General features: G+C 61.5%; 58 protein-coding genes, 1 tRNA gene and 1 pseudogene (1 of these 60 cut by a window edge). 33 read left to right on the forward strand and 27 right to left on the reverse strand.

Annotation, left to right across the window (positions count from 1 at the left end; translation table 11 throughout):
• Together hfq and hflX are read left to right on the forward strand one after the other, a co-directional pair.
• A partial coding sequence (hfq, locus tag AC1D1Z_RS08850) for an RNA chaperone Hfq (protein WP_477850198.1) occupies positions 1-241 on the forward strand: 241 nt, incomplete at its 5' end.
• 77 nt (positions 242-318) lie between these two features.
• The gene (gene hflX / locus AC1D1Z_RS08855) at positions 319-1,644 is read left to right on the forward strand and encodes a GTPase HflX (protein WP_477850200.1); all 1,326 of its coding nucleotides are present in this window, start codon (positions 319-321) and stop codon (positions 1,642-1,644) included.
• Between the two features lie 31 nt (positions 1,645-1,675).
• On the opposite strand, the gene mazG is transcribed toward hflX, so the two are convergent.
• Complete coding sequence (gene mazG, locus AC1D1Z_RS08860) at positions 1,676-2,521, reverse strand: nucleoside triphosphate pyrophosphohydrolase (RefSeq protein ID WP_334544090.1); 846 nt, start codon at positions 2,519-2,521, stop codon at positions 1,676-1,678.
• A gap of 20 nt (positions 2,522-2,541) precedes the next feature.
• Entirely contained in the window at positions 2,542-3,129 is a 588-nt protein-coding gene (locus AC1D1Z_RS08865) for a deaminase (RefSeq protein WP_477850202.1), read from the reverse strand.
• 268 nt (positions 3,130-3,397) lie between these two features.
• Here AC1D1Z_RS08865 and cysG point away from each other — a divergent pair, with 268 nt between their 5' ends.
• The 5 genes from cysG to AC1D1Z_RS08890 are packed head-to-tail and all read left to right on the forward strand — an operon-like array spanning position 3,398 to position 8,603.
• A complete protein-coding gene (gene cysG, locus AC1D1Z_RS08870) occupies positions 3,398-4,834 on the forward strand; it encodes a siroheme synthase CysG (protein WP_477850204.1) in 1,437 nt (478 codons plus the stop codon).
• 2 nt (positions 4,835-4,836) lie between these two features.
• Positions 4,837-5,151, forward strand: coding sequence for a DUF2849 domain-containing protein (locus AC1D1Z_RS08875; protein ID WP_011651871.1), 315 nt, complete (start codon positions 4,837-4,839; stop codon positions 5,149-5,151).
• 8 nt (positions 5,152-5,159) lie between these two features.
• Entirely contained in the window at positions 5,160-6,830 is a 1,671-nt protein-coding gene (locus AC1D1Z_RS08880) for a nitrite/sulfite reductase (protein ID WP_446963239.1), read from the forward strand.
• 10 nt (positions 6,831-6,840) lie between these two features.
• Complete coding sequence (locus tag AC1D1Z_RS08885; RefSeq protein WP_018241928.1) at positions 6,841-7,353, forward strand: DUF934 domain-containing protein; 513 nt, start codon at positions 6,841-6,843, stop codon at positions 7,351-7,353.
• 38 nt (positions 7,354-7,391) lie between these two features.
• The gene (locus AC1D1Z_RS08890; protein ID WP_446963240.1) at positions 7,392-8,603 is read left to right on the forward strand and encodes a UbiH/UbiF family hydroxylase; all 1,212 of its coding nucleotides are present in this window, start codon (positions 7,392-7,394) and stop codon (positions 8,601-8,603) included.
• Here the strand turns inward: AC1D1Z_RS08890 and AC1D1Z_RS08895 are convergent.
• The 3 genes from AC1D1Z_RS08895 to AC1D1Z_RS08905 form a co-directional block, all read right to left on the reverse strand.
• A complete protein-coding gene (locus AC1D1Z_RS08895) occupies positions 8,571-9,533 on the reverse strand; it encodes an AEC family transporter (RefSeq protein ID WP_439002456.1) in 963 nt (320 codons plus the stop codon). The genes AC1D1Z_RS08890 and AC1D1Z_RS08895 overlap by 33 nt on opposite strands.
• Positions 9,534-9,747: 214 nt before the next feature.
• Positions 9,748-10,683, reverse strand: coding sequence for an MBL fold metallo-hydrolase (locus AC1D1Z_RS08900; protein WP_477850209.1), 936 nt, complete (start codon positions 10,681-10,683; stop codon positions 9,748-9,750).
• Between the two features lie 242 nt (positions 10,684-10,925).
• Positions 10,926-11,675, reverse strand: a complete 750-nt coding sequence (locus AC1D1Z_RS08905; RefSeq protein ID WP_018241932.1) for a cytochrome c biogenesis CcdA family protein — start codon at positions 11,673-11,675, stop codon at positions 10,926-10,928.
• 254 nt (positions 11,676-11,929) lie between these two features.
• On the opposite strand from AC1D1Z_RS08905, the gene AC1D1Z_RS08910 reads away from it, so the two are divergent.
• Positions 11,930-12,005 (forward strand) — tRNA-Lys (locus AC1D1Z_RS08910).
• A 30-nt stretch (positions 12,006-12,035) separates the two neighbouring features.
• Here the strand turns inward: AC1D1Z_RS08910 and AC1D1Z_RS08915 are convergent.
• Both AC1D1Z_RS08915 and AC1D1Z_RS08920 read right to left on the reverse strand, forming a co-directional pair.
• Complete coding sequence (locus tag AC1D1Z_RS08915; RefSeq protein ID WP_018241933.1) at positions 12,036-12,236, reverse strand: hypothetical protein; 201 nt, start codon at positions 12,234-12,236, stop codon at positions 12,036-12,038.
• Positions 12,237-12,361: 125 nt separating this feature from the next.
• The gene (locus tag AC1D1Z_RS08920; RefSeq protein ID WP_018241934.1) at positions 12,362-12,556 is read right to left on the reverse strand and encodes a hypothetical protein; all 195 of its coding nucleotides are present in this window, start codon (positions 12,554-12,556) and stop codon (positions 12,362-12,364) included.
• 255 nt (positions 12,557-12,811) lie between these two features.
• Between AC1D1Z_RS08920 and AC1D1Z_RS08925 the strand changes: the two genes are divergently transcribed.
• Entirely contained in the window at positions 12,812-13,015 is a 204-nt protein-coding gene (locus tag AC1D1Z_RS08925; protein WP_018241935.1) for a CsbD family protein, read from the forward strand.
• 71 nt (positions 13,016-13,086) lie between these two features.
• Here the strand turns inward: AC1D1Z_RS08925 and AC1D1Z_RS08930 are convergent, their stop codons facing one another.
• Entirely contained in the window at positions 13,087-13,314 is a 228-nt protein-coding gene (locus AC1D1Z_RS08930; protein WP_115157575.1) for a hypothetical protein, read from the reverse strand.
• Between the two features lie 653 nt (positions 13,315-13,967).
• Between AC1D1Z_RS08930 and AC1D1Z_RS08935 the strand changes: the two genes are divergently transcribed.
• Positions 13,968-15,461 carry an FAD-dependent monooxygenase gene (locus tag AC1D1Z_RS08935; RefSeq protein WP_477850213.1) on the forward strand — a complete coding sequence of 498 codons (1,494 nt, stop codon included), beginning with the start codon at positions 13,968-13,970 and terminating at the stop codon, positions 15,459-15,461.
• An 18-nt stretch (positions 15,462-15,479) separates the two neighbouring features.
• On the opposite strand, the gene AC1D1Z_RS08940 is transcribed toward AC1D1Z_RS08935, so the two are convergent.
• Positions 15,480-16,217 (reverse strand): hypothetical protein, encoded by a 738-nt coding sequence (locus AC1D1Z_RS08940; RefSeq protein WP_477850215.1) that lies wholly within the window; start codon positions 16,215-16,217, stop codon positions 15,480-15,482.
• Positions 16,218-16,540: 323 nt separating this feature from the next.
• Between AC1D1Z_RS08940 and AC1D1Z_RS08945 the strand changes: the two genes are divergently transcribed.
• Together AC1D1Z_RS08945 and AC1D1Z_RS08950 are read left to right on the forward strand one after the other, a co-directional pair.
• Entirely contained in the window at positions 16,541-16,720 is a 180-nt protein-coding gene (locus tag AC1D1Z_RS08945; protein WP_427148070.1) for a hypothetical protein, read from the forward strand.
• A gap of 565 nt (positions 16,721-17,285) precedes the next feature.
• Positions 17,286-17,576, forward strand: coding sequence for a DUF982 domain-containing protein (locus AC1D1Z_RS08950; RefSeq protein WP_427148071.1), 291 nt, complete (start codon positions 17,286-17,288; stop codon positions 17,574-17,576).
• Between the two features lie 281 nt (positions 17,577-17,857).
• Here the strand turns inward: AC1D1Z_RS08950 and AC1D1Z_RS08955 are convergent, their stop codons facing one another.
• A complete protein-coding gene (locus AC1D1Z_RS08955) occupies positions 17,858-18,520 on the reverse strand; it encodes a glutathione S-transferase family protein (protein ID WP_477850263.1) in 663 nt (220 codons plus the stop codon).
• Positions 18,521-18,822: 302 nt separating this feature from the next.
• Complete coding sequence (locus AC1D1Z_RS08960) at positions 18,823-19,650, reverse strand: nickel-binding protein (RefSeq protein WP_018241942.1); 828 nt, start codon at positions 19,648-19,650, stop codon at positions 18,823-18,825.
• A gap of 438 nt (positions 19,651-20,088) precedes the next feature.
• Between AC1D1Z_RS08960 and AC1D1Z_RS08965 the strand changes: the two genes are divergently transcribed.
• The 3 genes from AC1D1Z_RS08965 to AC1D1Z_RS08975 all read left to right on the forward strand — a co-directional run bounded on the left by AC1D1Z_RS08965 (position 20,089) and on the right by AC1D1Z_RS08975 (position 20,907).
• Complete coding sequence (locus AC1D1Z_RS08965) at positions 20,089-20,346, forward strand: DUF982 domain-containing protein (RefSeq protein WP_477850265.1); 258 nt, start codon at positions 20,089-20,091, stop codon at positions 20,344-20,346.
• Between the two features lie 124 nt (positions 20,347-20,470).
• Positions 20,471-20,641 carry a hypothetical protein gene (locus tag AC1D1Z_RS08970; RefSeq protein WP_162039352.1) on the forward strand — a complete coding sequence of 57 codons (171 nt, stop codon included), beginning with the start codon at positions 20,471-20,473 and terminating at the stop codon, positions 20,639-20,641.
• The gene (locus AC1D1Z_RS08975) at positions 20,641-20,907 is read left to right on the forward strand and encodes a hypothetical protein (RefSeq protein ID WP_018445427.1); all 267 of its coding nucleotides are present in this window, start codon (positions 20,641-20,643) and stop codon (positions 20,905-20,907) included. Before AC1D1Z_RS08970 ends, AC1D1Z_RS08975 begins: the two co-directional genes overlap by 1 nt.
• 286 nt (positions 20,908-21,193) lie before the next feature.
• Here AC1D1Z_RS08975 and AC1D1Z_RS08980 read toward each other — a convergent pair whose 3' ends face one another.
• A complete protein-coding gene (locus AC1D1Z_RS08980) occupies positions 21,194-22,690 on the reverse strand; it encodes an FAD-dependent oxidoreductase (protein WP_477850218.1) in 1,497 nt (498 codons plus the stop codon).
• 44 nt (positions 22,691-22,734) lie between these two features.
• Between AC1D1Z_RS08980 and AC1D1Z_RS08985 the strand changes: the two genes are divergently transcribed.
• Both AC1D1Z_RS08985 and AC1D1Z_RS08990 read left to right on the forward strand, forming a co-directional pair.
• Positions 22,735-23,259 carry a MarR family winged helix-turn-helix transcriptional regulator gene (locus tag AC1D1Z_RS08985; protein WP_477850220.1) on the forward strand — a complete coding sequence of 175 codons (525 nt, stop codon included), beginning with the start codon at positions 22,735-22,737 and terminating at the stop codon, positions 23,257-23,259.
• Positions 23,260-23,725: 466 nt separating this feature from the next.
• Complete coding sequence (locus AC1D1Z_RS08990; RefSeq protein WP_018241946.1) at positions 23,726-24,202, forward strand: DUF2938 domain-containing protein; 477 nt, start codon at positions 23,726-23,728, stop codon at positions 24,200-24,202.
• Positions 24,203-24,632: 430 nt separating this feature from the next.
• Here the strand turns inward: AC1D1Z_RS08990 and AC1D1Z_RS08995 are convergent, their stop codons facing one another.
• Genes AC1D1Z_RS08995 through AC1D1Z_RS09005 form a run of 3 tightly spaced genes read right to left on the reverse strand, consistent with a single transcriptional unit; the run spans position 24,633 to position 27,638 of the window.
• Entirely contained in the window at positions 24,633-25,274 is a 642-nt protein-coding gene (locus AC1D1Z_RS08995) for a ThuA domain-containing protein (RefSeq protein ID WP_003539493.1), read from the reverse strand.
• 18 nt (positions 25,275-25,292) lie between these two features.
• Entirely contained in the window at positions 25,293-26,393 is a 1,101-nt protein-coding gene (locus AC1D1Z_RS09000; RefSeq protein WP_128402432.1) for a Gfo/Idh/MocA family protein, read from the reverse strand.
• Positions 26,394-26,438: 45 nt separating this feature from the next.
• Positions 26,439-27,638: an ROK family protein gene (locus AC1D1Z_RS09005; RefSeq protein ID WP_477850223.1), complete on the reverse strand. Its 1,200-nt coding sequence runs from the start codon at positions 27,636-27,638 to the stop codon at positions 26,439-26,441.
• Between the two features lie 201 nt (positions 27,639-27,839).
• On the opposite strand from AC1D1Z_RS09005, the gene AC1D1Z_RS09010 reads away from it, so the two are divergent.
• The 4 genes from AC1D1Z_RS09010 (at position 27,840) to AC1D1Z_RS09025 (ending at position 32,106) form a co-directional block, all read left to right on the forward strand.
• A complete protein-coding gene (locus tag AC1D1Z_RS09010; RefSeq protein ID WP_128402430.1) occupies positions 27,840-29,144 on the forward strand; it encodes an ABC transporter substrate-binding protein in 1,305 nt (434 codons plus the stop codon).
• Positions 29,145-29,228: 84 nt separating this feature from the next.
• Positions 29,229-30,167 carry a carbohydrate ABC transporter permease gene (locus AC1D1Z_RS09015; RefSeq protein ID WP_003559249.1) on the forward strand — a complete coding sequence of 313 codons (939 nt, stop codon included), beginning with the start codon at positions 29,229-29,231 and terminating at the stop codon, positions 30,165-30,167.
• On the forward strand, positions 30,160-31,008 hold the full coding sequence (locus tag AC1D1Z_RS09020) for a carbohydrate ABC transporter permease (protein ID WP_477850226.1): 849 nt from the start codon (positions 30,160-30,162) through the stop codon (positions 31,006-31,008). Before AC1D1Z_RS09015 ends, AC1D1Z_RS09020 begins: the two co-directional genes overlap by 8 nt.
• Before the next feature lie 24 nt (positions 31,009-31,032).
• Positions 31,033-32,106, forward strand: a complete 1,074-nt coding sequence (locus AC1D1Z_RS09025; protein WP_128402429.1) for an ABC transporter ATP-binding protein — start codon at positions 31,033-31,035, stop codon at positions 32,104-32,106.
• Positions 32,107-32,447: 341 nt separating this feature from the next.
• On the opposite strand, the gene kdgD is transcribed toward AC1D1Z_RS09025, so the two are convergent.
• From kdgD to AC1D1Z_RS09040, 3 genes are all read right to left on the reverse strand, one after another.
• Positions 32,448-33,374: a 5-dehydro-4-deoxyglucarate dehydratase gene (kdgD, locus tag AC1D1Z_RS09030; protein WP_018445416.1), complete on the reverse strand. Its 927-nt coding sequence runs from the start codon at positions 33,372-33,374 to the stop codon at positions 32,448-32,450.
• 32 nt (positions 33,375-33,406) lie between these two features.
• The gene (locus AC1D1Z_RS09035) at positions 33,407-34,381 is read right to left on the reverse strand and encodes a mannonate dehydratase (protein WP_018445415.1); all 975 of its coding nucleotides are present in this window, start codon (positions 34,379-34,381) and stop codon (positions 33,407-33,409) included.
• Positions 34,382-34,446: 65 nt separating this feature from the next.
• Positions 34,447-35,157, reverse strand: coding sequence for a FadR/GntR family transcriptional regulator (locus AC1D1Z_RS09040; protein ID WP_018241956.1), 711 nt, complete (start codon positions 35,155-35,157; stop codon positions 34,447-34,449).
• A 133-nt stretch (positions 35,158-35,290) separates the two neighbouring features.
• On the opposite strand from AC1D1Z_RS09040, the gene AC1D1Z_RS09045 reads away from it, so the two are divergent.
• The 5 genes from AC1D1Z_RS09045 to AC1D1Z_RS09065 are packed head-to-tail and all read left to right on the forward strand — an operon-like array spanning position 35,291 to position 40,407.
• Positions 35,291-36,886: an ABC transporter substrate-binding protein gene (locus tag AC1D1Z_RS09045; protein ID WP_018445414.1), complete on the forward strand. Its 1,596-nt coding sequence runs from the start codon at positions 35,291-35,293 to the stop codon at positions 36,884-36,886.
• 21 nt (positions 36,887-36,907) lie between these two features.
• Positions 36,908-37,936: an ABC transporter permease gene (locus tag AC1D1Z_RS09050; protein ID WP_018241958.1), complete on the forward strand. Its 1,029-nt coding sequence runs from the start codon at positions 36,908-36,910 to the stop codon at positions 37,934-37,936.
• Positions 37,933-38,835, forward strand: a complete 903-nt coding sequence (locus AC1D1Z_RS09055; RefSeq protein WP_047621774.1) for an ABC transporter permease — start codon at positions 37,933-37,935, stop codon at positions 38,833-38,835. Before AC1D1Z_RS09050 ends, AC1D1Z_RS09055 begins: the two co-directional genes overlap by 4 nt.
• A complete protein-coding gene (locus AC1D1Z_RS09060) occupies positions 38,822-39,667 on the forward strand; it encodes an ABC transporter ATP-binding protein (RefSeq protein WP_018445413.1) in 846 nt (281 codons plus the stop codon). Before AC1D1Z_RS09055 ends, AC1D1Z_RS09060 begins: the two co-directional genes overlap by 14 nt.
• A complete protein-coding gene (locus AC1D1Z_RS09065; RefSeq protein WP_131606756.1) occupies positions 39,664-40,407 on the forward strand; it encodes an ABC transporter ATP-binding protein in 744 nt (247 codons plus the stop codon). The genes AC1D1Z_RS09060 and AC1D1Z_RS09065 overlap by 4 nt, the downstream gene beginning before the upstream one ends.
• 21 nt (positions 40,408-40,428) lie before the next feature.
• Here the strand turns inward: AC1D1Z_RS09065 and AC1D1Z_RS09070 are convergent, their stop codons facing one another.
• Complete coding sequence (locus AC1D1Z_RS09070; protein WP_477850232.1) at positions 40,429-41,484, reverse strand: LacI family DNA-binding transcriptional regulator; 1,056 nt, start codon at positions 41,482-41,484, stop codon at positions 40,429-40,431.
• A 246-nt stretch (positions 41,485-41,730) separates the two neighbouring features.
• Here AC1D1Z_RS09070 and AC1D1Z_RS09075 point away from each other — a divergent pair, with 246 nt between their 5' ends.
• From AC1D1Z_RS09075 to AC1D1Z_RS09105, 7 genes and pseudogenes are all read left to right on the forward strand, one after another.
• Complete coding sequence (locus AC1D1Z_RS09075) at positions 41,731-44,253, forward strand: hypothetical protein (RefSeq protein WP_477850234.1); 2,523 nt, start codon at positions 41,731-41,733, stop codon at positions 44,251-44,253.
• Positions 44,254-44,318: 65 nt separating this feature from the next.
• A complete protein-coding gene (locus AC1D1Z_RS09080) occupies positions 44,319-45,578 on the forward strand; it encodes an ABC transporter substrate-binding protein (RefSeq protein WP_477850236.1) in 1,260 nt (419 codons plus the stop codon).
• 11 nt (positions 45,579-45,589) lie between these two features.
• Positions 45,590-46,627: a carbohydrate ABC transporter permease gene (locus AC1D1Z_RS09085; protein WP_131606748.1), complete on the forward strand. Its 1,038-nt coding sequence runs from the start codon at positions 45,590-45,592 to the stop codon at positions 46,625-46,627.
• Positions 46,624-47,673: a carbohydrate ABC transporter permease gene (locus AC1D1Z_RS09090; protein ID WP_003539547.1), complete on the forward strand. Its 1,050-nt coding sequence runs from the start codon at positions 46,624-46,626 to the stop codon at positions 47,671-47,673. Before AC1D1Z_RS09085 ends, AC1D1Z_RS09090 begins: the two co-directional genes overlap by 4 nt.
• A 28-nt stretch (positions 47,674-47,701) precedes the next feature.
• Positions 47,702-48,781: an ABC transporter ATP-binding protein gene (locus AC1D1Z_RS09095; protein ID WP_131606745.1), complete on the forward strand. Its 1,080-nt coding sequence runs from the start codon at positions 47,702-47,704 to the stop codon at positions 48,779-48,781.
• A 15-nt stretch (positions 48,782-48,796) separates the two neighbouring features.
• Positions 48,797-49,167, forward strand: a pseudogene (locus AC1D1Z_RS09100) (EF-hand domain-containing protein); the annotation flags it as partial.
• 92 nt (positions 49,168-49,259) lie between these two features.
• The gene (locus AC1D1Z_RS09105; protein WP_113544202.1) at positions 49,260-49,628 is read left to right on the forward strand and encodes a hypothetical protein; all 369 of its coding nucleotides are present in this window, start codon (positions 49,260-49,262) and stop codon (positions 49,626-49,628) included.
• Positions 49,629-49,662: 34 nt separating this feature from the next.
• On the opposite strand, the gene AC1D1Z_RS09110 is transcribed toward AC1D1Z_RS09105, so the two are convergent.
• The 8 genes from AC1D1Z_RS09110 to AC1D1Z_RS09145 form a co-directional block, all read right to left on the reverse strand.
• Complete coding sequence (locus AC1D1Z_RS09110; RefSeq protein WP_113544201.1) at positions 49,663-50,121, reverse strand: DUF411 domain-containing protein; 459 nt, start codon at positions 50,119-50,121, stop codon at positions 49,663-49,665.
• A gap of 55 nt (positions 50,122-50,176) precedes the next feature.
• Positions 50,177-50,464 (reverse strand): copper-binding protein, encoded by a 288-nt coding sequence (locus AC1D1Z_RS09115; protein ID WP_113544200.1) that lies wholly within the window; start codon positions 50,462-50,464, stop codon positions 50,177-50,179.
• Between the two features lie 22 nt (positions 50,465-50,486).
• The gene (locus AC1D1Z_RS09120; RefSeq protein ID WP_028731947.1) at positions 50,487-50,966 is read right to left on the reverse strand and encodes a cupredoxin domain-containing protein; all 480 of its coding nucleotides are present in this window, start codon (positions 50,964-50,966) and stop codon (positions 50,487-50,489) included.
• 32 nt (positions 50,967-50,998) lie between these two features.
• Positions 50,999-52,345: a multicopper oxidase family protein gene (locus AC1D1Z_RS09125; RefSeq protein WP_477850242.1), complete on the reverse strand. Its 1,347-nt coding sequence runs from the start codon at positions 52,343-52,345 to the stop codon at positions 50,999-51,001.
• A gap of 13 nt (positions 52,346-52,358) precedes the next feature.
• Complete coding sequence (locus tag AC1D1Z_RS09130) at positions 52,359-53,825, reverse strand: TolC family protein (protein ID WP_477850244.1); 1,467 nt, start codon at positions 53,823-53,825, stop codon at positions 52,359-52,361.
• A complete protein-coding gene (locus AC1D1Z_RS09135) occupies positions 53,822-54,049 on the reverse strand; it encodes a hypothetical protein (protein ID WP_113544199.1) in 228 nt (75 codons plus the stop codon). The genes AC1D1Z_RS09130 and AC1D1Z_RS09135 overlap by 4 nt, the downstream gene beginning before the upstream one ends.
• A 93-nt stretch (positions 54,050-54,142) precedes the next feature.
• Positions 54,143-54,556 (reverse strand): hypothetical protein, encoded by a 414-nt coding sequence (locus tag AC1D1Z_RS09140; RefSeq protein WP_171820884.1) that lies wholly within the window; start codon positions 54,554-54,556, stop codon positions 54,143-54,145.
• Between the two features lie 153 nt (positions 54,557-54,709).
• Positions 54,710-54,874, reverse strand: the 3' portion of a protein-coding gene (locus AC1D1Z_RS09145; RefSeq protein ID WP_115157547.1) for a cytochrome b. The gene runs 339 nt beyond the window's last position; 165 of the gene's 504 nt are visible here — the last part of the coding sequence; the start codon falls outside the window, past its right edge — the gene reads right to left on this strand; its stop codon occupies positions 54,710-54,712.

Genomic DNA, 54,874 nt, shown 5'->3' on the forward strand with positions numbered 1-54,874 from the left:
GGCGGAACGTTCTCAGAATCTTCAGGACTTATTTCTCAATACTGTTCGCAAGCAAAAGATTTCCCTGACAATCTTTCTGATCAACGGCGTGAAACTCACGGGCGTTGTTACGTCTTTTGACAATTTCTGTGTTCTTCTTCGCCGTGACGGCCATTCGCAGCTCGTGTATAAGCATGCGATCTCTACGATCATGCCGGGCCAGCCCATGCAGATGTTCGAGAGCGAAGAAGCAGCGTCCTAACAGGATCAGCCGTCATTTCGACACGCGATACCAAGAACGATTCGATCATCCCTGAGGCCGCCAAGCACAGGGACGACATGCGCGCGACTGTCGTTGTGCCGGTTCTGAAATCGCGCAGTCGCGGCGGCCAGAGCGAATCGGCCTCGACCCGCACGCCGGAAAGCCGGCTCGAAGAGGCGACGGGCCTTGCCCAGGCGATCGACCTCGATGTCGTCAATGGCCAGATCGTCCCGGTCAATGATCCGAGGCCGGCCACATTGCTCGGCACCGGCAAGATCGAGGAGATCAAGGCGCTGCTCGACGAGCGCGATTCCGGTCTCGTCATCGTCGATCATCCGTTGACGCCGGTGCAGCAGCGCAACCTGGAAAAGGAATGGAACGCCAAGGTCATCGACCGGACGGGCCTCATCCTCGAAATCTTCGGCCGCCGCGCCTCCACCAAGGAAGGCACGCTGCAGGTCGATCTCGCCCATCTGAATTATCAGAAGGGCCGTCTGGTGCGAAGCTGGACCCACCTTGAACGCCAGCGCGGCGGCGGCGGCTTCATGGGCGGCCCCGGCGAAACCCAGATCGAAGCCGACCGACGGATGCTGCAGGACCGCATCATCAAGCTCGAACGCGAGCTGGAGCAGGTCGTGCGCACCCGCCAACTCCACCGCGCCAAACGCCGCAAGGTGCCGCACCCGATCGTGGCGCTCGTCGGTTATACCAATGCCGGCAAGTCGACGCTGTTCAACCGCATCACCGGCGCCGGCGTGCTGGCCGAAGACATGCTCTTTGYCACGCTCGACCCGACGCTTCGGCGCATGAAACTGCCCCACGGCCGCACCGTCATCCTGTCCGACACCGTCGGCTTCATCTCCGACCTGCCGACCCATCTGGTCGCCGCCTTCCGGGCGACGCTGGAAGAGGTGCTCGAAGCCGATCTCATCCTGCATGTCCGTGACATGTCCGATGCCGACAACCAGGCGCAGAGCTCCGACGTGATGCGCATCCTGAACGACCTCGGCATCGACGAGGCCGAAGCCGAAAAGCGGCTGATCGAAGTCTGGAACAAGATCGACCGGCTGGAGCCCGAGGTGCACGATGCCATGGTGCAGAAATCGGCCGGCGCCAGCAACGTGGTGGCGGTTTCAGCCGTCAGCGGCGAGGGCGTCGACACGCTGATGGAAGAGATCAGCCGCAGACTGTCAGGCGTGATGACCGTGGCGACGATCCGCCTTCCGGTCGACAAGCTGGCGCTGCTGCCGTGGCTTTACGATCATGCGATCGTCGACGGCCGTGAGGATAATGAGGACGGCACGATCACGCTTGATCTGCGCCTCTCCGAAACCGAGGCGACCGAACTCGAGCGCCGCATCGGCAATGGACCGAAGTCTTCAAAGGAAGATTGGGAGCGGTAAGGCGTTCAAGGGGGATGTGGCAACGTTCCGCTCACTCCGCCCCCGACGTCACAGCCCGCTCGATCGCCTTCGCTGCCTGCCAGATTTCCTCCATCCGCTCCAGCGTCGCGTCTTTCAGCGTCTCGCCTTCTGCTTCAAGAACCTGTTCTATATGGCTGAACCGACGACGGAATTTCGTATTCGTTCCGCGCACTGCCTGTTCCGGATCGGCCTTGACGTGACGGCCGATATTGACGACCGCGAAGATCAGGTCGCCGAGCTCATCGCTGACCTTTGCCTGATCGCCTTCGCGAAGGGCTGCCCGCAATTCGCCGATCTCCTCCTCGATCTTGTCGAGGATCGGCTCCGGTGCTGACCAATCGAAGCCGACCTTGGCGGCGCGTTCCTGTAGCTTCAGGGCTTCCGTCAGGGCCGGGAAGCTGCGCTGCACCGAGCCGAGGAAGCCGCTGTTGACGTCCTCGGTGATGCCGCGCCTGGACCGCCGTTCGGCGCGCTCGCGTTTCTCCGCCTGCTTGATCTCGTCCCATTGTATCTTCACCGCGTCCGGCGTATCCGCCGCCGAGCGGGCAAAGACGTGCGGATGGCGGCGGATCATCTTGGCGGTGATGGCGTTGACCACGTCGCCGAATGAAAATTCGCCGGCCTCCTCGGCCATGCGGGCGTGAAAGACCACCTGCAGCAGCAAGTCGCCCAGTTCGTCGCAGAGATCGTCCATATCGCCACGCTCGATCGCATCGGAGACCTCATAGGCCTCCTCGATCGTATAGGGCTTGATCGTCTCGAAACTCTGCACGATGTCCCAGGGGCAGCCGGTTTCGGGATGGCGCAGCGCCGCCATGATCTCGATCAGCCGCGAAATGTCTTTGGAAGGTTGCATGTTGCCTCGGTTCAGCGGGCTTAGTTCAATGGAATGTCGTTGGCGCTCTTCGACGACTGGTAGCTGATCGACAGCGCGTCGTAGCGCGCCTTGATGCGGGCGGTCTGCGCTTTCAGCGCGTTTTTCTGGAGCGCGTCTTCGGTCTCGACGAGATCGGCGATGGCAAAGCTGTTCCAGAAGCCGTTTTGCCTGCGATAGCCGCCGGGTTCAAGTCCGAAGACCTCCTTGAGGATCTTCAGGTCGTGCGGAATGGCGAAGGCGTCGCGCGAATCCTCATGGCTGAAAAAATAGTAGAAATTGTCGAAGCCGGCCCAGGTGATCGCCGACATGCACATCGTGCAGGGTTCGTGCGTCGACAGGAAGATCAGATCCTTGGTCGGCGGCTTGTCGCCAAGCTCGTAGAAACGCTTCAGCGTATGCACCTCGCCGTGCCAGAGCGGGTTCTCCAGCTCGTTATTGGTCTCGGCGACGACAAGCGAAAGATCGGATTTCCGCAGGATCGCCGCACCGAACACCTTATTGCCAAGCGAAACGCCACGCTCCGTCAGCGGCAGGATATCGTCTTCCATCACCGAAAGCAGGCGGGAGGCAATGGTCTTATCAGGCATGAGGGCCCTCCAGTTTTCCTCAGTCTATCGCCTTGGCGGCGCGAGTGAAATGCGTGAAGCACCGGTGGACGTTTTTTGTCACAGGCTTTATACTGCACTGCAGCAAGCGGGCTGGGAATATGCGGCTTTTTGGCAGCACGGGTGACTTTTCTCAAATCACGGACGGCACGAGCAAAAGAATACCTGCTTGCTTGGGCTTTCGAATTTCTGTTCCTTCAATCCCTTGTCGATCAAGGGCATATTCCGGCAACTTCGAAGTGGATTGATGATGCCTACCAAGACTGAACAGCTTTCGGTATTTCCCGCCTTCTTTCGCGTGGAAGGCCAGAAGACGGCTGTCTTCGGCAATGGTGATGAAGCTTTCGCCAAGGTGCGGCTGCTGCTCAACACAAAGGCACGGATTGTCGCCTATGCCGACCGGCCGGAAGCCGATTACCACGCCTTCCTGATCGCCAACCGCATCGAGACCRTGCGCGCTGCCTTCTCCGCCGAACAGGTCGAGGGTTCGGCGCTCGTCTTCGCCGCAACCGGCAATGAAGCCGACGACCGCAGCATCGTCGACGCTGCGCGCGCCGCCAGAATTCCGGCCAATGCCGTCGATCAGCCCGATTACTGCGATTTCTTCACGCCGGCGCTGGTCAACCGTGCGCCCGTCGCCGTTGCGATCGGCACCGAAGGGGCAGGGCCGGTTCTGGCGCAGATGATCCGCGCGCAGATCGACCAGCTTCTTTCGCCCTCGCTCGGCCGCCTTGCCGGGCTGGCGACGAGCTACCGCAAGGCCGTCGACCAACTGATTCCGAGAGGCGTCTCCCGCCGGGTCTTCTGGCGCCGTTTCTTTTCCGGTGCCGTCGCCGATGCGGTCGCCAATGGCAACCTGCCGCAAGCCCGCCATGCCGCCGACCGGCTGCTGCACGCGATGGACAAGGTCGCCGGCCACGTCTGGCTGGTCGGCGCCGGTCCGGGTGCCGAGGATCTGCTGACGTTGCGCGCCCAGCGCGTGATGATGGAAGCTGACGTCATCGTCTATGACGCGCTCGTGCCGCAGGCGATCGTCGATATGGGCCGCCGTGATGCCGAGCGGCTTTCCGTCGGCAAGCGCAAGGGCTGCCACTCGAAGTCCCAGGAAGAAATCAACGACCTGCTGGTCGATCTCGGCCGTCAGGGCAAGCGCGTCGTCCGCCTGAAATCCGGTGATCCCCTGGTCTACGGCCGGGCAGGGGAAGAGATGGCGGCATTGCGCGCTGCCGGCATCACCTATGAGGTCGTGCCTGGCATCACCTCGGCTTTCGCAGCCGCTGCCGATTTCGAGCTGCCGCTGACGCTGCGCGGCGTTGCCTCCTCGCTGGTCTTCACCACCGGCCATGATCTTACAGGCGACGTGCTGCCCGATTGGGCAAGCCTTGCCGTTTCCGGCGCGACCATCGCCGTCTATATGGGCCGCACGGTTGCCGCCTCCGTCGCCGAGCGGCTGATGCAAGCGGGCATTCCGTCTGAGACCACCGTCGCCGTCATCGAAAATGCCAGCCGTGCCGATCGCCGCCTGCTGCATGGCACGCTCGCCGATCTGCCCGATCTGCAGCGCCGCGACGAATTGACCGGGCCTGTCATGGTCATCATCGGCGATGCGGTCGCCGGCGCCAATTTCGAACTGTCCGAGCCCCTGGTGCGCGCAAACGCCCGGCTCGAGGAACTTGCAAGGAGCTGAATATGGGTGACAAGGTTCTGACCGCCAACCGGCTGACGGACGGCATTGCCGTCTGGCTGGATGCGAACGGCAAGTGGTCCACCTCGCTGCAGGAGGCGCTCGTTGCCCGTCATGCCGAGGCCGTTGCGGCGCTGGAGGCGATCGGCAAAAAATCCTATGCCGACAACGAGGTCGTTGACGTCGCCGTCGTCGACGTTCAGGAAACCAACGGCATTCTCTGGCCGCTTCGCTTGCGCGAACGCATCCGCGCACAAGGCCCGACCATGGAATATGCCCCGGGCTACGCTCCTGCCGATCCCGAATTCATTGCAGTCTGAGGAAGACGATGTACCGTTACGACGAATTTGACCATGCCTTTGTTACCGAGCGCGTCGAGCAGTTTCGCGATCAGGTCGAGCGCCGCCTTTCCGGCGAGCTCGCCGAGGACGCGTTCAAGCCGTTGCGCCTGATGAACGGCGTCTACCTGCAGCTCCACGCCTACATGCTGCGCATCGCCATTCCCTATGGCACGCTGAGTTCTCGCCAGCTGCGCATGCTCGCCCATATCGCCCGCACCTATGACCGCGGCTACGGCCACTTCACCACACGCCAGAACCTGCAGTTCAACTGGCCGAAACTGTCCGATATTCCCGATGCGCTCGCCGACCTTGCCAGCGTCGAGATGCATGCTCTGCAGACCTCGGGCAATTGCATCAGAAACGTCACCGCCGATCACTTCGCCGGTGCCGCCGCCGATGAGATCGCCGATCCGCGTCCTTACGCCGAAATCCTGCGCCAGTGGTCGTCGGTCCACCCGGAATTCTCCTTCCTGCCGCGCAAGTTCAAGATCGCCGTCACCGGCGCCGAGCGTGACCGCGCCGCAATCCAGGTCCATGATATCGGCCTGCACGTGAAGAAGAACGACAAGGGCGAGATCGGCTTTGCCGTCTATGTCGGCGGCGGCCAGGGCCGTACGCCGATGATCGCCAAGCTGATCCGCGACTTCCTGCCTGAGGAAGACCTGCTCTCTTACACCACGGCAATCGTGCGCGTGTACAATCTGCACGGCCGCCGCGACAACAAATACAAGGCCCGCATCAAGATCCTCGTGCACGAAACCGGCACCGAGGAGCTGACGCGCCAGGTGGAAGCTGAATTCGCCGCGCTGAAGGATAGCGAGCTCAAGCTGCCGGAAAAGGACGTCCAGTCGATCGCTGCCTATTTCGCACCGCCTGATCTGCCCGAACGCGCCGAAGGCTGGGAAAACCTTGCCCGCTGGAAGAAGGCCGATTCCGGTTTCTCCCGCTGGGTCCAGCAGAACGTGCAGCCGCACAAGAACCCCGATTACGGCATGGTGACGATCTCGTTGAAGCCGATCGGCGGCATTCCGGGCGATGCCTCCGATGCGCAGATGGACGCGATCGCCGATCTGGCCGAGGAATATGCCTTCGACGAAATCCGCGTCAGCCATGAGCAGAACCTGATCCTGCCGCATGTGGCGCTTGCCGATCTCGAAGCCGTCTATCGCGGCCTTGTCGCCATCAATCTCGCCGAAGCCAATGCCGGCCTGATCACCGATATCATTGCCTGTCCGGGGCTCGACTACTGCGCGCTTGCCAATGCGCGCTCCATCCCGCTGGCGCAGGAAATCTCTCGCCGCTTCGGCGATGCCGAACGCCAGGCAGAAATCGGTGAGCTGAAGATCAAGATCTCCGGCTGCATCAATGCGTGCGGCCATCACCATGTCGGCCATATCGGCCTGCTCGGTGTGGAGAAGAAGGGCGCCGAACTCTACCAGATCACCCTCGGCGGCTCCGGCGACGAACATACCTCGATCGGCGAGATCATCGGCCGCGGCTTCGAGCCGGACCGGGTGACGGACGCGATCGAGACGATCGTCGACACCTATCTCGGCCTGCGCCTCGATCATTCCGAGAACTTCCTCGCCGCCTATCGCCGTGTCGGACCGCAGCCGTTCAAGACTGCGCTCTACGGCTCGGCCGCCGAAGCGGCATAAGGAGGGGATGATGACGAAGATCTGGAGAGAAACCGGTTTTGTCGAAAACGATCCCTGGGTGATCGAGACCGACGAGGTGAAGGCGACCGAGGAGCAGAAGCCGCTGCTCGGTCTCGACGAACTGATCGCCAAGGCCGACGAAAGCAACGATGTCGGCCTCGGCGTGCTGATCAAGCCGGCCGACGACGTGCGCCGGTTGGAGCCCTATCTCTATCGCCTCGAAATCGTTGCCGTCGCCTTTCCGGCTTTCAACGACGGCCGCGCCTTCAGCCATGCCTCGCTGCTGCGCCAGCGCCTCGGCTACACCAATGAGCTGCGTGCCGTCGGCGACGTGCTGATCGATCAGGTGCCGCTGATGCTGCGCGTCGGCATTGACAGCTTTTCCGTCACCAACGCCACGGCGCTGAAGCGGCTGGGCGAAAACCGTCTTCCCGCCATTCCCCATCATTATCAGCCGGCGGTGCGTGACGCCGAAGCCGGCAAGGGCTATAGTTGGCGCCGTCAGGCGAAGCCGGCCGCATAAGCGACCGGTCCGCCGTTTTACGATGGCGGAATGATAGCATGAAGACATTCGAAGTGGCGGTGATCGGTGGCGGTCTCGCCGGCATGATCGCCGCAATCGCGCTGGCGCGCGGCGGTCGCAGCGTGGCGCTGGTGGCACCCGTTGCCCCGAAAGAGGACCGGCGCACCACGGCGCTGATGGATCAGTCGATCCGTTTCCTCGATCGCCTGGCGCTCTGGGAAAAGCTCCGCCCCGCAGCCGCTCCTCTCACCAGCATGCGCATCGTCGACGGTACCGATCGGCTGCTGCGCGCGCCGACGACCACCTTCCGCGCGGCCGAGGTCGGTCTCGATGCCTTCGGCTACAATTTCCCGAACAAGGCGCTGACCGGCATTTTGGAAGAAGCTGCGGCCGGCGAGGGCAATATCACCCGTTTCACCGATATGGCCGAATCGATCGACATATCAGCCGTTTCAGTCTCGATCACGCTGACCGGCGGCGAGACGCTATCGGCCGATTTTGCCGTCGGCGCCGATGGCCGCGGCTCGAAGCTGCGCGAGACATCCGGCATTACTGTTCGCAACTGGTCCTATCCGCAATCTGCCATGGTGCTGAATTTCGCCCATTCGCTGCCGCACCAGAATATCTCGACCGAATTCCACACCAAACACGGCCCCTTCACCCAGGTGCCGCTGCCGGGAAGCCGCTCCAGCCTCGTCTGGGTGCAGGATCCCGCGGAAGCCGCGAGCCGCATGGAATTGCCGCTTGCCGAACTCGGCGCGCTCGTCGAGGCGCGCATGCAGTCCATGCTCGGCAAGGTTGATGTCGAGGAGGGCGTCCAGGTCTGGCCGCTCTCCGGCATGATGGCGCATCGTTTCGGCAAGGGACGCATCGCGCTGATTGGCGAGGCCGCCCATGTCTTCCCGCCGATCGGGGCACAGGGGCTGAACCTCAGCCTGCGCGATATCATGGCGCTTGCCGAGATCCTCTGCGACCGGGCGGAATTGCCGGTGCCGGCCGATGCCGGTGAAAGCTTCGACCGCAGGCGCCGCGCCGACATCATGACGCGCACGGCAAGCGTCGATCTTCTCAACCGCTCGCTGCTTTCGGATTTCCTGCCCGTCCAGATGCTCCGCGCCGCCGGCCTGCATATCCTCTCGGCCATACCGCCGCTGCGCAACATCGTCATGCGTGAGGGCATCGAGCCAGGCCGCGGCTTCCGCGATATTCCGGAGGCGCTACGGGAAAAGCTGAAGCGGAAGAAGGCCTGATCGGATCACGATCAGCCAGAGCGAAACAGTTACCACAGATAGCACCGTCGTGATCAGGATCGTCGCCGAGGCGCGCTCCTGCCAGACGCCGTATTGCTGGCCGATGACGAAGACGTTGGTCGCCGTCGGCAGGCAGGCGAGCAGCACGGCGGCCTGGATCCAGACCGGCTCGAAACCGCCAACCGCTGTCAGCGCAACGAAAACGGCGATCGGATGCAGGATCAGCTTCGCCGGCACGATATAGGAGATCTCGGCCGGGATTCGTTTCAGCGGCCGGAGCGCCAGCGTCACGCCCATGGCAAAGAGCGCGCAGGGCGCCGCCGCCTGGGCGAGATAATCGACCAGGCGCTGAAACGCCGGCGGCTGGTCGATGTGCAAAGCGGCCACCACAAAGCCTGCCGCCGTCGACAGGATGAAGGGATGCAGCGCGACCTTCCGGACGATATCAGCGACAAGCTGACCTGTTGAACGCTTGTCGTCGCCGGCCGCCGCCATCAGCGCCGGCGCGACGATGAAATGCAGTGCGTTCTCGAAGCAGATGATCAGCGCCACCGGCACGGCTGCGCCTTCGCCGAGCGCCAACAGTGCCAGGCCCGGCCCCATATAGCCGATATTGCCATAGGCGCCGGCAAAGGACTGGATGGTGCAATCGGCAAGCGAATTGCCGCGCACGAGACGGCCGATGACGAAAAGCAGGATGAAGACGGCATAGGTCGCCGCGATGTCGGTGACAATGAAATCGACGCGCGTCAGCTCCTCGATCGGCGTGCGCGAGACGAGCTTGAAGAACAGAGCGGGAAGGGCGGCATAGATGATGAAGGTGTTCAGCCAGCCGAGCGCTTCGGCCGGCTGCTTGGTCGCCTTGGCGGCGATGTAACCGATCAGGATCAGGCCGAAGAACGGTAAAAGCAGGCTGACGATATCGGCCAAGAGGGCTTCCAGTACGCGGGGGTGATCGGCGGGTCAGGATCTGGCTTAAGCAATTCCAGCAAAAGTGTGTAGCGGTTTTGCGTTCGGAATTGCGCAGAAACAAGAGCAATTCCAGCGAAACTGTGTAGCGGATTTGCGTCCGGAATTGCGTAAAAACAAATCGATAGAGCGTGGACTCATTGAGTACACGCTCTACCGCCAACCGAACACGCGATCAGTAATCCCAGAAGGCCGCTACCCAGCGAAAGGCGTCGCCGTGGACCGCCACCCGGCCGACGGAGGGGAACGGCAGGTGAGTGGCCACCAGTTGCTCGCCGGTCTCCGCCAGTTCCCGCAGAAGACGGACCCGAACGCGCGCCGCCTCCTCGGGGTCGTGTTCGAAACCGTTGTACCAGTCGGGATGTTCAAACCCGACCGCGAACACGGCGTCGCCGGCAAACATCAGCCTGTCCCCGCCGGACGCCAGGCGGATCACGCTGTGCCCGGGGGTGTGGCCGCCGGTGCGATGGACGACCACGCCCGGCGCCACCTCGTACTCGTCATCGAACAGCCGGAAATAGCTGCGATACTCCTTCGCGAACCGCTTGGCGGTGGCCCGAAGCGCGTCCGGGAACCCCGGCGGCATGGAGACCCGGGAGAAATCGGGCGACTCCCAAAATTTGACCTCGGCGGCGGCCACATGGATCCGCAGGTCCGGACGCAGCTGGTCCTTCACCCCGTCGACGAGCAGCCCGCCAATATGGTCCATGTGCATGTGGGTCAGCACCACGTCGGTCACCGAAGCAAGATCGATGCCGGCGGCTTCCAATCGCTTGATCAGCTGCCCGGCCCGCGGCAGGTGCAAGTCCGGGTCGATCCCCAGCCCGGCATCGAGGAGTATGGTCTGGTCGCCGCTGCGCACCACGACAACGTTCAGCGCCCAGTCGAAAGCATCCGCTGGCAGGAACATGTCTTTCAGCCAGGTCGCTCGGACGGACGCATCGATGTTGTGGCCCAGCATCGCGGTAGGGAGCGGTAGCACTCCATCGCTGACCACCAGCACCTCAATCTCGCCGACCCGCACCGCGTAGCGCGACGGAACCAGTTCGTCGAGCCGAGGTCTGCCGGTGTGTGCGGTGTTTTCCCGGCTCGTCTTTGTCTCAAGGTTCATGTTCGTCTCCTTCTGACCGCCGCCTTAAACACGGCATCGACGACGCTACATCGAGGCGTATTTGCGATCGATTGGGTCGAGGGATAAGGGCGGGTGGGGCCGAGGGACAGGGCAAGCCATACCAGGGCATAGGTGCAGGCCTGGCTTTTTACTGCCGGCGGCGTGCTGATGAGCGCGGAGTGGATCAGATCAGCGAACGTGGCAAACCTGCTGCATAGCCTGGAAAATCGGCAACCCGTGGCCTAGCCGATCTGCATCAGGATCGGAAAGGTCTGCTGGAACCAGATCGCTACATTGCTGACCCAACCGAACAGGAAGGCGAGGCCGGTGAGGACGAGGAAGAGACCCATCACCTTTTCCACCGTGCCGAGATGGCGGCGGAAGCGCGAGAGGAAGCGCATGAAGGCGCCGGAAAAGCCGGCGGCGATCCAGAACGGGATGGCAAGGCCGAGCGAATAGATGGCGAGCAGCCCGGCGCCGGAGCCGACCGTCTCGCGCGAGGCGGCAACGCCGAGAATGGCGCCAAGCACCGGGCCGATGCACGGCGTCCAGCCGAAGGCGAAGGCAAGGCCCATGATATAGGCGCCCGTCAGCGTCGCCGGCTTGCCGCTGCCCTGGAAGCGCGCCTCGCGGGCAAGCACCCCGATTCGAAAGAGGCCGAGAAAGTTCAGCCCCATGACGATGATGATCAGCCCGCCGATCTTCGACAACAGGTCGAGATGCTGGCGAAGCGCCATGCCGATGCTGGAAGCACCGGCGCCGAGCGCCACAAAGACGGTGGCAAAGCCAAGCGTGAAGAAGAGGGCAGAGAAGAACACGCCGCGTCTGACGTCGGGCGCCACCACAACCGCACCGCCGCCGCGGAACTGCTCGACTGAAATGCCGGCCATATAGCAGAGATAAGGCGGGACGAGGGGAAGCACGCAGGGCGACAGAAAGGAAAGCGCCCCGGCAATCAACGCGCTCCACAGGGAAATATCGGCAATCGACACGCATTCTCTCCGGCTGCAATCTGCGTGATGTTCCTAGCTTTGCAGCTCCGGGATTGCCAATCACCTTTTTGCGCGCGCAAGACAAGATGCCTTTGCACGCAAGACATTTGTCTTTGCGCTCGCAAGGCAAGATACCTTTGCCCGCAAGAAATGTGCCGACCGCCGGAAAAAGGCAAATTTTTCGGTTGACCGCAATGGGTCGCCTGCCTATGTTCCGCCCACTTCCAGCCGGGGTGGTCACACCCGCGGAGAGGGAGAGCGTAGCTCAGCTGGTAGAGCAACTGACTTTTAATCAGTAGGTCTCGGGTTCGAACCCCGACGCTCTCACCATTTCTAGTCTTCAAGACACCTGCCGCGATCTTAGATCAACAATCGCAGTAATGCGCCCTCATCCTTCACTCCATGCTGGTACGAATGGATCACCCGCTGAGCCAGATCTTCGCGCTCGGTGTCTGTTGTGATTTGTCGCACCGAGATGACGTGGTCAAATACTCTCTGGCAGAGGGCGACTTCTTCGTCGCCCAATACGGTTTGTGCGTCGGCTATCTGGGATCGGATCATGATCGCCCTCGCTTCCTCGGATCGATAGGAGGATGGAACATCTGCTTTTTAAGCGCATGAAGGGAGACACAAGGTCGTGAGGTCTCACCCCCATGGTCGGGACAGGTCTTTGTCCCGCCTGGCAGCTAATTCTCGTTCGGCCCGCTCCACACATAGGCAGAAGCCGGCTTTCTCTGGGCATTCCAGATCACTTCGTACCCTATCTTTTCAAGCGAGAGTAAAGTGCCAAGCCTTTCGTCATCTGACAAGCTTCGCAGAGAAACGTTAAGTGCGTCCAGGCCCCCTAAATTGTAGAGGTTCACGAATACATCGAGTGCCATTGTTCTTCTCCCTGTGGATCAGTATAACACAAGAACAGGGGAATATTTGCTTCATACATAAATAAATATTTTATACATCTATTCGTTCTTCACGAATTATTTATGCTTTTCTTCATTAGGGTGTGGATATTTGATATGGGCAGCGCTTCGCGTCTTTGCCGCAGGAATTGAGCTTCGCAGAAATCCGCTGAGACACAGGAACCAACGTCCACTGCGGTCCGTTTTCTTCTCATCAACACAGAGGAGAAATCGACCATGGATTGGAATCGGATCGAAGGAAACTGGAAGCAGGCGAAGGGCAAGATCAAGGAGCAGTGGGGCAAACTCACCGACGATGATCTTGACCAGATCGCCGGCAAGCGCGACCAGCTGGAAGGCAAGATCCAGGAGCGTTATGGCATCGAAAAGGACCGTATCAGACGCGACATCGATGACTGGACCGGTCGCCAGACTTGGTAGTGCCTGAGCAAAAACCCGGTGGAAGCCGGGTTTTTGCCGAAGGAGCTAAGGTGGCCAAGACCTGTCGGATGTCACAAATATCCACCAAAAGCCAATAGAAGTGCGCCGATCGCGATAAGGGCCAGCGCCGGCCAGTTTTGGGATATCCCGAGGAACCTGAGGCCTTGGCGCCGTGGTTCCAGCGTGGTGCCGCCTTGCGGCATTTGATGCGGATCACTCGGTCTTCGACCAAGCGCCGAGGTAAAGAGAAAAAGAAGTCCGCCGATGATGAGAGCGGCTCCGGTCAGGATTGCCCACATGGTGACCTCCATAGCAAGCGGGGTGTGGGGTAAACCAGATCGGGACCGGATCGTTCCGTGAATGGCTGCTCCCTTGAACAACCTCCGCGTCGGAACCAAAAGCGCTCGCATTGAATTGACCGCTGAGTAATCCTGGAGATCCTGATGGACGAGACACCGAAGACGGCAATCCGCGGCATGATGTTGTACGTCCTCGCTCTTCTCGTCTTGGGCGTACTAGCGGGGGCCGCCTACACAATCTATGGCCATCCCGCCGATCCGTCTGAGCGACCAGCGGCTGAGACAATTCTGCAAAAAGCTCCAACTCCGCAGTGAGATAGGTCGCCAAGCAATTGATTGATCCCTTCGAGAGAATCGACCCCGGACGGCGCCTGCCACCATCCGGCGCCCACCCGGTCAGGTCGTATTGAAAAGCCTGAACTCCACAGCAAGAGATCCGCAAGTGGCAGCGAACAGGGCTTTGGAGAGCAAGCCTGAAATCCTGTCGCAAGTCCTTCCAACCAGTATGGAGCTTATATTTATAGGGAGAACAACCTGCGACAGAGAAAATCGGCATCTGCGCAGGGCTGATTGGATCGGAGAGATGCAAAGGGCCAGGTCTGTCTGGACCCTGAGAGATCGCATTGGAACAGCCGGAACATGGGAGTTTGCGGATGAGGGAACATGCAGTCGTGGTTGCCGGGGCAGGGCCGACGGGACTGATGCTGGCCGGCGAACTGGCCCTGGCAGGCGTCGACGTCGCCATCGTCGAACGCCGCCCTGACCAGAAGCTTGCCGGTACGCGTGCCGGCGGTCTGAGTGCGCGGACGCTCGAGGTTCTCGATCAGCGGGGCATCGTCGACCGGTTCCTCGCGGAAGGGCAGATAGCCCAGGTCACGGGTTTCGCGGTCACGCGTCTGGATATCAGCGATTTTCCGACCCGGCACAATTATGGGCTGGCGCTGCGGCAGAAGCATATCGAGCGCATTCTGGCCGGCTGGGTCGGGGAACTGGCGGTGCCGATCTATCGCAGCCTTGAGGTAACGGGTTTCGCGCAGGACGATACCGGCGTCACCATTGAACTCTCGGATGGTTCCCAGCTCAGGGCAGGCTATCTCGTCGGTTGCGATGGAGGCCGCAGTCTGGTTCGCAAGGCTGCCGGCATTGCGTTTGAAGGATGGGATCCGACGACCAGCAACATTCTCGCCGAGGTGGAGATGGAAGAGGAGCCGCCATTGGGCATCCATCGCACCGCCCTTGGCATCTATGCCTTCGGCAGAGAGGAGTACGAAATCCACGACGGCAAGATCGTCTTTGCCAAGGAAGGTCCGATCGGCGTGATGGTGCCGGAGAAGAATGCCGGCGCGACAACCGAGCCGACGCTCGGCGATCTCAAAGAAGCGCTCATCGCCGCATTTGGAACGGATTACGGACTTCATCGCGTCAACTGGATTTCCAGGTTTACCGACATGTCCAGGCAGGCAACGGCCTACCGCAAGGGCCGGGTTTTCCTCGCTGGCGATGCCGCCCATGTACATTCTCCGGTCGGCGGGCAGGGCCTCAACACGGGCGTGCAGGACGCCGTCAATCTCGGTTGGAAGTTGGCCCAGGTGGTGAAAGGGACGTCGCCTGAAGCCTTGCTCGACACCTATCACGCCGAGCGGCATCCGGTTGCGGCCCGCGTATTGCGCACGACGATGGCGCAGGTCGCATTGCAGCGCACCGACGATCGCAACGAAGCCTTGCGTGACATCGTAACGGAGCTGCTTGGCATGGAGGAGCCGCGCAAACGCATCGCCGCCGAGATGTCCGGACTTGGTATCCATTACGATCTCGGCGTCGGGCATCCGCTGCTCGGCCGCCGCATGCCTGACCTCGACCTGGTCACATCAGATGGTCCTGTGCGCGTCTTTACGCTGCTGCAAGATGCGCGGCCGGTGCTCTTGAACCTCGGCACGCCCGGCAGCATCGGCCTCCCGCGGTGGTCGGACCGCATCAGGTTGGTCGACGCCGGATATGCCGGTGCATGGGAGCTGCCTGCGCTGGGTGCGGTCTCCGCGCCAGCCGCACTGTTGATCCGGCCCGATGGATATGTGGCCTGGGTGGGCGACGGGACGCAGGATGGTCTACAGGAGGCTGTGAATAGCTGGTTCGGACCATCCGGCTAAAAGCCGAAAAGTTCTGACCTAAGCGGCGAGCGAGATCGAACCGCGGTCCGATATCATCTCCGGATCCGGCATCGGTTTGCCGCGGCGTTCCCAGGTGCGGCGGCTGATGCCGAAAGCCTCCCAGGGGCGCGCTTGGCTGAAAGAATTGGCGAGATAGTCGGCTCTGGAAAGCGCGCCGGCGGCACGGCGTTGCTCCTCTTTTCGGCTTCGGTCCCGCTGCCGCCGCTTTTCCTCTTGCAGTTTTGCTCTTTTCCGCTTCGGCACGTCGAAGGCACCGATGGTGCGAATATCGAGGGCGCTCCGTTCCGCGTAGCTTAAGTGCAGAGCGTGGCCGAGCGCATCGGCGGACAAGGGAGAAAAGCGCAGCTTTGTCCGCTCGTAGATGACTTCCTCTATCTCGGCTTTCCCAGCCCATGGCAGCCATCGCGCCGCCCAGCCGAGAACCACATCGACGAACTCTTCCTTGAATTCGACAAGGGCGAGGCTGGCGATCACCTCGACATAGATCAATGCGTCATCGGCCTTGGGCACGATGTTTCCATGGCGATGCCGGATCAATTTCTCGATCTCGCGCATCCGGCCGCGGAAGTGGTTCCAACGGCTGGCCCGCATGCGGCGCTGGACGGCCTTGTAACCCAGCAGACAGTCGCCGACCTTGATGGCCGAAACATCCCGCGCCAGGCCATCCGGCCGATCCGCTTTTACAGCCGGCTTCTCCGATTGCGTCGTTTCATCTGCGCCAACAAGGCAAGCCATCGATCTTCCCTTACGATCTGCCTTGAGAGGCCGAAACGACTGATTGTAAAGGAAGACCGAGGGGGTGATCATCCACTTTTCGCGCTGATCACACGTCAATCGGCGGATTTTCGAAGAAACGGCGGTAGTCTCGATTAGACCCTGACGCTTTCACGAAGTGGGCTAGAGACAATACAGCGACACTCGGCGGGACGTCGCTCGACGTGCAGATATCGCCGCAGCCCGGCTAAGCGGAAAAGAAGGACAAGGCGCTCTTAATCCTTATAGATCCACCGGCGCGGAGGATTCATCGTCCATCCGATCGCCGGAAAGGGAAGACGTGGTTGGACCACGACATTTCCATCAGCATGCGTCTGCAATCAGCGGAAGCCGAAGAAACTCAAAATCGCGAGCACGATAACGACAGCGCCGACAAGCCAGATCAAATTGTTCATGGGGAACCGTTCTCCTGTTTAGCATCGGGCCAACTGTGGCCCGATCACATAACGGTGAAGGAGGGTTAGGAGTTCCCGACCGGCCTCATTGCTGTCGCGTGCCACCTCCGGCGCAAAACCAATTCCGGCTCTATGCCTTCAATAACTGCACGAGCGGGCATTGCTGGGTCTGAACCCATCCGCGCATGCCGGGTTTGTTGAGCTATCCCGCTGATATTGAAAATCCTGGTGATCCTGCCTTGCCGGCGATGTGCAGGAAGACGTGATCGCGGACACACCGATCAGCACGCCCGCTACCAATGTAAAAAATCGGCTCATCTGAACGTCTCCTCGCAAGGTTGTCATGGTCGCAATATACCATGCCAACACGAGAATATACGAAACTTCCGGTGCATTTGATCACGCTCGCTTGACCCACAACATTCGTGCGATTGATCAATCAATCTATATTCGTGATGCGTCGACCCTCAGCCGATGATCAAATACGCTTAAGTCTAATCTGATAGGGTTATTCTGTCGTTATGGAAGTAGTTGCACGGCGTTAATAGCCAAATGGACACGATTTTGACTTGAATAAGTCACGGTTTTTCAGTAAAATTACAGCATAAAAAAGTAATATAAATGGGAGGATACTATGTCGTCAACTCGGTTTGATCCGATTCTGCTTCATCGCCAACATTTCATCGATGAGGTCACGTGCCTCGATGAAATCTTCGATGTTCTGGACGGGTGGCCGGAGGACAAACGGGGTTTGGCATATGACACGCTGTTGAAGGCGTGCAGAGATACGGCCAACGGGCGTTTCCCGCTGAGCGCTGCACGCGAGAATTTCCGGCGTTTCCTGAAAATGTCGGGCGTGTTGGCGAAGGTCGAGAGCGGCCCCAAATTCGAGCGGCTGATGAACGAACATATGGGCAATGCTTAGAGCATGTCGCGCAAAAGTGAGCAGCGGTTTTGCGATAACGACAAGCGTAAAAACAAATAGCTAAAGCGCGAGGAGCGAATCTGAAAGATCGCGACGTGCTTTAGGTCGTCGACGCATAAGCGCGCAGCCATAGGCGGATTGAGGTGAGTTGGACCATAGCGTGGGGGTGGCCTCGCGGCCGTTTGATCACGGCGAAGTTAAGCGGGGGTGAGCGGGATGCCGCCGAGCATTGGTCAAATGCTCGGCGGCATCCTGTTTTTGAACCCGCTTTCGGCTCGGCTTTATGAGCTCATGATTGAGCTGGACGATGGGGCGTTGATCGCAAATTGCGCGGCGAAAGCCCTGGCATAAGCGGGCCGAGATTCCCCGCGCGCGACATAGGCAGCCAGGTTTTGATATTCGTCCAAAATGCCTGACATTCTTAGTCGCAGCAGCACTGAAACCATCAACAGATCACCCGCGCTGAACGCATCGTCGAGCCAGTCGGCGCCGTCTAAGTAAGCCGAGAGCCTGTCCAGCCGAGCGCGGACACGGTCCTTGACCAACGGCAAGCGCTCCTCGCTCCAAGGCTTGTCAGCTTCGAATATTCTTGCCGTCGTCAATTCGAGGATCGGCGGCTCGACGGTGTTAAGTGCGGCAAACATCCAGGTGATCGCGCGCGCTCTGGCATCGCGATCCCTGGGCAGCAGGCCCGCATACTGCTCAGCAAGATGAAAGACGATCGAGCCGGTCTCGAACAGCGAGAGAGAACCTTCCTCATAGGTGGGGATCTGGCCGAAGGGATGGATGGCCAGATGGTCAGGCGTCTTCATCTCCGCGAAGGAAAGAAGGCGAACCTCATAAGGCTGCCCCACTTCTTCGAGCGCCCAGCGAACGCGCGTATCGCGCGCCAGTCCCTTGCCGCCATCGGGCGATCGTTCAAATGCTGTGATCGTGATTGTCATCGCATCGTTTCCTTGCTTGGGCGAATTTCTTTGGCTTCCTATCGTGACGACGCATGAGCCTGCCGGAAGCCGACATCGGTCTTGAACTATTTTGATTGCCGGGTGCAAATCGCCAATGCCGCTTCCGATCAAAGGTCGTGAGCGCGGTGGCCAATTCCGCAAGGCCGCAGGTCGTTGTCGCAAAACCGCGGCACAGTTTGCGCGCCATGCTTTGATGATCGCCTATTTCTTGGCCACAAAAACGCCGCAGCAAGCCCTGCCTGGAGCCAACTCGCCATGCGGGTGTCGGATCTCAGCCGATCTTAATTTACGCCGGCATCCGCCCACTCGCATCGGAACACCAGCATGGGCTTCGAAAACCCCTTGAACCGTCGGCGCGTTGCGTGAGCGAAGAGATCGGCGGCGCCGTATTCCCGAAAAATATTCTCCGAGACGAGGATCTGGTCGCTGGAGGCTGCCGCGCATAGTCGTGCGGCAAGTTGCACCGTCGAGCCGAACAGGTCGTTGCTGTCCTCGACCGGCTCGCCGCAATCCAGTCCGATGCGGATATGGATTGGCTCGGTGTTTCCGCCGTTGTAACGCTCGAATTCCCGCTGGATCGCCATGGCGCATTCGACGGCTGCCGTTGTCGCGGCGAAGGCCGCCATGATGCCGTCGCCGGTGTGTTTAACCTCCCGGCCTGAATTCTGGCTGAGGCATCGGCGCACGATAGAGTCATGGGCGCGGACCATTTCGGTCGCAATCCGGTCGCCGAGGCGCGATGTCATCGCTGTCGATCCGACGATATCGGTAAAGAGGATTGCCCGGTGGCCGGGATCCACCTGAGCGGAGGATTGGCCGGGCGCCGGCTCAGGGTCATGGATTCGGCCAAGAAAAGCCTCGACCGCCGACAGGGCGACCTCGACGATCTCGCCGGCGACGAAGCCGTGCGCCTCGCGATGCACACATTGCGCAGTTTCCGCATCCGGCGCATCCACGAGGCAGAAGGCGGTCCCGCGCCGCTGATCGAACCAATAGGTCAGGAATTTGACGCCGTACTTGTCCTGAATGTCGAGATCCATGCGATGTGCCTGAGCAACGTCAGCCGCTGACGTTCCTTCAAGAAAGTGCCGGTCCATGAAGATAGGCATCGCGCGCTCCTCCGAGATCCGCCGCGTGCAGGATAGATCGCATTGTACGACCRGGATGAAACTCCGTCCACCTTTGGCACAATCCATGAATGGTTATGAAGGTTCTTGCGTCCAGCAATGCATATGAGTTGCTGTAATCCTTATAGAGTATAAAAGGAAAGACTGAGTTTTAATCAGCAGGCGTGGGATGGGAAGCCCGATATTTACCATAATCAGTCGCTTAATGACTGATCGCAGGACTCCACTTCAAGCTCCATGTTCTCGAAAGCACCGGCTGCAGGGGATCTGGAGGCGACGAAGAGGAGCGTCTACACTGCGAGCCTCGCCGAAAATCAAGTCTCGTAAGGCCGTGCTTCGGCTGGTGACGCGGCCCGCCGACGGCACGCAAATTGCATCGTACCCATGAGCGCCACCGAAATTGGGAAAAGCTGTAGCAAAGTGAGACAGACGGCACATTTTCGACCGGTTGGCTTGGCCTCAATGGGGCTCGGCCATTATGCCGTTATTAACTCTGTGTGGGACGCCGCGCGCACGCTCTTGCGCGACTGGCCGGTAGATGACGGCGAAGAGTATTTCGAGGCCRTCAAGTCGTGCCTGGATGCGATTATCGGCGATCTCCCACCGGAACACGTGCGGGCGGCCTTCATCAGGGCTGCGCAGGAGGCCGGCATCGCGGTCATAGAAGCGGCGGACTGACTATCGGCCGCGCTTCGACGCCAGACTCCGACTGGCAATGCTATCCTCAGCCAGATCATCCCGGCGCTTGACTTTTCCTGCCAAAGTTCTAACTTAGAACAAAACAGGAACATTGGAGATGATCATGACGCATACGGAACAGGTGATCGCCAACGCCCTTGCGCTTGTCGAGGCGTCCCGCGCAGCCCGCGAGCGAGATCAACAGCGACGTGCCGCCTGGCAGAGAAAGGTCGAACTCAGCCGGCCGCTGCCGCCATTGCCGCGTCCGGTTCAATTGCCGTTGGCGCTGAACTGATGCGGCCGGCAAGGATCTTGGAACCCGGTCAGGCACGCCCCGAACAAGCTGGGGCCGATCAAGCCTGGCCCGATCAAACCTGGCCCGATCAGGCCTGGGAAGTCGAAGCGGTGCTTGCCTGGCATGACGACAATGCCAAGGCGGCGATACGCTCGCTGCTCGATGACTGCAAACATCTCCGCCAGCAACTGGCGCTGGCGGAAAGCGTGATGAGCCGCGGGATGGCCCGCGGCTGGGCGCCGCGATACGAGCGGGACGCCCTCTGAAAGATCGATGCCGCCTGGTCTATGGTACGGCATCCTCCGATGCTCCTCATCGCGAGGTGCGTAGCCCATCGGGCGGAGCCTCGAAGGATCTGCCGCAGCGCTGCTTCCTGCCATCTCACATCTGGTGCCGAACACCCGCCTCGTCCTTCGAGGCTCCGGCTTTTGGCCTGCTCTCTTGGGCCTTGTGCGGCGGCTAACAACGAAAGCGCGCTACTCGTGGTGGCGATTGGCTACGGCGCCCGTCTTTCAGACGCGCCAACAGCGCCGTGGCGTTTTGAGTTGCCGCTTATGCAGCAAGGCCGACATTTGCGAGATAGGCTTCCAGCGCCCCGGCGTGAGCTGAGGCAATGATGGCGCCGACATAGCCATCCGGACGCACGAGCACCCAGTCGCCCGATGCCAGACCGTAGGCATCATGGAAATGCCCGCCTTCGTCGATGACGTCTCCGCGCCGGCCAATCCTGTGGATGTGCAGGCCTGGGCGCGGTGGCATGGCGGCTTGCTCGACTTCATAGCCCAGCAGCGTCCAGTGCGCGCCCTTGAACAGTTCGAACAGCCGCGTCGGCTGGCCGCCGACACCTCTGAGCGGCGCATCGGGGGCACGGTCGCCGGCAAGCAGGCCGCCGCGTCGTTCCGGCTTTTCCAGCGCAAAAGAGGAGGAGGGGTAGCCGATATCGAGTTGATGAACCTCGCGACCACGCCGCATTTCGCCTCGCTTCAGGGCGTCGAGAAGATTGGTCGCCAGACCAAGCATGGCGGCGGCGACCGGGCGGCGCTCCTCCTCATAGCTGTCGAGCAGCGCGTCGGGGGCGCCTGCCGCAGCCGCCGCCAGTTTCCATCCGAGATTATAGGCGTCCTGAACGCTGGTATTCAGACCCTGTCCGCCGGTCGGCGGATGCGTATGGGCGGCATCGCCGACCAGGAACACGCGGCCGAGCCGGTAGCGATCGGCAAGCCGGGCGTTCATGTGGAAGGCCGACGCCCAGGAGACCGATTGGACCTCGATGTCGTCGCGGCTGGTGCGCTCCTTGACCAGGGCGGTCAAGCCTGCCGCGGAGAGGTCGACCTCGCCTTCGAGCGGGATGGGTCCCTGGATCTGGAACAGGTCCGTCCCCGCCAGCGGGCAAATCGCGATCTGTCGCTGCATGTCGCCATCGCCGAAGCGATGCCATACGTCGCGATCCAATCCCGTCTGAATGACATCGGCGACGATGGCGCGCACCCCGAGCGTCTTGCCGGGAAAGCCGATATCCAATGTATGGCGCACGAAGCTGCGGCCGCCATCGGCGCCGACGAGCCAGCGCACGCGGATGGTCTCTTCACCGGATATGCCCTTAAGCTGCGCAGTCACGCCCGCCTCGTCCTGTTCGAAGCCGATGAGTTCGCTGGCGAATTCGGGCCGGTGCCCTAGCTCGAGCAGGCGCTCGCGCATCACCCCTTCGGTCAGGAACTGCGGCACCATCAGGGGAAGATGGTAGGGCTCGGCCGGTGTCGGCTCCCCACCCACCACGGCGTCGGATTCGCTGAAGTTGCCGTCGTCGCGATATTGCCGCTGCCGGGGATAGATGCCGCCGAGCGCGACGATCCGGTCGAGAATGCCGAGATCTTCGAACACCTCCTGGCTTCGCGGCTGAATACCCTTGCCGCGGGAGCCGCGGAATGGGTCGTTCAATTTTTCGATCAGGCGGAAGGATACGCCCCGCCGCGCCAGCTCGATCGCCAGCGTCAGGCCGGCCGCACCGGCGCCTGATATCAGCACGTCGACTGTGGAATTTTCTGTCATTGGTTTCTCCATATGTGTATTATGCACATAATAGGAGAATCGGCATGACGTCAACAAAGAGTGTGCAAAATACACATATCAGCGAAAAACTGCGCGAACTGCATGGAGCTTTGATCGAGATCGTCAGCGTCATGAACCGCCCGCAGCGCGACGAGCAGATGGTCCGCGAGGCGGGCATTTCGCTCGATCGCGCCCTGTTTCCGCTGCTCGTCACGATAGAGCGGCTCGGCCCCATCGGGGTGGTCGAGCTCGCCGACCGCGCCGGCCGCGACTACACCACCGTCAGCCGTCAGGTCGCCAAGCTCGAAAGCCTCGATCTGGTGGAGCGCCGCGGAAATGCCGCCGATCGCCGCGTGCGCGAGGCGGTCATCAGCCCGAAGGGCAAGGCAATGACCGATCGCATCGACGTCGCCCGCGAGCGGATGGGCCGCGCCATCTTCGAGAACTGGAAGGAACATGACTTCAATGAACTCGTGCGGCTGATGCGGAAGTTTGCGGAGGATATCAGCGGCGATATCGGCAATGGCGCGGGAGAAACTGAGGGCGAGGGCGGACCGCAGGCGGATTAGAGCCTTTCCTGGTCAGATTGCAGCATTCTGTTGGCTCAAACGGAGCCGGATGGTCGACCGACCGGCGCGCGTCGTAGCCCGGCTCTACGGCCAAGCCGGCCGGTCGATCAGCCGGCCCGTTTCAGCCAACCCTCCAGCAGATTTGCCTGGCAAATCTGCAAGACTTTAGAATCGCCGGACGCACCTATTGCTTCGCATGGTGAAGCAGTGCGGCCGGTGGGCCGGGCATCTTTCCGCCAGGATCAGAGGCGATCGGCTTGGACGTACCAAGAGGTATGCCCGTCGCCAATCGCCTCTGATCCTGACGAAAACCTGCTCCGGCAGAATGCTGCAATCTGACCAGGAAAGGCTCTAACCTCTGAATCACTCGGGAATGTGGCGGGTGAATTCACCGCAGCCATTGCGCCGGCGCGTCTGCGATGATTTTGTAGCGTCCTGCAATCGCAACGCTTTCCGGTGATTCCCAATGTTCGATATTCTGTGGCGCGGCCTGGTGATCGGCGCCGGCGCAACCATCCTCATGGACCTCTGGGCGATCCTGCTCACCCAGTTCGGTCAGGCGGCCCCCAACTGGGCACCTGTGGGACGCTGGTTCTGGCATCTCCGCCGCGGCAAGGTCTTTCACGACAGCATCGCCGACGCTGAGCCCTATGCCCATGAACTGGCGCTCGGCTGGATCAGCCACTACGCCGTCGGCCTTCTCTATGGGGTGATCTTTGCCATCATCATGGGCTCTGCCTGGCTGGCGGCCCCGACATTTCTTCCCGCCTGGATCTTCGGCATCGTCACCGTCGGGGCAGGGTGGTTCCTGCTGCAACCGGGCCTCGGCATCGGCTGGGCCGCCTCCAAACACCCGACCCCGAACAAGGTCCGGTGCTTCAACCTTCTCGCCCACACTGTTTTTGCCCTGGGGCTTTATGGCACGGCGCTGATCATTGGCTGATCCTGGGGTCGGTTTCGGTCGGCGAGGGGACATGCCGCAACGTCTCGATTCCCTCTCCTCCCCAGCGGGGAGAAGGTGCCCGTAGGGCGGATGAGGGGGCCGGCGAAGCCGGTCTTTCCGACATCGCCTATGCAAGCTTCGACCGTGTCGGTATCGTCTCGACCGGGGTCAGGACGCGCTGGATCTCGGCATTGCCGGCGGCGTGGCGGGATAAGTGAATTATGTGAGATGCTTGCCGTGTGGCCCCTCATCCGCCTGCCGGCACCTTCTCCCCGAGGGGAGAAGGGATTATGCCGCGACCTCTCCGTCCCTGGCCACATCTCGCAAGGCACGTCCTTCGCCGCGTTTACAGGGTCTGGAGGGTCGAGACGAGTGGCTCGACCCCGGTAAGGTTAGATGAGAGGCAGCCATCTCCACGAACCGGACAGCCTTACCGCGCCGCCCAGTTGGCGCCGCGGCGGAAGATGGTCTTCATTTGGGGAACGTCGAACTCCTTGGCCTGATGGCCGAGCGAGGAATAGAAGACGCGGCCCTTGCCGTATTTCCGCTTCCAGACGACAGGCATGACGACGCCGTCGATCCAGTAGGCGTGCTCGCCGGTGAACTTCGTCGTCGCCAGAACCTCGTTCGAGGGGTCAACATGCATGTAATATTGCTCTGACGTATAGGGGAAATCGGCAATGCCCTCCATGAGGGGATCGTCGGGCCGGGTAATGTTGACGGTATAGTCGATGATGTTGCCGGGGTGAGCCACCCACTGGCCGCCGATGATGAACTGGTAATCGACGGAGTCGCGGAAGGCATCGCCCGCGCCGCCGTGATAGCCGGCGATGCCGACGCCGCTTTCGATCGCCGTGGCGAGGTTCTTGACTTCCTCCTTTTCGATCTTCGACATCGTCATGATCGGCACAACGAGGCTAAGATCATGGACGGAAGGGTCGGCAAGCGCCTCGGTGCCGTGCTCGAGATAGACCTTGAAGCCGTCTTCCTCGAGCATGGTCTTGATGATTTCGGCGCACTCCTGCGGCTCATGCCCGCTCCAGCCGCCCCAGACGATCAGTGCTTCACGCATAGTCTTTCCTCCTGAAACTTATTTCGCCAGCCGTCCGTCGACGATGGAATCGGACAAGGGGGCAGGGCGCTCCGTTGCCGTGGTGATCGTGACCGTTCGGCCGGTCGCGGCAGCGGTGTGGAACGCTTCCATGACCTCGAGCACATGCAGCGCCAGATCGCCATTGGCGCGGTGCGGCCGGTTGGAGCGGATCGCATGCGCCATGTCGGCGACGCCGAGCGAGCGATAATTGCCGTCGGCATAGGGTGCTGTGACCGGCTGGTCCTCGAACGGACCGCCCTTCTTCAGATATTCCACGGGGCCGGCGAACTTGTTCGGATCGGGAACGATCAGCGTGCCCTCGGTTCCGTAGATTTCCAGCGGCACATGCCTGTGGCCGGCGACATCGAAGCTCATGGCGATCTGGACGACGGCGCCATTGGCAAAGGCCATCATGCCGGTGACATGGGTCGGCACGTGCACGGGAATACGCTCGCCATTGCGCGGTTCGCTGGTGATCAGCCGTTCCGATCGCGGCGTCGTCGCAAAACCCGCAACTTGTGAAACAGGTCCGAGAAGATTGACGAGATCGGTGATGTAATAGGGACCCATATCGAGCATCGGCCCGCCACCGACTTCGTAAAAGAAGGTCGGGTTCGGATGCCAGCGCTCATGGCCCGGGCACATGAAGGTTGCCGAGCCGCCGACCGGTTGGCCGATGACGCCCTTGTCGATCAGGGTGCGGGCCGTCTGGTGGCCGCCGCCGAGGAAGGTGTCGGGGGCAGCGCCGATGCGAAGATTCCTCGTTTTGGCGGCTTCCGCCAATTTTTTCCCTTCCTCGAAATTAATCCCGAGCGGCTTTTCTGAATAGGTATGCTTGCCGGCCTCAAGCGCCTGCAACGCCACGGCAACATGGGCCTTCGGGATCGTCAGATTGACGATGATCTCGACCTTGGGATCGGCGAAAAGCTCCTCGACGGTCTTGACGGGAACATTAAACTCCGCCGCCTTTGCTTCCGCCAGCTCCCGGTTGAGATCGGCGACGCCGCGGATGTCGAGAATGGGAAAGGATGCCATCGCCGTGAGATAGGCGCCCGAAATATTGCCGCATCCGATGATGCCGATACCGACCTTGTCCATGAATTCCTCCATTGATCGTGCCATTGATGTTGATTGTGGCGCCCGTCAGAGCGCCGGCCCCGTCGTGCTCCAGGGCGATTCGTAGAGTTCGTAAAGCGCCACCGCAGCGGCACCCTGCGCCCAGAAATCATCGGTCGAATCGTCGAAGACGAGTTCGCTCACGCCGCGCAGCGACGGTGGAATGGCGAGCGAATAAGCATCGCGCAGGCTGTTGAGAAAGGGTTCGCCGAGCGCTAGGCTCGACCCCACAAGAATGACCCGCGGCGGCGCAAACAGCGTGACGATGTTGGCAATGGTCAATCCGACCGCTTCGCCGGCGCGGATGGCGGCACTGATCAGCCGGTCGTCATCGGCCTTGATCAGTGCCTGGGCATGGTTCATGCCGCGGCCGAGACGGATCGCTTCGGCAAAACGCCCGTCGGCCTGCTGTTCGCCGAGGATCGCGCTTTCGCCGGCCTGGCTGAACAGCCGGACGACGCCATTCGGTCCCATGCCGAGCACGAGGTCGCCGAGATTGTGGCTGAGGCCGCCGGCGCCGCGAAACAGGCTGTTGCCGTGCAGGACCCCGAGACCCAGCGTCTGTTCGAGCGAAATCAGCACCATATCCTCGAGATCGCGGGCCTTTCCGAACCAATGATGGCCAAGCGTGATGGCGTGGGCGTCGCTTTCGACAATGGTCGGCGTCGCCAGCCGCGTCGACATTTCCGCGGCGAAATCGACATTGGTGTCGCGAAAGATCGGGCTGCTTCTTATGTAGCCGGTGCGGTGCTCGATGACGCCTGGAAAGCCGAGGCAGACGCTGTCGACATCCTCCAGCGAAAGCCCGGCATCGAGGACGCAGCGCCTGACCCCATCCTCGACCAGATCGGCGATGACGCCGATCGGCTGCCGGTCGATGCGAATCGGCAAGGCGAGCTTCGACAGCACGTCGCCGCGGAAATTGGTGACGACGAAGACCATCCTGTTGGCGGCGATCTTGGCGCCCACCACGCGGGCGGCATCGGGATTGAGCTCCAGCATCACCCGCGGCCGTCCGCGCACGGCCTCATTGCGGATATCGCCTTCGTGACGCGGCAGGATGAGGCCGTCGTCGAGCAGCGAGGCGGTGATGGCCGAAACGGTCGTTGTGGAAAGTTCGGTTCGCTCGCTGATCTCTATCCGCGAGATCGGACCATGGCGCCGGACGGTATCGAGCACGTTCAAGCGATTGATCGCGCGCATTAATTCGGGATCTGCGGTCTTCATGGGAACTAGCCAGGCGAGCGTTTCGTTGGGGCGGAACCCAAATACTTTTAACGGGTTACGAAATAAATAGCGGGCAATTCGGCGGTCCTGTCAAGCGCATTTGATAAAAATAGAGGCATTGGGTTGACATTGGGTCAAAGCTCCGTTGAATTAATCCGCATAGGGGAAAAATTGTGAGGATAGCCCCTGGGAGGAAAAATCATGACTTTTAGGTTCAAGAGCGCCGCTCTTCGCGGCAGGCGTATCGCATCCATGGCCGCGGCTGCCGGCATGTTGCTGGCCGGAGCAGGTGCTGCCTCGGCGACGACGGTGGTCAAGTGGCTGCATCTCGAGCTCGACCCGAAATATGTCGCGGCCTGGGAAGACATCGTCAAGAAATACGAAGCCCAGCACCCTGACGTCGATATCCAGATGCAGTTTCTCGAAAATGAGGCCTTCAAGGCCAAGCTTCCGACATTGCTGCAGTCCGACGACGTGCCGGATTTCTTTTTCAGCTGGGGCGGCGGCGTCTTGAAGCAGCAGTCCGAGACCGGCGCGCTCCAGGATGTGACGCCGGCCCTCGATGCCGATGGCGGCAAACTGCGCGGCGCCTATAGCCCGGCTTCGGTCAGCGGCCTGACATTCGACGGCAAGACCTGGGCTATTCCCTATAAGGTCGGTCTGGTCAGCTTTTTCTACAACAAGGAGCTGTTTGCCAAGGCCGGCGTCAAGGCCGAGGACATCAAGAACTGGGCTGATTTTCTCGATACGGTGAAGAAGATCAAGGCTGCCGGCATCGTGCCGATCGCCGGCGGCGGCGGTGAAAAATGGCCGATCCACTTCTACTGGAGCTATCTCGTCATGCGCGAAGGCGGACAGAAGGTCTTCGAAGCGGCAAAGACCGGCCAAGGCGAAGGTTTCCTCGATCCCGCAATCATCAAGGCCGGCGACGACCTCGCCGAACTCGGAAAGCTCGAACCGTTCCAGCCTGGCTATCTCGGCTCGACCTGGCCGCAGGCGCTCGGCGTTTTCGGTGACGGCAAGGCTGCGATCATCCTCGGCTTTGAAAATACCGAGGCCAATCAGCGCAAGAATGCCGGCGACGGCAAAGGTCTCGCACCCGAAAATATCGGCCGTTTCGCCTTCCCGGCGGTCGATGGCGGCGCCGGCAAGCCGACCGATACGCTTGGCGGTCTGAATGGCTGGGCTGTCACCAAGAAGGCATCCAAGGAAGCGATCGATTTCCTCGCCTTCCTGACGAATGCGGACAATGAGCGGGCGATGGCCAAATCAGGCATGCTATTGCCCGTTGCCGTCGGCGCCGGTGATGGCGTCACCAACCCACTGCTTGCCGAATCGGCAAAACAGCTGGCCGCCTCGACCTGGCATCAGAACTATTTCGACCAGGATCTCGGTGCGGCGGTCGGCCGTGTCGTCAACGACGTGTCGGTGGAAATCGTCTCCGGTCAGATGAATTCCAAGGACGGCGCCCAGATGATCCAGGACGCTTTCGAGCTGGAACAATAACCAGCGCCTGCAGACCCATCCTGGCGCTCCAGTGAAGAGCGGGAGCGCCAGCCTTGCTGCCGACGAGATGCGAAAGCAGGACCCATGGCCAATATTTCAGTCCCATCGATAACCACTGCCGCCAGGCCGGCAAAAAGAGCCGCAAACAGCAAGAGCTCGGTCGCTCATGACCGRCTGGCGGTGCTGTTGATCTTCCTGCCGCCGGCGCTGCTGCTTTTCACGCTCTTCGTCATCATGCCGATGGGCGAGGCGGCCTGGTACAGCCTCTACAAGTGGAACGGCTACGGCACGCCGACTGAGTTCATCGCGCTGCGCAATTTCCAGGTTCTGTTTCGAAATGCGGCTTTCACCCAGGCGCTGGTCAATAACGGCCTGATCATCGTGATCTCGATCTGCATCCAGGTGCCGCTCGCCATCTGGCTCGCCACCATGCTGGCGCACCGCATTCCGGGTGTCGTCGGCTACCGCCTGATCTTCTTCCTGCCCTATGTGCTGGCGGACGTTGCCGCGGGTCTTATCTGGCGCTTCGTCTATGATGGCGACTATGGCCTGTTTGCCGCCGTTTCCAACTTCTTCGGCTTCGCCAACCCCTATGTGCTCGCCGACAAGGATGTGGCGATCTATGCCGTGCTTGGCGTCATCGTCTGGAAATATTTCGGCTTCCACATGATGCTGTTCATCGCCGGCCTGCAATCCGTCGACAAGAGCGTGCTGGAGGCCGCCGAAATCGACGGCGCCACGGGCTGGCAGAAGTTCCGTTACGTCACGTTGCCGCTGCTCGGCTCGACCTTGCGTCTTTCCATCTTCTTTGCCGTCGTCGGCTCGCTGCAGCTCTTCGACATGATCATGCCGCTGACGGGCGGCGGGCCGTCCAACTCCACGCAGACGATGGTCACCTTCCTCTACACCTACGGCGTCATGCGCATGCAGGTCGGCCTCGGCAGCGCCGTCGGCGTCGTGCTCTTCATCATCTGCGTGACGCTCGCCTTCGGTTACAAAAGGATATTCATGCGCCATGACTGATATGAGCTCTTCCATCCGCATGAGCACGTCCACACGCGTCTATCTCTACGTGTCGCTGAGCCTGATTGCCGCAATCGTGCTCGTGCCGTTGCTGACGACGGCGCTCGGCGGCTTCAAGACGCTGGGTGACCTGCGCACCAATCCCTTCGGCCTGCCGACAGAGTGGCAATGGGCAAACTATACCGACATTCTTTTCGGTGAACGCTACTGGCTGCAGATCGGCAATTCGCTTGTGATCGCGTCGCTTACCGTCCTCCTGACGCTGATCGTCTCGTCGATGGCGGCTTTCGCCTTTGCCCATGTCCGGTTCTTCGGATCGTCGTTCCTGCTCAATTATTTCCTGCTCGGCCYGATGTTTCCGGCGGCAACCGCGATCCTGCCGCTCTTCATCCGCATCCGCGATCTCGGCCTGCTCGATACCTATTGGGGCGTGGTGCTGCCGCAGGTGGCCTTCGGCCTTGGCATGAGCATCCTGCTGTTTCGAAACTATTTCCGCAACCTTCCGGAAGAATTGTTTCAGGCGGCTTTCGTCGACGGTTGCGGTTATCTCCGCTTCTTCTGGCATATCTCGCTGCCGCTTTCCCGGCCGATCGTCGCCACCGTCAGCATCATTTCCTTCGTCGGCAGCTGGAACAGCTACATCCTGCCGCTGATCATGCTGAACTCGGAATCGAAATATCCCTGGCCGCTCGGCATCATGGTCTATCGCGGCGAGTACGGCACGGAGTGGCAGCTGGTGCTGGCCTTCATCACGCTGACCATCCTTCCCACCATCATCGTCTTTTTCGTCGCCCAGAGACACATCATCGCCGGTCTGACCGCCGGCGCCGTGAAGTCCTGAGCCCGAACCATTGGAGGTGCAATCATGGCATCCGTTGAACTCACCGATATCAGCAAGACCTATGGCGCCGTCGACGTCATCCACGGCATCTCGCTTGGTATTGAGGACGGAGAATTCGTCGCGCTCGTCGGCCCGTCCGGTTGCGGAAAATCGACGCTGCTGCGGATGATCGCCGGCCTCGAGGAGATTACTGATGGCGACATCGCCATCGGCGGCAAGGTCGTCAACGCTATGACGCCGCGCGAACGCAACATCGCCATGGTCTTCCAATCCTACGCGCTCTATCCGCACATGACGGTTGCTGAAAACATGGGCTTCAATCTGAAGCTCGCCGGCGTTGCTAAACCCCAGATCGAGGCCCGGGTGGCCGAGGCCGCCCGCATGCTGGATCTCGCCGAACTCCTCGACCGCAAGCCGGCCCAGCTTTCCGGTGGCCAGCGCCAGCGCGTCGCCATGGGCCGTGCCGTCGTGCGCAATCCCGCCGTCTTCCTGTTCGACGAGCCACTGTCCAACCTCGATGCCAAGCTGCGCGTGCAGATGCGCTCGGAAATCAAGACGCTGCACCAGAAGGTCAGGACGACCTCGATCTATGTCACCCATGACCAGATCGAAGCGATGACGCTTGCCGACCGCATCGTCGTTCTCAATCAGGGCAGGGTGGAACAGCAGGGCACGCCGCTCGAACTCTACAGGAAGCCCGCCAATCTCTTCGTCGCCGCCTTCATAGGATCGCCGGCAATGAACATGCTCGAAGGCACGGTCGACGGAGAAAATGGTGGGCCTGCTGCTCGTCTCAGCGACGGCACGGCGATCCGCATCGCGCCGGACCGCAAGGTCAAGGCCGGCCAGGCCATCACCATCGGCCTGCGTCCCGAACATCTCGTTCCCGGTGTCGCCGCCGGCACGCCGCTCGCCGGCCGGACGATGCTGGTGGAACCGACAGGCGCCCAGACCCACGTGGTCTTCGACCTTGCCGGACAGCAGGTGACCGCCATCGTCGACGGCGAATATCCCGCCCGCTACGGCGCCGTGTTCGAGGCGAGTATTACCAGTGATCAGGTGCACGTCTTCGACCGCGGCACCGGTGTGGCGCTGTAGCCGGGGCGGTTTGTCCCACGGCTGTCCGATTTGCGGCGACGAACGGGAACCGGGGAGGGTGCGGCATATCCTCTTCTCCCCTCGGGGAGAAGGTGCCGGCAGGCGGATGAGGGGGCTGCACGGCACCCCCTTTCAGCATAACCTMTCCCTCCAKTCCGCCGCCGGTGCATTGCGCGTTGTTGGAAAGACCGGCGTCGCCGACCCCCTCATCCGCCCTACGGGCACCTTCTCCCCGAGGGGAGAAGAGGGAGTCGAGAGGTCTCGGCATGCTCCTCTCCGCATGTGGAGGTCCGGGGTCGTCTGAAGACGGCAGTCACCCCTGCCGTCTAACATTGGATTTACTACTCCGCCGCGATCCGTGTGACGCCGTTGGCCTGGACGATCTTTTCCAGCAGCGCGAGCTCTTCCTGGGTAAGATCCGTCAGAGGCGGGCGCACGGGGCCGGGGTTCTGCCCGAGGACGCGAAGGCCGGCCTTGATGATCGAGACCGCGTATCCCTTCTTGCGATTGCGCAAGGCGACGAAGGGGAAGAAGAAGCCCTTCAGGATCTCGTCGACGGTCGCCTGATCACCGGTCCGCAAGGCACCGTAAAAGCGCTGGGCGAGGGCGGGGACGAAGTTGAAAACGGCCGATGAATAGGTCGTCACGCCTGCGGCAAAATAGGCCTGCGCATAAACCTCATGGGTCGGCATGCCGCCGACATAGACGAGACGGTCACCAAGCAGGGTGGTAATCTCGATCACCTTGTCGACATCGCCGACGCCGTCCTTGAAGCCGATCAGGTTCGGGCATTCCTCCGCCAGGCGCGCGATGCTGTCGGCCGAAAGAATGGCGTTGTCGCGGTTATAGACGATGACGCCGATGCCGACCGATTGGCAGACCGCCTTGACATGGGCGATGAGACCCGCCTGTTCGGCAAACATCAGATAGGGGGGCAACAGCAGCAATCCGTCGGCGCCGGCTTTCTCGGCCGCGACGGCGATCTCGATGGCGAGTGACGTACCATAGCCGGTTCCCGAAATGATCGGCGTCTTGCCGGCCGACGCCTTGGCCGCCCGGACAACCTGCGGAATCTCGGCCGGATTGAGGGAGAAGAACTCCCCGGTGCCGCCGGCGGCAAACAGTGCAGCGGCGTCGTAACCGGAAAGCCACTCGACATGACGGCGGTACTTGGCTTCGTCAAATTTGAGTTGATCGTCGAAATGGGTCACCGGAAACGACAGGAGACCACTACCGACGGCCTTCTTCAATTCAATCGGGTTCATCATGAAGTCCTATTTCTTAGGTGTTGAAAACCGGGTCACTCGCTGTCGAGCACTTGCAGAAGTGCTGCGATATAGCCGTAGCAGAAGGCAAATGCGGTGGCGGTTGGGTCCTTGCCGCTGACGGTCGGTACATGGTCGGGCATCAGCATGTATTTGAAGCCCACCTCCTTGTAGATCCTGGCCGAACGGACCATGTCCATGTCGCCTTCTTCAGGGAAGGTCTCCATGAAGGACAGCTTGCCGCCGCGAATGTTGCGGAAGTGAACATTGAAGATCTTGCCGCGCTGGCCGAACCAGCGGATGACATCGTCGATCTCCTTGCCGGGATTTTCGAGCATTTCGCCGATCGAGCCCTGGCAGAAATTGAGGCCGTGATAGGGGTTTTCGCGCATCAGCACGAACTTCTTCAGGCCTTCTACCGTGCCCAGCACCCGCGTGACGCCGCGATAGCCCGGCGGCGTATAGGGATCGTGCGGATGGCAGGCGAGCCGGACGCGGTTGCTTGCAGCGACAGGAACGACGCGTTCCAGGAAATAGTCGATCCGTTCCCAGTTTTCGTCCTCGGAAAGCACGCCGGCAAGACCGGGCTCGGCCTGCTGATCCGTCTTGTCCCAGCGGAAGCTGGCATTCAGCGACCCGCCGCGTCCCGGCTCATCCGGCGTGCGGGGAATGCCGATCAGGTTGAGATTGTACTTCACCGAAGGAATGCCGGCCGCCGCAACATTCTCGATCAGCTTGCAGACGGCGTCGATCTGTCTGTCGCGCTCGGGGCCGGCAAGCAGGATATCGGGATAGGAAGCCTTCTCGATCGGCTGCGAGGGCAGCGGCAATTGAATCATGTCGAGGATCAGGCCGAAGCTTTCGACCTTGTCGCGATGGCGCTCGAGGTCGGACAGCGTCCAGCTGCTCGGCTTTCCGGGCGGGTCGGCATTGATATGCTTCACACCCAGTTGCGCGAAGATACGATAATCGTCGTCATCCCGCGCGGCGACCTGTGTTCCCAGATACATTTGAGTCTCTTTCGAAATTACACAATGTCATATGACATAATATGAATTTTGAAGAGTGTCGAGCCCTATTGCTGCTCGGCGAGCATGCGGTAGCGGCGTTGGCTGGCCAGCATATGTGCGCGCATTGCCTGGCGGGCGCGTTCGGGATCCTGATCGGCGATTGCCGACAGGATTTCGACATGTTCGGCATAAACCTTCTGAAGATAGCTGCGGTCATTGGCCTCGGGGAGTGTCGGAAACTGGCCGCGGGGGATGGCTCTGGGGCCGAAATGGCGCAGGACATCGACATAGAATCGGTTGTTCGTGGCGGCGGCAATTGCCATGTGGAAGGCGTAATCCGCTTCCACGGTTTGCTGTCCGGTTTCGATCAGGTGCGCCATTCTGCGGTTGGCCTCCCGGATTGCCGCCTCCTGCTCGGCGGTGCGGCGATAGGCGGCAATTGCCGCCGCTTCACCCTCGGCCGCCATACGAAACTCCAGCAACTCCAAGGTTTCCGGAATGCTTTTGATTTCCACCGGCGTCAGCGGCAGGACCGAATGCGCCTTCGGATCCGCGACAAAAACGCCTTTGCCCTGGATCGGCTTGACGAAGCCTGCCGACCTTAGATCGGCTATCGCCTCGCGCACCACGGTGCGGCTGACGCCGAATGTCGCTTCAAGCTGCGGCTCGGTCGGCAGTTGATCGCCGACACGCAGCGTCCCCGTCTCGATTTGCGCCCGCAGCTGATCGATGACCTGTTGCGCCAGTCTTTGCCGGCCACCGCCGAATGTTGTCATTGTCCGTTCCCCCAATCCCTTTGCATCAAGTCTCCCGCTCGGGTCTTGCAAATCATATCAGACTTCGATAAATCATAATACGACATACGGGCGACATAATATGTCTTTTATAGTAGTCTAGGGAGGACTTACAATGAAGCATTTTTCTAAAGGCTTGTTCGTCGGCGCCGTCATCGGCGCCCTGACGATCGCTGCACCGCTCTCGCAGGCTGCCACGCCACAGGACCAGCTGGTGGTCGGCACCTCACTGGCGCAGGTTTTGTCGCTGGATCCGCAGCAGGCGACCGAAGGCAAAGCGGTCGAGATCATGTCGAATCTTTACGATCGGCTCGTCGCCAGCACCGCTGATGGTAAGATTCTTCCGCAGCTGGCGGAAAGCTGGAAGGTTGACGACAAGGGCATCACATTTACGCTGCGCAAGGCCAATTTCGCCTCCGGTAACCCGGTCACCTCCAAGGATGTCGTCTACTCGCTGGCGCGGCTCCTGAAGATGGATCAGGCCGCCGCCGCCAACCTCAAGCGCGTCGGTTACGACAAGGACAATGTCGAAAAGCTCGTCAAGGCCGTCGACGACCAGACGGTGCGCATCGATCTCTCCGACCAGGTGACGGCGGAGCTTCTGCTCTACCGGCTGACGACGACCACCACCAGCGTGGTTGACAGCGTCGAAGTCGAGAGCCACGCCGTTGATAATGACTACGGAAACGCCTGGATGCGAACCCATTCGGCCGGCTCCGGTCCGTTCACCCTCAATCGCTGGTCTCCGAACGAACTGGTGATCCTCGATGCCAACAAGGACTATATGGCCGGGGCGCCGAAGATGCGTCGCGTCATCGTCCGGCATGTGCCTGAAAGCCAGGTCGAGCGGCTGATGCTCGAACGCGGCGATATCGATATTGCCAGCGCCCTGACCGCCTCGGATCTCGCGACCTTCCAGAGCAAGAAGGGCTTTGCCATCCAGCGCATTCCGACGGGCGGTTTCTATGTGCTGTCGATGAATGCCGGCAACAAATACCTCGCCAACCCGAAGGTTCGCGAAGCCATTGCCTACGGCATCGACTATAAGGGCATCGAAAAGACCATCATGGGTCCTTACGGCCGGGCCAGAAACGTTCCCGTTCCGGAGAATTTCGAATATGCCATCCCCAATCCCGATTGGCATCTCGACGTCGAAAAGTCCAAGCAGCTGCTGAGCGAGGCAGGCTTCAAGGACGGATTCTCGCTTTCGCTGAAGACCATCGCGCAAACGCCGCGCATCGATCTTGCCACCGCCATCCAGGCATCGCTTGCCCAGGTCGGCATCAAGATCGACATCCAGCAGGGCAACGGCTCGGAAATCATCGCCGCCCATCGCGCCAGGGATTTTGATCTGCTGATCCCGCAGACCAGCGCCTATATGCCGAACGTGCTCGGCTCGATGGAGCAGTTTTCCTCCAATCCCGACAACTCGAAGGAAGCCAACAATGCCGGCAATTTCGTCTGGCGCTCGGCCTGGGACATCCCGGAACTTACGGCGCTGACGGCGAAAGCATCGATGGAACCGGACGCCAAGAAGCGCGGCGAACTCTACGTTCAGATGCAGAAGATGTTTGTCGAACAGAAGCCGGCGGTGCTTCCGCTCTTCGAGCGCTTTGAGCCGATCGTCCTGTCCAGCAAGGTCGAGGGATATGTGGGGCATCCGTCTCAGTTAACGCGTCTCGAGAACGTGACGAAGGTCGAAACCCAGTAATACTTCCCAGGACAGCCGATCATGAAGGAACTCTCCGTAGCCGAATTTGGCCGACGCCTGGCGCATTTGCTGGTCAGCCTGTTCATCCTCTTATGTGTGACCTTCGTGATCGGCCGCGTCTTGCCCACCGATCCGGTCGGCGCGATTGTCGGCGAGCTCGCCGATCCCGCCGCCTATGCTGCGATGCGGGCGCGCCTGGGGCTCGATCTGCCGATCTACCAGCAGTTTTTCCTCTATCTGAACGGGCTGGCGCATGGTGATTTCGGCACGGCCGTCCTCACCGGCAATCCCGTCTCTTCGGACCTCGCCCAGGCCTTTCCGGCGACGTTCGAACTTGCGACGCTGGCGGTGATCATTTCGACCTTCGTCGGTGTCCCGCTCGGGCTGGTCGCGGCGCTGTTTCGCGACAGCTTCATCGACAAGACGGCCCGGGTCGTCGCGCTCGTCGGTCATTCGATCCCGGTTTTCTGGTTCGGCATCGTCGGGCTCGTCATTTTCTATGCCGGCCTCAACTGGGTCGGCGGGCCGGGCAGGATCGATGTGTTTTACGAAGGCCTCGTCACACCACGCACCGGCCTGTTGTTGGTCGACAGCCTGCTGCAGGGCGAGACCGAAATCTTCTGGAATGCGCTCGGCCATATCATTCTGCCGGCCGTCATCCTCGCCTATGCGGCGATGGCCTACATCACGCGCATGACCCGCAGCTTCACCCTGGAGCAGTTGAGCCAGGATTATGTCATTGCGGCCCGAGCCAAGGGTGTGAGCCCGCTCGGCACGATCTGGCACCACGTCCTGCCGAACATTGCGGTGCAGCTGATCACCATCCTTGCCATTTCCTATGGCGGTCTGCTCGAAGGCGCTGTCGTGACCGAGATCGTTTTCTCCTGGCCTGGCATCGGCCAGTACATGACGAACGCGCTGATGATCGGCGACATGAACGCCATCGTCGCCGGCACCATCATTGTGGGATTCATTTTCATGTTGTTGAACTTCCTGGCCGACGTTGCTTACGCCGTCTTTGATCCGCGTATGCGGGAGGCGGCCCGATGAGCGATGTCATCCGCAGCGAGATTCAGATCCGCCCTCCAAGCGTGTTGACCCGTATCGCGGCGTCGTTTGCGCGCGCCGGCCGCAAATTGGCGGCCGAGCCGCTTGGTCTTGGAGGCTTCGTCATCCTCGGTCTGCTTTGCTTGATCGCGATCTTCGCGCCGCTCCTGGCGCCCTACGATCCGGCGATACAGGCGCTTGGCGATGCCTTGCAGCCGCCGAGCCTCGCGCATCTGGCGGGCACGGACGAATTCGGCCGGGATATCTTGAGCCGCCTCATCTTTGGCACGCGCATCACCATCCAGACCGTGCTTTCGATCTCCTTGATCGTCGGTCCGATCGGCCTGTTGATCGGCGTTGTCGCCGGCTTCTTCGGCGGACGCATCGATGCGCTGCTGATGCGCGCCACCGATATCGTACTGTCTTTCCCGTCGCTGATCCTGGCTCTGGCTTTTGCTGCGGCACTCGGCGCCGGCTTGACCACGGCAATCATCGCGATCTCGCTGACCGCATGGCCGCCGATTGCCCGGCTCGCGCGCGCCGAGGCGCTTGTCGTCAGAAACGCCGACTATGTGGTCGCCGCCCGGCTTTATGGCGCCTCGCCGATCCGCATTCTTCTCCTCTATATCGCGCCGATGTGCGTCCCGTCGGTCATCGTTCGCCTGACGCTCAACATGGCGGGCATCATTCTGACGGCAGCTTCGCTTGGCTTCCTCGGCCTTGGCGCCCAGCCGCCGGCGCCGGAATGGGGCGCGATGATCTCCAGCGGCCGCAAGTTCATGCTGGATTATTGGTGGGTTGCCGTGATGCCGGGTATCGCCATCCTCCTCACCAGCCTTGCCTTCAACATCGCCGGAGATGCTCTGCGCGACATTCTGGATCCTCGCCATGCAAGATCGTGATCTGCAGCCCGTTCTTTCCGTCGAAGGATTGAGCGTCCGTTTCGGCCGAGGCGCCGTGCCTGCCGTCTCCAACGTCAGTTTCGACGTCGGGCGCGAACGCGTCGGGATCGTCGGAGAATCCGGTTCCGGAAAATCGACGACCGGTCGCGCCATCATGCGTCTTCTGCCGCCGGCCGCGGTGGTCTCGGCCGAACGCCTGGATCTCGCCGGTAGTTCGTTGCTGTCGAAGTCCGAACGTCAGATGGGCGCGCTGCGCGGCAAGGACATCGCGCTGATCATGCAGGATCCGCGCTATTCGCTGAACCCGGTGCTTTCGATCGGCAAGCAGATCGCCGAAGCCGCCCGCCTTCACCTCGGTCTTCACAAGAAACAGGCGCATGAGGCTGCCCGCGCCATGCTGGAGCGCGTGCGCATCAGCGATCCGGAGCGGGTCATGGCGCTTTATCCGCATCAGATATCGGGCGGCATGGGCCAGCGCGTGATGATCGCCATGATGCTGCTGGCGCGCCCGAAGCTTGTCATCGCCGACGAGCCGACCTCTGCGCTTGACGTCAGCGTCCGCAAAGACGTGCTGCTGTTGCTCGATGAGCTGGTGCGCGAGAACAATTCCGGACTGCTGTTGATCAGCCACGACATTCGCATGGTGGCAGCTTTTTGCGAGCGCATCATCGTCATGTATGCCGGCCGGATCGTCGAGACCCTGACCCGTCTCGAAGACGCCCGCCATCCCTATACCCGGGGGCTGATAGCGGCACTACCCGACCCCAGGAACCCGGTTCGCCGCCTTGCGGTTCTCGACAGGACGAAACTCGATCTGGAGACGGCGCAATGATCAATGTGCGTGACCTCGATGTCGTCTTTGCCTCCGGCAAATCAAGCAACCATGTCGTCAGGGGCATCAGTTTCCAGGTCGACCAGGGGGAGACCCTTGGTATTGTCGGTGAATCCGGATGCGGCAAATCGACGGTGCTGCGGTGCCTCGCCGGCATGGAGTCCGGCTGGACCGGTCACATCGAGCTTGGCGGCAAACCGATCGGCAAGAAACGCTCCCGCGAGGAGCTGAAATTCGCTCAGATGGTGTTTCAGGACCCATACGGCTCCCTGCATCCGCGCCATCGTATCGGCACCGCCTTGGCCGAGCCGCTGCGCGCCATGCGCCATTCCGATATCTGGTCGAAGGTCGAGAGGGCGTTGATCCAGGTGGGTTTGCCGGCGAGCTTCGCAAACCGTTTTCCGCATGAGCTTTCCGGCGGCCAGCGGCAGCGGGTGGCAATCGCCCGGGCCCTGATCCTGTCGCCGCCCATCCTGTTGCTCGACGAGCCGACATCGGCGCTCGATGTCTCGGTCCAGGCGGAGATCCTCAACCTGCTTGCCGATCAGCGAGAGGAAAAGGGCCTGACCTATCTGCTTGTCAGTCACGACCTCGCGGTCATCGGCCATATGTGCGACCGGGTGCTGATCATGAAGAATGGTTGCTTCGTCGACGAACTCACCAAAGCGGATCTGCAGGCCGGCACCACGCATGATGCCTATGCGCGAGAACTGTTCGAAGCGAGCTTTATCGAGGCTTGATATCCTCGAACGTGGTGGGGTTCAGCGATCCACTGTTGCGACATGGACGCGGTTGACCGCTGCGACGCTACCCCTTTCGACGAGATGGCAGGCAAGCTCGACCCGCCGTCGTGGGGCCGCAAGGCCGAGCATCATGTCGCGCAGCAGATCGAGCGCGGTGGCGCCGAGTTCGCGCATCGGAATATGCACCGTCGACAGCGGCGGATTGAGAAAGGCCGACTGCGGCAGGTCGTCTATGCCCATCACCGAGATGTCCTGCGGGACGGTATAACCCATCGCCTGCAATCCGCGCACCGCGCCATTGGCCAGACTGTCGCCCGCCGTCAGGATGGCGGTGAAGGTGAGGCCTTTCTCGCGGACAAGACGGGTGACCGCCTCGGCGCCGAGTTCCGGCAGCCAGTCGTCGACCTCGAGCACCAGATCGGCATCGGCCGTCAGCCCATGATGCTGCAGGGCGTCGCGCCAGCCCTCCAGGCGCCGCTCGATCGTCCGCCGCCCCGGCCTCAGCATGAACAGGATACGTTGATGTCCCGCCTTGATCAGCCGCTCGGCGGCGATGAAGGCGGCCGATCGGTTACAGGGCGTAACACTCGAAAGCCGCATATAGGGATCGTCGCTGTTGACGAGCACGACGGGCTTTCCGAGATCGGCGGCCGCCGCCAGCATCTCCTCCTCGTCGACGGTCAGGATCAGCATGCCGCCAAAACTCGGATCGTCACGCATCTCGGCGACGACGCGGGCTTCATCCCCCTTGTCGGCGATAGGGCGCATCGCCAGTTCGATGCCGAGAGCGGCTGCGCGCGCATTCAATCCTTCGAGCACATAGAGCGTGAACTGGTTGCGGACATAGTCGATCATCGCCGCGCCGGAGGCGACGAGCATGACCTTCTTGCCGGCAACGCTCGCCGGCAGGGCGTAGCTGACCGCACTCGCCGTTTCCAGCACCAGCTTGCGAATCTCCGGCCTGACGCCCTTTTCGCCAGCCAGCGCACGCGACACCGTGCTGACCGAGACACCGCATCTGGCGGCAATGTCGTCGAGGCGCGTGCGCCTGCCTTTTTTCTCTTCCACCGCCATGTCCTCTCCTCGCTCCCGACTACTATGCAAAAATCTTTCAGATTGCGCAAATGGAATGCCTATGCACAATTGTTGCCTGAGGAGTCCGCGACAAGCGGCAGAGCAGGGAGGCTTTGAAATGTGGCTAGGCGGCCAGTCCATGCGTCGGCGTTTTACCCGGCGTCCCAAGGCTTGAGCATGATGCCGAAAAGTGTGAGCGGTTTTCGGGCGACATCATGCTCCAACTGTTCTGGGGCGGGCTGAAATATGACCACTGAGCAGCAATCCCATCTCCGCCGCGCAACGGCGAAGGATAGCCCGATCGTCTACTGGCAGCTCGCCAACCTGTGGCAGGAGCGCTATGACGTCGCCGACCGTCCGATGGACGGCAACATGGATCCGTTTTTCTTCGTCACCAAGACGAAGAATTTCATCCCGCATGAATATCCCTGCCGCACCCAATTCAAGAAATCCTTCTCCGGCCGGCGGCCGCAGCCGGCTGCCGAGTTCGACGCTGTCCGCTGGTGGCTTCCCTTTGCCTCCCCGCGTGTCGATCTCTCCGGCTTCTGGTTTCGCCCGACGCGCATCGGCTGCTGGGCGCGCACCTTCCTCGATGCCCGCTCAGTGGGACCCGCGACGCTTCGCCTGTCGACCTGCGGCGGTGCGATCCTCTTCGTCAATGGCCGCGAGCAGGGCTTCATGGCGCCTTATCAGCGCAATCTTGAAGCCCAGCAGCTCTTCGAGATCGAACTGGCGGCCGGCCTCAACGAGATCCGCGTCTATTTCGACGATCTCGCCGAGCGCGACGCGCGTTTCTATTTCCAGCTGGATTATGTCGAAGGACCGGAAGTTGAAGCCGCCGTGCCCGTTCCCATCGCCGCCGGCGACGCGGATGCGCTGGAGGTCATCCTCGAGGGCATGCGCTTCGACCGCACGGCCTATCTCGGCGAGGACGTGACGGTCCTCTTCCCCGTGCCGCTGCCGGTGGCGCTGAGCTGCCATGTCGAGATCGAAGGCGACTTCATGTCGATCGAGCGCTTCGACTATGATTTCGAGCTGGAAGCGGGAGCAACCAAGCTGGAACTCGGCACCTCGGCGGATATGCCCGCCGATTTCCGCCATTTCCGCATCACCTTCAAAACAGGCGAGCTCTCGCTCGGCCGGACGCTCGGCGTCGAGATCTGTCATCCCCAACGCCAGGGGGAAGCGCCCGCCGCTCTGGAGGACCGCGTCGCCGAGGCGCTGGCCGAGGTCGCCGCCCATTCCGAACCCGATACAGTCTGTGCTTTCGCGCGTCTTGCGCAGGGGCAGGGCGGCGAGGAAACCGAGGCGATGATCTCGGCCATGCTGCCTGTTATCGAGGATTGCCACGACTGCGCCGATTTCGTGCTGGTGCCGCTGCTCTTTGCCTATACGCGCTGGAGCGATCTGCTGTCACCGGAGCTGCGCGACAGGATCGAGCACGCCGTCCTCAATTACCGCTATTGGATGGACGAACCGGGCAACGACGTTCAGTGGTATTTTTCGGAAAACCACGCGCTTCTCTTCCATACCGCCGCCTATCTCGGCGGCAGGCTTTTCCCCGATGCCGTCTTCGTCCGTTCCGGCCGCACCGGCGCCGAGCAGATGCAGGTCGGCGAACAGCGTGTCCGCGCCTGGCTTGACCATTTCGAGCGCTGGGAAATGGCCGAGTGGAATTCCGTTCCCTATTTCCCGATCGATTTCAAGGGCCTGACGGCGCTGGCCGCTTGCGCCCCGGATGAGACGATCCGCAACCGGGCGAGTGCCAGCATCGTCCGCCTGATGGAGATCGTCGCCCGCTCGGCCCATCACGGCATGCTGACCGGCAGCCAGGGCCGTTCTTACGAACATACGCTGCGCCCCGGCCGCTCGGTCGAACTCTCCGCTATTGCTCGGCTGCTCTGGGGCCGCGGCTGGTACGGCCGGCGTGTCCACGCTTTGCCGCAGCTTGCCGTCTGCATTCGCGATCATGGCCTGCGTTTTCCAGAAGCGCTTGCGGCGATTGCGGCGAGCCAGTCCGACGACGCGCAGGAATGGACCTTTTCCCAGGGCGAGAACCGTTTCGCCGCGCTATACCACTATAAGACCCGCGACACCGCGCTTGGCACCATCGCCCATTATCGTCCCGGCGCCTGGGGCTACCAGGAGACGGTGCTGCATCTGCGCTTGGGCGACCGGCCGGAAGCGCAGATCTGGATCAACCATCCCGGCGAAACCATCCAGTTCGGTTATGGCCGGCCGAGCTTCTGGGGCGGCTGCGGCACGCTGCCGCGTGTGCATCAGTATCGCGATCTGGCAATCCTCGATTTCGAGATCCATGAGGGCCAGCCGGATTTCACCCATGCCTGGTTCCCGCTCGAGGCCTTCGACGACACGGTGGTCGACGGCAATCTGGCGCTCGCCCGCTCCGGCAACGGGATTGCGATGCTGATCGGCAACGGCGCACTGGAGCCGGTAAAGCAAGGGCCGACGACGGATATCGAGCTGCGGCTGGCTGGCCGCAAGGGCCGCTGGATTGTCCGTCTCTCCGATGTCGGGCGCGAGGGTAGCCTTGATGGCATGCAGGCGCGTTTCGCCACGCTCTCGGCGCGGCGCGACGACGTGGGCGCCTTGATCGTTATCGATCCGGATTATGGCCGGGTCGTTTTCGAAGAGGACGGCACCGTGCGCGCCGAAGGCCGTATTCTTCGACCGACGGACTGGTCGGTGCGGGGAGACGCGGTACATCTGAAGATACCGGACAGGCAGCCTCGGCGCGCGGCCTCGTAGACGACGTGTCCGGCAGGTGGAGGACCGGCCGGGCGCAGGAATTGATCGGTCAAGTGGAGGAGAAAATGACCAGAATGAAATCGATCGGCGCGGCTTTTGCTGCAATTCTCTTGAGTTCCGTTGCCGCCCATGCCGGTGACGTGCGCATCATGTGGTATTCCGACGGCGGCGAAGGCGAGGTAATCAAGGACCTGCTCTCGCGCTTCTCCAAGGCCAATCCCGACGTCAACGTCATCCTCGACGAGGTCTCCTACGACGTCGTCAAGGAACAGCTGCCGGTGCAGCTCGAAGCCGGGCAGGGGCCGGATATCGCCCGCGTCACCAATCTGAAGGCGCCGGCGCAGCACTGGCTTGATCTTCGCCCACTCCTTGCCGATGCGAAATACTGGGACGAAAATTTCGGCGCCCAGGCCGACTGGATGCGTCCGGACGGCTCGAATGCCATCACCGGCTTCATGACGCAGCTGACGCTGACCGGCGGCTTCGTCAACAAGACGCTGTTCGAGCAGGCCGGCGTCGAGATCCCCGGCCCGAAAGCCACCTGGGACGACTGGGCGGCGGCCGCCAAGAAGGTCGCCGACAGCCAGAAGGTCTTCGCCATGGCGATCGACCGCTCCGGCCACCGGGTCTCCGGCCCGAACATCTCCTACGGCGCCAATTACATCGCCGCCGACGGCAAGCCGGCGCCGATCGATCAGGGCGCCAAGGACTTCCTCAGCCGCTTCGTCAAGTGGAACGAGGACGGCACCATCAACAAGGATGTCTGGGTGAGTGCTGCCGGCACCACCTACCGCTCCGCCGCCGAGGACTTCATCAATGGCGGCCTTGCTTATCTTTATTCGGGCAGCTGGCAGGTTTCGGGCTTCGCCCAGAAGATTGGCGACAATTTCGACTGGGTGATGGCGGGCAGCCCCTGCGGTTCGGTCGCATGCTCCGGCATGCAGGGTGGCGCCGGTCTGGTTGCCGTCAAATACACCAAGAACCCGAAGGACGTCGCCAAGGTGATGGACTACCTGGCAGGTGCCGACGTGCAGAAGGAATTTGCCGAACGAAGCCTGTTCATTCCGGCGCATAAGGGTGTTGCCGCCCGCCAGATGGACTTCAAGACCGATAATTCGCATGTGCAGGCGGCGCTGAAGGCCTTCGTCGAAGCGGCCGGTCAGACGGCGGCACCCGCCATGAAGCTGCCGGGCTGGAAGTGGTCGGACGCCTATTACAGCGCCATTGTCGCCCGCATCAGCCAGGTGATCGCCGGCGAGATGAAGCTCGACGACGCCTATGCCCGCATCGACGAGGACATCAAGGCCAAGGTCGCCGGCAACTGACGGAAGAACAGATGACGGCGAAGACGGTTTCTTCTGAACCACCTGTCAAAACCGGTCTGCGGCAGGCGCTCTCGGCGCCTGTCCGGCTTGTCATGGGGCTCGTCGACATTCCCATGCGCGCCTGGCAGAAGCTGACCGGGCTGAACGGCATGGCGGGCGTCTTCCTGGCGCCCAACATGGTGATCTTCACCGTCTTCGTGCTGCTGCCGCTTGTCATCAACTTCATCTATTCGACGACGAGCGGCAGCGCCATCTTCCTGCAGAACAGGACCTATGTCGGCGCCGACCAGTACCGCATCCTCTTCGATTGCGGCAGCTATCTCGACCCTTCGACCTGCGCTGCCGACACCTTCTGGGCGGCCGTGCGCAACACCGCCGTCTTCGTCGTCTTCCAGGTGACAGTGATGCTGGTCGCAGCGCTCGCAACGGCGCTGATCCTCAACCGCGAGCTTTCCAATCGCGGCTTCTGGCGCGCCGTCTTCTTCTTCCCGGTGCTGCTGTCGCCCGTCGTCGTCGGCCTGATCTGGAAATGGATCCTGCAGCGCGAGGGCCTGTTGAATTATGCGCTGAGCCCCTTCGGCTTCGAGCCGTTTTCCTGGCTCAGCGATCGTTTCTGGGCCTTCTTCTTCGCCGTCTTCGTCTCGGTCTGGGCGCATATGGGCTTCTATGCGCTGATCCTGCTCGCCGGCCTGCAGGCGATCCCGCGGGATCTCTACGAGGCGGCGGCGATGGACAGCGCCCGTCCAACCCGCATCTTCCGGCGCATCACCCTGCCGCTTCTGATGCCGAACCTCATCGTCGTGCTGGTCTTGGCGCTGATCCGCGCCGTGCAGATCTTCGACGAGGTCTTCGTTTTGACCGGCGGCGGGCCGGGCACCAGCACCATGTACATCACCCAGTATATCTATGAGACCGGCTTTGCGAGTTCGCTGCGCAATCCGGGGCTGGCTTCCGCTGCCTCGATCCTGATGGGCATCGTGCTCGTCATCCTGACGCTGGTCCAGCTCGGCGTCAGTAGCCGCAACGAGAAGAAGGGAGCACGCCAATGAGCGCTGTCTCTGCCTTCCTGCTCCGCCGTCGCGGACGAGGCTGGCACTGGACGGATGTCGTCACCTGGATCTGGCTGATCTCAGGCGTCTTCCTGATGTTCGGCCCGGCCGTCTGGCTGGTCTTCTCCTCGTTCAAGACGCCGGCCGCCCTTGCCGAGTTCCCGCCTTCCTTCCTGCCCTATGTCACCGAGCAGGCAGTGGTGCCGGGCTACGACAAGCCGTTGCCGCTCTATAATGTCGCAATGCCGGATGGCAGCACGCGCGTGCTCGCCGAAGTGCGCCGCATCGGCATCATCGGTCAGATGGTCGATCCGAAACAGCCGGGCGAAATCGTCAAGGCGAATATCAAGGACCGCACACCGGTGCGCCAGGTCGAATTCGCCGGCGGCAACTACACCGAACCTTTCCAGCGCTTCGATTTCTTCCTCTTCCTGCGCAACTCCGTCTTCGTCACCGTCGTGGCGACGGCCATCACGCTGCTCGTCAATTCCATGGCCGCTTTCGCGCTGTCGAAATACCAGTTCCCCGGTCGCACCGCCGTCATGCTGATGATCTTGGCGACTCTGATGGTGCCGCTTTCGGTCATCGTCGTGCCGCTCTATTCCGTCATCGGCACGCTGAACCTCTTCGACAGCCTCTGGGGCGTCATTCTGCCGACGGTCGCCACCCCGACGGGCGTCTTCCTGCTCAGGCAATACATGCTGACGATCCCCGACGAATTGCTCGACGCCGCGCGCATGGACAAGGCCAGCGAATGGCAGATCTACTGGCGCATCATCCTGCCGCTGTCGGCGCCGGCACTGGCGGTGCTGGCGATCTTCTCGGTCGTCTGGCGCTGGAACGACTTCCTCTGGCCGTTGATCGTGCTCTCGCGCAAGGAACTCTATACGCTGCAGGTCGGCCTCAACGTCTATGCCGGCGAACTCAATGTGCAATGGCACTACATCCTCGCCATGACCGTCGTCTCGATGATCCCGGTCGTGCTGATCTTCGTCTTCCTGCAGCGCTTCATTACGACGGGCATCGCCGGCTCGGGGCTCAAATAGGCCAGCTATAATTTGAACAGGAGAGTGCATGAGCGGGCTCGAGCTCAGGAACATCGTCAAGAATTTCGGCGCCGTCGAGGTCATTCGCGATGTCTCGCTGCATGTCAATGACGGCGAGTTCGTCGCTTTCGTCGGCCCTTCCGGCTGCGGGAAATCGACGCTGCTGCGCCTCATCGCCGGCCTCGATAAGCCCACCGGCGGCAGCATCGCCATCGACGGCAAGGATGTCACCGCTATCAGCGCCGCCGATCGCGGCCTGGCCATGGTCTTCCAGTCCTATGCGCTCTATCCGCATATGAGTGTCAGGGAAAACCTCGCCTTCGGTCTGGAGAACACCAAGGTGGCGAAAGCCGAGATCGAAGCGCGTATCACGGACGCCGCCCGCATGTTGGAGATCGAGCCCTTCCTGCAGCGCCGTCCGGGCCAGCTCTCCGGCGGTCAGCGCCAGCGCGTCGCCATCGGCCGCGCCATCGTGCGGCGGCCGGATGCCTTCCTGCTCGACGAGCCGCTGTCCAATCTCGACGCCGAACTCAGGGTCAGCATGCGGGCCGAACTGGCGGCCCTTCACACCCGCCTGAAGGCGACGATGATCTATGTCACCCACGATCAGGTCGAGGCGATGACGCTGGCCGACCGCATCGTCGTGTTGAGAAGCGGCAGGGTCGAGCAGGTGGGAACGCCGCTGGAACTCTATAACAACCCGGCCAATCGTTTCGTCGCCGGCTTCATCGGAGCGCCGCACATGAATTTCCTCGAAGGTGCGATTGTCGGTCACCAGGGCGGTTTCGCTGAGGTCGAAACCGTTGGTGGCCATCGTCTCTCGGTGATTGCCAAGGAGGCACGCCCGACGGGCGAAAGGGTCAGCATCGGCATCCGCCCGCAACACATCACCCTGGCCGATGCGGCCTCAACGAGCAGACTGGACACCCGCGTCACCCTTGTCGAGGAACTGGGCTCGGAGACCGTCGTCCACGCCGACGCAGGCGGGAAGAAGCTGATTGCGGTCTTTGCCGGCCAGCAGCGGATGAAGTCGGGTGACAGCCTGCCGCTGCATCTCGATCCCCATGTGCTGCACCTCTTCGGCGAGGACGGGCGGCGCCTGTGCTGATGGGCTGCGAGAGCTGGTCTCGCGCTCGCGCAGACAAAGGACGCCGACCCCCATCATCCTGCGACATCGGCGCAGGCAAGCCAGCCGTCCGACGCTGACGACGGGACGATGGGCAGGGATCCATGCCCGGCGGATCCGGCATGATGCCCGACGGAATGATCGGGCGGAGCATGATGATGCCGTCCGGCATGATGGACGGTATGCCGATGATGGCGATGCGCGGACACATGATGAAGATCATGTTCGCGGTCGCCGACGCCGACGGAGACGGCGCGCTGTCCTTCGAGGAGGTGACGGCGATCCACAAGCGCATATTCGACAGCGTGGACGCGAACAAGGACGGCAAGGTCACGACCGACGAGTTGCAGGCGTTCATGCGGCCGTAGCGGGGCCTGGGATCCAGCCTCGGCTCTGCGAATAGTCGCGGAGTCGCCGAGGATATGATAGGATCGCAATGCATTGACCATGGGAGGGGTAAATGCGCCAAGTCCTTCTGTGTCTGATCCTTTGCGCGCAATCCGCATCGACGGCGGCGGCGTCCGAGCTCGCCATATTCCACACCGCTTCGTTCGGCGGCAGCCGGTCGGTCAGCCTCAGTCTGGCAGAGGGCGGTCCCGCCCGCGATCGCGCCTTTGATTTCGATGTCGTCATCACGTTGTCGGAATTCGACGGTGGCGGGACGGTGCTCTATCGGGACCGGGGAAGACACCAGGCGAGCGTGCGCTGCGTTGCGCCCGCCATGGTGCGGATCAATTCCGCCGACTATGTGATCGACCTGTCGACGCGGCCGGGAACCGACTGGAAGCACGATCTCTGGGCGGCGCTCTGCACCGCTCCGGTTTCCTGAGCGGCAGCTTAGCGTGGCTTGATTGATCGAGGCGTCAGACCTTCCGGGGACGAACCTCCATAAACACGTATGGGGCGGCGGTTCCCGAGGGGATCGCATAGACGTCATAGACCGCGGCCGGATCGACACCCATTCCCAATGAGCCGGACGGCATCCCCGGCACGGCCAGTCCTCGGACCGGCGGCCGCTCTCGGAGCAGGCGCTGCACGGCCTCGAGCGGAACATGTCCCTCAAGGTAGTATTCCTCGACGACGGCGGTGTGGCACCCCTCCAAGTCGGCAGGTACGCCCAGCCGTGCCTTGACCGCGCCAAGGTCGTCGGTGTCGCGGGCGTCGACGGAAAATCCTGCCGCGGCCATCGCCTTCGACCATTCATGACAGCAGCCGCAGTTCGGATCCTTGTAGACGGTCATCTTCGCCGGGGCGGCGCGGGCTCCTGCGCCAAGGAAAGCCAAGGCCGATGCCGCCAACGCGATGAAGCTTCTCCTGTGCATCGTCTCCACTCCTCGATGTCCCGCCGCCCAGACCCGTCCGGGCGGCGGGAGGTGGCTATTTTACTTCGGTGACGGTCAACTTGCCATTCACGCGTTCGGCAACGAACTCGATGTTCGAACCTTCCTTCAGTCTTTCGAGCAGAGCCGGGTCTTCGACCCGGAAGACCATCGTCATCGCCGGCATGTCGAGGTTCTTCAGGTCCTCATGCTTGATGGTGACCTTCTTTGCCTTGACGTCGACCTTGTTGACGACGCCCTTGGTGAATTCCTCAGCGAACGCACCGAAGGCCGCACTGGCGGAAAGCAGGGCGGCTACGCCGATTTTGATCATTGCGGTTTTCATGCTTGTGGCTCCTTTTTGCGGGTTACTTGCCAGCGACGGTGACGTCGCCGTGCATACCGGCCTCGTAGTGGCCGGGGATCAGGCAGGCGAATTTGAACTCGCCGTCGGTGGTGAACTTCCAGACGATCTCGCCGGATTGGCCGGCCGGAAGACGGATGGAGTTGGCGTCGGCATGTTCCATTTCCGGGAACTTCTCCATGACCTTCTTGTGCTCCAGGATCTTGTCTTCCTGATCGAGCACGAATTCGTGGTCGACGGTTCCGGCGTTCTTGATCGCGATCTTGACCGTCTGCCCTTTGCGGACGTTGAAGACGGCGGGGGTGAACAACATTTTCCCGTCGTCGGTTTCCTTCATCGTGACGCGGATCGTCTGCGTCGCCTTGGCCTTGTCGCCGGGTTCTCCGATGGCCATCTTCTCGCCGTGGCCACCGGCATGATTGCCTGAGGCAAGTGCTGGCGACGCGATTGCTGCGAGGGCCAGTGCCATGAGATAATTCTTCATCCGTCATTCCTTTTCGATGTTGAGATTGGACCTCAGCCGTTTGTCGGCTTCGGCGTGATTTGCGTTTCTGCGTCTTTGGCCTTGGTCGCGTCCGGAAGTTCTCCGGTCCACTCCCAGGCCTGCGTTCCGGGCGGGTTTTCGTACCAGCCGGGATCTGAGTAATCGTCTGCCGAGATCCCCTCGCGGACCTTGACGACCGAGAACATGCCGCCCATTTCGATCGGACCATGCGGTCCCCAGCCGGTCATCATCGGGACGGTGTTCTCGGGGATGGGCATTTCCATTTCGCCCATATCTGCCATRCCCTTGGTGCCCATGGGCATGTATTCCGGCTGCAGCTTCCTGATCTTCTTGGCGACCTTCGACTTGTCAGCCCCGATGAAGGTTGGAATGTCGTGACCCATGGCGTTCATCGTGTGGTGCGATTTGTGGCAGTGGATCGCCCAGTCGCCGAGATACTTGGCGTCGAACTCGTAGGCACGCATCGCGCCGACGGGGATGTCGATGCTTACCTCCGGCCACCGCGCCTCCGGCCGCACCCAGCCGCCGTCGGTGCAGGTCACTTCGAAATCGTAGCCGTGCATGTGGACCGGATGGTTGGTCATCGTCAGGTTGCCGACCCGAACGCGCACCCGGTCATTCCTGGACACGACGAGAGGGCTGATGTCCGGGAACACGCGGCTGTTCCAGCACCACATGTTGAAGTCGGTCATCTCCATGATCCGCGGCACGTAGGAGCCGGGGTCGATGTCGTAGGCGTTGAGCAGGAAGACGAAGTCCCGGTCGACGCGCATGAACTTGGGATCTTTCGGATGGATCACGAAGAAACCCATCATGCCCATGGCCATCTGCACCATCTCATCGGAATGCGGGTGGTACATGAAGGTGCCGGATTTCACGAGGTCGAACTCGTAGACGTAGGTCTTGCCGACTGGAATATGCGGCTGCGTCAGGCCGCCGACGCCGTCCATGCCCGACGGCAGGATCATGCCGTGCCAGTGGATCGTCGTGTGCTCGGGCAGCTTGTTGGTGACGAAGATGCGAACGCGATCTCCCTCGACAGCCTCGATCGTCGGTCCCGGTRACTGTCCGTTGTAGCCCCACAGATAGGCGGTCATGCCGTCTGCCATCTCGCGTTCGACCGGTTCGGCGACGAGGTGGAATTCCTTGACGCCATTGTTCATCCGATGCGGCAGGGTCCAGCCGTTCAGGGTGACGACCGGCTGGTATTCAGGACCGGAGGTAGGGAGGAGCGGCGGCTGCATGTCAGCCGATTCCATCGTCGGGGCCTCGGGCAGACCCATTGCCGATGTCTTCGTCCAGGCGGCTGTGGTGAGCAGAGCAGCGCTGGCGCCAAAAAGTTGTCGTCTGTTGAACATGGTGTGTCCTTTCTCAATGACCGCCGCCAGCGCTGCTTTCGGAAGGAGCGGCGACCTCGGTCTCTGCCGCCGCCTTCGTGGCGCCGCCGCCGTAGATCGCAGGCGCCAGATCGGCTTCGGCCAGCCAGAAATCTCGCTTCGCGTTGACGGAAAGCAGGGTGGAGTTGATCTTGTCGCGGGTGTCCGTCAGCAGCTCGAAGGTGTTCGAGATCATGCCGTTGTAGGTCAGCAGGGATTCCTCCTCGACCTTGGTGCGGAGCGGCACGACGTTGTTGCGGTAGTGCCGCGCGATATCGTAGTTCGAGCGGTAAGCCTCGTAGGCGGAGCGTGCTTCCGAGCGGACGTTGACGGCTTTTTCGGCCAGCAGGTTCGCCGCCCGCATGTAGGCCAGCTCGGACTTGCGCATCCGGGCCTTGCCGGTGTCGAAGATCGGGATGGCGAACTCAAGCTCGACCTGCGCAGTGGTCCTCGTTTTCGTCTCGTCGTCCTCGATTTCGCGTTCCGTTTCGAAACCGGTCAGGATTTCGAGGTCGGTCACATAGCGTGTCGCCTCGGTGAGGCCGTAGGACTTGGCCGTGGCCTCAAGGTCGAGCTTAGCGATCTGCAGGTCGATACGGTTCCTGAGGGCTTCGGCCTCGATGGTATCGCGTCTGACGACGGATTTGGGGAGCCGCGGCAGGCTGTTCGGGAGCTGGTAGTCCAGATCGGAGCCCCAGAGGCCCATCAGCCGCGTTAGATCCTCCTTGGCGAGACGGGCCGCCAGCCGGGCCTTTGCCGTTTCTCCGGCGAGCTCGGCGACGAAGACATGTTCACGGGCCTGGGCGCCCTTGGCCATCGCGCCTGTCTCGCCCAGCTTCTCGGCGAGTTCCGAGGCTGCGTCGGCAGTCGCCTGGGCGTGCTGGAGCTGCCCGACGTTTTCCCATGACGCGACCGCGCCGATCCAGGCGCGCCGGGTGTCAGCAGCGACCTGGAGTGTCTTCACTGCAGCGGTCAACTGCGCCTGCCGGAAGCGGGTGTCGGCGATCGCCACGTCCCGGTTCCTCGTGGCGAGCGCCAGGATGTTCGTCGTGATCATTCCTTCGATCGTTTTGAACGCCCCCAGCTCCGGCGTCCCCATGCCTGTCGCGCCGATGGAGACGGTCGGATTGATGAACATCGTCGACTGCCAGGCGTCGGCGGCGCTGTCGCCCAGATCGGCATAGACGGCCTGGAGGCCCTTGTTGTTGAGCAGCGCGATCTGGACGGCCGTCTCGACGTCGAGAGGCTTCGTTCGAGCAAGCAGGCCTTTGACCTGCGCGGCCGCCGATCGGGCCTGGTTCTGGTTTTGGATCCAGACGGTCTCTTTCGCCGTGACCGTGGCGGTTTTGTTGGCAACGGAGGTGAAGCCCGCCTCGTTGCGGGAATAGTCGGTACCTGTAACGCAGCCGCTCAAGGCGAGCGTGAATGCCAGCGCCGCGATCAATCTTGTGGTGCCGATCATGAGCCATCTCCATTCATGGGAGACTGCAGATCGTTCTGTCTGCGCCAGGGTTTGGGATCGACCGGCTGGCGGGCGATGTAACCTGTGATCGGCGACCTGTATGCCGCCGGAAGCGCGGACGGTTGAACGACCGCGGTGGGAAACGCCACCACGTCGGGAGGAAGCGTGGATGCGCAGCCGCCGGCAACAAGCGGCAGCCCCACCACGAAAAGCGAGGGTTTCATTTTGAAATATCCGAATAGGAGATAGCCTACGGCGCGCTCGCCCAGAAACAGGCAAGCGTCCGACTAGACCCGATCAAGCGGGTGCGTCTCTATTCAGATATTCGGGGGACGGTTGAGGGTCGGCAGTTCGCCAAGGGTCGTCCGGTCGTCGATGAACTGCCGGATCGAGGTTACGACCGGTCCGCCGACATCCTGGCCTTCACAAATAATGCCGAGCCCGCCACAGAAATCCTTGCAGCATTCTTGCTTGACGGGCTTCGATACGCCATCGGCGTCACCGCTGGCCTCGCCTTGGGAGTGGCCATGGGCAGCCATCTTCGTCATGTCATGGCCATCGTGATGCTGCATGGCATCGGTTTCTGACACGGCCGCTGCCATTTCGGGGAACGAGGAGCCATGCATGGCGGCGCTGGCGTTCGACAGCGAGTACCCCGCCAGTGATACGATCATCACCAGCCGCATCATCACGAGCAGCCTGCTCATTGCGATTCGGTACATCTTGCCCATGCTCCTCGAACTACATGCAAAGCAGCTCGATTTCAATTGCAACTCACCTGTCGTCAATGTTCGAGTCCTTTATGTGGCACGAACATCATCCCTTTCACGATCCTGGTGTTCGCCGCCAAGACCGGCCGCTATGTTGTGCTGACGCTGGCCACCCTAGAATTTCTCGGCTGACCGCTTCCGGCGCGAGAACACCATGCGGTCGACCGTCTCGTCACGGGCGACCAGCGTGTGCCAGGCCGCTGCGGCGAGGTGCAGCGCGACCATCGCCAAGATAATCTTCGACCCGATCACGTGATACGGCGCGATGGCGAACGAGAG

It is taken from the genome of Rhizobium sp. P1_E1, from assembly GCF_056406015.1.

Excerpts from the sequence above, each read along its gene's own strand:
- mazG (WP_334544090.1), bottom strand. The coding sequence starts at position 2,521 with ATGCAACCTTCCAAAGACATTTCGCGGCTGATCGAGATCATGGCGGCG.
- AC1D1Z_RS08865 (WP_477850202.1), bottom strand. The coding sequence starts at position 3,129 with ATGCCTGATAAGACCATTGCCTCCCGCCTGCTTTCGGTGATGGAAGAC.
- AC1D1Z_RS08875 (WP_011651871.1), top strand. The coding sequence starts at position 4,837 with ATGGGTGACAAGGTTCTGACCGCCAACCGGCTGACGGACGGCATTGCC.
- AC1D1Z_RS08880 (WP_446963239.1), top strand. The coding sequence starts at position 5,160 with ATGTACCGTTACGACGAATTTGACCATGCCTTTGTTACCGAGCGCGTC.
- AC1D1Z_RS08885 (WP_018241928.1), top strand. The coding sequence starts at position 6,841 with ATGACGAAGATCTGGAGAGAAACCGGTTTTGTCGAAAACGATCCCTGG.
- AC1D1Z_RS08890 (WP_446963240.1), top strand. The coding sequence starts at position 7,392 with ATGAAGACATTCGAAGTGGCGGTGATCGGTGGCGGTCTCGCCGGCATG.
- AC1D1Z_RS08900 (WP_477850209.1), bottom strand. The coding sequence starts at position 10,683 with ATGAACCTTGAGACAAAGACGAGCCGGGAAAACACCGCACACACCGGC.
- AC1D1Z_RS08915 (WP_018241933.1), bottom strand. The coding sequence starts at position 12,236 with ATGATCCGATCCCAGATAGCCGACGCACAAACCGTATTGGGCGACGAA.
- AC1D1Z_RS08920 (WP_018241934.1), bottom strand. The coding sequence starts at position 12,556 with ATGGCACTCGATGTATTCGTGAACCTCTACAATTTAGGGGGCCTGGAC.
- AC1D1Z_RS08925 (WP_018241935.1), top strand. The coding sequence starts at position 12,812 with ATGGATTGGAATCGGATCGAAGGAAACTGGAAGCAGGCGAAGGGCAAG.
- AC1D1Z_RS08930 (WP_115157575.1), bottom strand. The coding sequence starts at position 13,314 with ATGTGGGCAATCCTGACCGGAGCCGCTCTCATCATCGGCGGACTTCTT.
- AC1D1Z_RS08935 (WP_477850213.1), top strand. The coding sequence starts at position 13,968 with ATGAGGGAACATGCAGTCGTGGTTGCCGGGGCAGGGCCGACGGGACTG.
- AC1D1Z_RS08940 (WP_477850215.1), bottom strand. The coding sequence starts at position 16,217 with ATGGCTTGCCTTGTTGGCGCAGATGAAACGACGCAATCGGAGAAGCCG.
- AC1D1Z_RS08950 (WP_427148071.1), top strand. The coding sequence starts at position 17,286 with ATGTCGTCAACTCGGTTTGATCCGATTCTGCTTCATCGCCAACATTTC.
- AC1D1Z_RS08955 (WP_477850263.1), bottom strand. The coding sequence starts at position 18,520 with ATGACAATCACGATCACAGCATTTGAACGATCGCCCGATGGCGGCAAG.
- AC1D1Z_RS08960 (WP_018241942.1), bottom strand. The coding sequence starts at position 19,650 with ATGCCTATCTTCATGGACCGGCACTTTCTTGAAGGAACGTCAGCGGCT.
- AC1D1Z_RS08970 (WP_162039352.1), top strand. The coding sequence starts at position 20,471 with ATGACGCATACGGAACAGGTGATCGCCAACGCCCTTGCGCTTGTCGAG.
- AC1D1Z_RS08975 (WP_018445427.1), top strand. The coding sequence starts at position 20,641 with ATGCGGCCGGCAAGGATCTTGGAACCCGGTCAGGCACGCCCCGAACAA.
- AC1D1Z_RS08980 (WP_477850218.1), bottom strand. The coding sequence starts at position 22,690 with ATGACAGAAAATTCCACAGTCGACGTGCTGATATCAGGCGCCGGTGCG.
- AC1D1Z_RS08985 (WP_477850220.1), top strand. The coding sequence starts at position 22,735 with ATGACGTCAACAAAGAGTGTGCAAAATACACATATCAGCGAAAAACTG.
- AC1D1Z_RS08990 (WP_018241946.1), top strand. The coding sequence starts at position 23,726 with ATGTTCGATATTCTGTGGCGCGGCCTGGTGATCGGCGCCGGCGCAACC.
- AC1D1Z_RS08995 (WP_003539493.1), bottom strand. The coding sequence starts at position 25,274 with ATGCGTGAAGCACTGATCGTCTGGGGCGGCTGGAGCGGGCATGAGCCG.
- AC1D1Z_RS09000 (WP_128402432.1), bottom strand. The coding sequence starts at position 26,393 with ATGGACAAGGTCGGTATCGGCATCATCGGATGCGGCAATATTTCGGGC.
- AC1D1Z_RS09005 (WP_477850223.1), bottom strand. The coding sequence starts at position 27,638 with ATGAAGACCGCAGATCCCGAATTAATGCGCGCGATCAATCGCTTGAAC.
- AC1D1Z_RS09010 (WP_128402430.1), top strand. The coding sequence starts at position 27,840 with ATGACTTTTAGGTTCAAGAGCGCCGCTCTTCGCGGCAGGCGTATCGCA.
- AC1D1Z_RS09025 (WP_128402429.1), top strand. The coding sequence starts at position 31,033 with ATGGCATCCGTTGAACTCACCGATATCAGCAAGACCTATGGCGCCGTC.
- kdgD (WP_018445416.1), bottom strand. The coding sequence starts at position 33,374 with ATGATGAACCCGATTGAATTGAAGAAGGCCGTCGGTAGTGGTCTCCTG.
- AC1D1Z_RS09035 (WP_018445415.1), bottom strand. The coding sequence starts at position 34,381 with ATGTATCTGGGAACACAGGTCGCCGCGCGGGATGACGACGATTATCGT.
- AC1D1Z_RS09040 (WP_018241956.1), bottom strand. The coding sequence starts at position 35,157 with ATGACAACATTCGGCGGTGGCCGGCAAAGACTGGCGCAACAGGTCATC.
- AC1D1Z_RS09045 (WP_018445414.1), top strand. The coding sequence starts at position 35,291 with ATGAAGCATTTTTCTAAAGGCTTGTTCGTCGGCGCCGTCATCGGCGCC.
- AC1D1Z_RS09050 (WP_018241958.1), top strand. The coding sequence starts at position 36,908 with ATGAAGGAACTCTCCGTAGCCGAATTTGGCCGACGCCTGGCGCATTTG.
- AC1D1Z_RS09055 (WP_047621774.1), top strand. The coding sequence starts at position 37,933 with ATGAGCGATGTCATCCGCAGCGAGATTCAGATCCGCCCTCCAAGCGTG.
- AC1D1Z_RS09060 (WP_018445413.1), top strand. The coding sequence starts at position 38,822 with ATGCAAGATCGTGATCTGCAGCCCGTTCTTTCCGTCGAAGGATTGAGC.
- AC1D1Z_RS09065 (WP_131606756.1), top strand. The coding sequence starts at position 39,664 with ATGATCAATGTGCGTGACCTCGATGTCGTCTTTGCCTCCGGCAAATCA.
- AC1D1Z_RS09070 (WP_477850232.1), bottom strand. The coding sequence starts at position 41,484 with ATGGCGGTGGAAGAGAAAAAAGGCAGGCGCACGCGCCTCGACGACATT.
- AC1D1Z_RS09075 (WP_477850234.1), top strand. The coding sequence starts at position 41,731 with ATGACCACTGAGCAGCAATCCCATCTCCGCCGCGCAACGGCGAAGGAT.
- AC1D1Z_RS09080 (WP_477850236.1), top strand. The coding sequence starts at position 44,319 with ATGACCAGAATGAAATCGATCGGCGCGGCTTTTGCTGCAATTCTCTTG.
- AC1D1Z_RS09085 (WP_131606748.1), top strand. The coding sequence starts at position 45,590 with ATGACGGCGAAGACGGTTTCTTCTGAACCACCTGTCAAAACCGGTCTG.
- AC1D1Z_RS09090 (WP_003539547.1), top strand. The coding sequence starts at position 46,624 with ATGAGCGCTGTCTCTGCCTTCCTGCTCCGCCGTCGCGGACGAGGCTGG.
- AC1D1Z_RS09095 (WP_131606745.1), top strand. The coding sequence starts at position 47,702 with ATGAGCGGGCTCGAGCTCAGGAACATCGTCAAGAATTTCGGCGCCGTC.
- AC1D1Z_RS09105 (WP_113544202.1), top strand. The coding sequence starts at position 49,260 with ATGCGCCAAGTCCTTCTGTGTCTGATCCTTTGCGCGCAATCCGCATCG.
- AC1D1Z_RS09110 (WP_113544201.1), bottom strand. The coding sequence starts at position 50,121 with ATGCACAGGAGAAGCTTCATCGCGTTGGCGGCATCGGCCTTGGCTTTC.
- AC1D1Z_RS09115 (WP_113544200.1), bottom strand. The coding sequence starts at position 50,464 with ATGAAAACCGCAATGATCAAAATCGGCGTAGCCGCCCTGCTTTCCGCC.
- AC1D1Z_RS09120 (WP_028731947.1), bottom strand. The coding sequence starts at position 50,966 with ATGAAGAATTATCTCATGGCACTGGCCCTCGCAGCAATCGCGTCGCCA.
- AC1D1Z_RS09130 (WP_477850244.1), bottom strand. The coding sequence starts at position 53,825 with ATGATCGGCACCACAAGATTGATCGCGGCGCTGGCATTCACGCTCGCC.
- AC1D1Z_RS09135 (WP_113544199.1), bottom strand. The coding sequence starts at position 54,049 with ATGAAACCCTCGCTTTTCGTGGTGGGGCTGCCGCTTGTTGCCGGCGGC.
- AC1D1Z_RS09140 (WP_171820884.1), bottom strand. The coding sequence starts at position 54,556 with ATGGGCAAGATGTACCGAATCGCAATGAGCAGGCTGCTCGTGATGATG.